We start from the raw sequence: 44,666 nt of genomic DNA, 5'->3' as shown, positions 1-44,666 counted from the left end.
GAGTTATCGTCAGGCCACGCAGGAAGTCGGCGAATGGGAAGAAGCGCGCCTCGCGGAAGTCGCGCAGATTCTCGCGCTTCTCGATCAGGCCAACCTCGCCACGCTTGCCAACGCGCACATCGACGTGCGAGAGGAAGAAAGAGGCGGTGCGACCAGTGCGAGCGAGAACGACGACGACGACTCGCTGCCGCGCGACGCGCTCTTTCAGGTGCGCACGCGCGACGGCGACGTGATTGCCGGCAGCCCTGCCCTGCGCGCGCTCGGGGCATGGGACCTGCCGGTGCCGGCCGTCTCGGGCACCCAAGACGTCGTGCTGGGCGGTCAGACGTATCACTCGTTCACGCTGCGCGGCACGGCGCTGGGCCACACGGTACGCGTATTCGAGCAGGCCAATACGCGCAGCGATCTGGTCAGTGGAGTGGCGAGCCGTATCGCGCGCCCTGCCCTGATTGCGCTGCCGGTCCTCGCGCTGCTCGTGTGGTTCAGCATCGGCTGGAGCCTCGCGCCGCTGCGCGTGCTGTCGGATGCAATCCGCTCGCGACATATCAACCGCCTGGAGCCTGTCGAAATCGGCGACGCGCCGACCGAGGTGCGGCCGCTCGTCGACGCGCTCAATCTGCTGCTCTCGCGTCTGCACCATTCGCTTGAACGTGAACGCGCGTTTACCGCCGACGCCGCTCACGAACTGAAGACGCCGCTGGCCGCCATCAAGGTGCAGGCACAGGTTGCGCTCGCCGAGCCCGACCCGGCGCGGCAGCGACTCGCGATGGAGCGGGTCGTGCAAGGCGTGGATCGCAGCGCGCGGCTCGCCGAGCAATTGCTGCTGCTCGCACGTCTGGACATGCATGAAAAACTGTCGACGGCACCGCTTGCGCCTGGGTCGCTCGCGAAGCATGCCGTGCTGGCCAACGCCGGCAACCTGCAGCAAAAAAACATGCGCGCGATGCTCGACTGCGACATGCAGGCCGAGATCAATGCGGAGCCTGTGCTGATCGGTATCCTGTTCGACAATTTGGTGGACAACGCAATCAAGTACGGAAGCGAGGGCGGCAACATCGAAATTGCGGTCAAGCGCGCGCACGAGCCGCTCGATAATCGCGTTGTCGTGACCGTGCGCGACGACGGTCCCGGTGTGGCCTCGGCAGATGTCGCGCGGCTGACCAACCGGTTCTTTCGCGCCACTGGTAACCAGGCGACCGGCAGCGGGCTTGGCCTCTCGATTGTCGCGCGCATTGCGGAACACTTTGGCGCGACCGTGCGCTTCGGACCCGGCCTCGAGAGCCGCGGACTCTCCGTCGAAGTATCGTTTCCCGCCTCTACCGCCGCGCCTGACGAGCGACTGAAGGCCGCGGCCTAGCGGCGGTTCGTATCGCAGGCGACGCGGGTGTCCGCGAGTTCCGCCCGTTGCGGGTTCCGCTGCGCCTGACGGCGCACGGGCGCGCGGTTCGCGCCTTCCGCGAACTGCCATGCAATCAGCCCTGGCACGAACATCAGCAGATCGCGAATGCGGCGCGCGCCGGCAAGCGCGAGACACGTCGATGGATCGAGCCCCAGAGCGCCGCCGATCAATATAAAACCGCCCTCCTGCACGCCGAGGCCGCCCGGCACGAAGAAGGCCGCGCTGCTGATGGCCTGGATCAACGACTCGATCACGACGGCTTCAACCAGCGTGACTTGCGTGCCGAGAAAATACAGCGCGAGCCAGATTTCCAGCGACGTCAGCGCGCACTGCAGCGGCTGCCAGAAGAACAGATAGCGCAGCACGACGGCGCGGCGCCGCCAGATCAGCTTGATCGCCAGATCGATTTGCGCGGACTGTCCAACGAGTGCGGCGAGCTTGCCGCTCGTGATGTGATTGAGCGCGCGCGTCATGCGTTCGAACGGACTCGCGTGCTGCACGAGCGCGAACAAAACGAGAAGCGGCGTCAGCACGACCACGCCCCACGCAAGTTGCCCAGCGAGCCGCAGCGTGCCCGAATGCGCGTGCGCAAACAGAAAACCAATGCCGACCATCGTGAACAGCAACTGGCTGATCACCGTCAACTGCATATCGGCGATGATGCTCGCCACCGCCGTGGAAGGCCGCACGCCCCAGCGCCTGAGCATGCGGAACGACACGACCTCTCCGCCGATGCGCGCGACCGGCAGCATGCTATTGACCGATTCGCGCACCCACACGAGATGCAGCATGTCGAGCACGCGCGGCCGGTTCGCGCCGCGAATCAGCGAGCGCCAGTCGCAGGCATTGGCGAGCATCGGCAGGACATGTGCGAGTGCCGCGAGCACAAGCCCCGCGCCGGCGGCGCGCAGCGCGCCGAGCACCGCGACCGGGTTGTCCCGCCGCACGAGCCACAGCGACGCAGCCAGTCCCGCGAGTGCGGCCACGCGCCCGAGATGCTTCATCATGCGGACACCTTTCGCGCGTTCGTTGCGCGACGGGCTTGCCGCTCATCGCGCCATTCGGAAGACGTGCGCATCATCGCCGCCTAAACTCCTCTCGTCGTCATTCGTCCTGCGCGGCCGACAGCAGGCCGTCGCCATCGACGTCGAAGCTGAACCCGCGCCAGACCACCCGCGAACTCCAGAAGCTCGCGACAAAGATCGCAAACGACACGATATCCCATATCGGCAGCATCCAGGCGCCGCCATGCGCCTGCCGCAATGCGCGATCCGCGCTCACCTTCAGTGCGAAACGCACGGACAACGCCAGCGCCGCGATTAGCCAGGCCCACGGCGCGTCGCTCGACAGGCCGATAGCGAGCAACGCCAACGGCAGCGGATGCATCAACGCTGAGCCAACATGACCTGTCGGATCGACGCTGCGAATGGTCCGGCTCCAGCGCAACTCATGCGCAAACAACTGCGCCGCGCTCGCCTCCGCGCAAGCGTGCGAAATGGCAAGCGGCGGAATCGCCACCGTCTCGCCGATGGCGCGCACTGCTTCGCCTATCGCGTGATCTTCGGCAAGATGATGCACGAAGGGCAGAAAGCCGCCGATCTTCTCCAGCGTGCCGCGCCGCATTGCAATGGTCTGTCCAAAGCACGGCCGCGCCAGACCGAGCGCAAGACCGGTGACGACGCCGGGCAGAAACTGATAGTGCGTCGCGGTCGCGGACAGGCGAGGCCAAAAACCGGGATCGGGCTGCGCCCGATACACGCAGGTCACGAGTCCCACGCCTGGCTTCTCCAGTTCGCCGACGATATGACGCAGATAGTCCGGCCCGACGCCAACGTCGCTATCGGCGAACACGAGCAGGTCGTGCCGCGCGTGCGGCATCATATTGATGATGTTGCTGATCTTCCGATTGGGGCCATAGAGACGCGCGTCCACGATCACGGTGATGTCCGCTTGCGGATGCAGGCGCTTGAGGCTTTCGACGGCTTGCAATGCGGGGTCCGCCGGGTCATGCACGCCGAACAGAAACTGCACCGGGCCCGGATAGTTCTGCTCGCAGAAACTCGACAGATTGCTGAGCAGCGCCCACTCGCTGCCGTGCAGCGGCTTCACCACTGTCACCGGCGGAAAGCTGGCGGGCTCCGTTACAGGCCGCGCAAAAAACCGCCCGATCAGCACGCTCGCAATCGTCGTGTAGCCGATGCCGAACAGTGCGCATGCAGCGCAGAGATAAGCGCACGCATGAACGAAAACCGTGGCGGCCCAATGCGCGCCGTTCACGCCTCGTGTGCGCGCAGAAAGCGAAAGAACTCGACGCCTTCGCGCAAGCGCCGTTTCATCATGTCCCAACTGGTCAGCATCTCGCGCACGATTTCCCAGATCTTCGACGGACGAAAATAGAAGCGCTTGTAGAAGTTTTCCAGCTGGTGATAAATCTCCTCGCGCGACAGATGCGGATAGCCGATGGCCGCAAGTTGCACGCCTTCCTTGCTCACGAGGTTGATCACCTTGTTCTCTTCGAGCCAGCCGTTTTCGACCGCCTGGTCGTAGAGCCGCGTGCCCGGATACGGCGCCGCGAGCGACACCTGAATCGTGTGCGGATTGATCTCTTTCGCGTAGTCGATGGTCTTCTGAATGGTCTGCTGCGTTTCTCCGGGCAAGCCGAGAATGAAGGTGCCGTGAATCTTGATGCCGAGCTTGCGGCAGTCGTCGCTGAAACGCCGCGCGATGTCGGTGCGCAATCCCTTCCTGATGTTCAGCAGGATCTGATCGTCGCCGGACTCGTAGCCGACCAGCAGCAAACGCAGGCCGTTTTCCTTCATGATTTTCAGCGTGGAATACGGCACGTTCGCTTTCGCGTTGCACGACCACGTCACGCCGAGCTTGCCGAGACCGCGGGCGATTTCCTCGACGCGCGGCTTGAAGTCGGTGAAGGTGTCGTCGTCAAACATGATCTCCTTCACTTCGGGCATGTTGTCGCGAATCCACTTCACTTCAGCCAGCACGTTCTCGACCGAACGCGTGCGATAACGGTGTCCGCCCACGGTCTGCGGCCACAGACAGAACGTGCATTTTGAGCGGCAGCCCCGTCCTGTATAAATCGACACGTAAGGATGCTTCAGATAGCCGATGAAGTAGTTGTCGATCTTCAGATCGCGCTTGTAGACGGGCGCGACGAACGGCAACTCGTCCATGTTCTCGAGGATCGGGCGCGCCGCGTTGTGCTCGATCGAGCCGTCGGCGGCACGATAGCTCAGGCCCAGAATCTGCGCGAACGGTTTGCCCGCGGCCACTTCCTGGCAGGTGAAGTCGAATTCCTCGCGGCAGACGAAGTCGATCGCCTCGCTCGCTGTCAGCGAATTGTGCGGGTCCACGGCCACCTTCGCGCCGACCATGCCGATCACAAGCGACGGCTTGCGCTTCTTGAGGTCTTCGGCGAAAAGCGCGTCAGTGGGAAACGACGGCGTGCTGGTATGAATGACGACGAGATCGTAGTGCTGCGCGATGTCGAGCGTTGCGTCGACGGACAGGCCATCGGCGGGTGCATCGAGCACGCGGCTGTCGGGCACGAGCGCGGCGGGTTGCGCAAGCCAGGTCGGATACCAGAACGAGCGCACTTCGCGCTTCGCCTGATAACGCGAGCCGGCGCCGCCATCGAAGCCGTCATACGACGGCGCCTGCAAGAACAGAGTTTTCATGGACGCTCCAGCAAGCCTGAAAGGACGCTTTCGGTTTTTTATCGGGAGCCTGTCGGAACTGGAACGCGGGGATGGCGAGCGCGACGGCAGACTCGCGCAGATATTACGGAGCAAACCTGAAGGAAACCTTAAGCAAAACGGCGCGCGCGAGCTGCCTGGATACGGTCAGCGTCCCGGAAGACACAGCGTGCAACAACCGGTCATCGACTGAAGGCGGTGTCGGCACAAAATCCACTGCTTGACTCAGTTTAATAACCACCTGCTCAATCGGCGTCATTCCGAAGATAGTTTCCCGGTCCGTGCAGGGTGCACGGCGACAGCGGCCTTTTGCCCGATATTTCATACGAAGCTCATGCTCTTCGGCCTCGGAAGCGTGCTTAAGCTCGTCCGCCTCCTTCGCAATCTGTGTCCTCGCGAGCTCGCGTGCATTGGTTACCGACAGCCCATTCGGCGAGTGCCATCGAGCAGCCCCCCGCGACGCTCCCGGCAAGCGCAGTCAATAGGATGGCTTGGTTTTAGGTCCCGCCCCCGGCAACGCCCATGATTAGGCAAAAATTCGGCACCAGACCGTCGTTAGTACCGAGTACGGCGGCGCGCAGATCGTCGCCGGATGATACGCCCGGTGCCACGACTCTGCCTCGGCAGTCTCCACGCCTACGGTTGCTTCTGGCCCGCCATCGTTTGCCACCCGGCCTTGAGCTTGTCTGCCCAGATTTTCGCGTGCTTTCATTGCGCGGCAGCTAATTCGCCAAAGGTCCCTTTTCTTTCGGAGTCCGCCTCAATTCGCGCGAGCGTCTTGCAAATGGCCACGCCATGCAGTTCGTCGGCGAGGCTGGTCCGACGGCGCTCCAGTTCTTGCCCTTGATGCCATAGCCGAGGGGTCCGGTAGACATTAAAACGTGCACCTCGGTCCGGCATTTCGCACCGGTAACCCTGCGTCCTCTGGAGCGGTTGTCGAAACACTCCAGTTCGATTGCGGGCTGGTGGGGCCAGTGTTGCCTCGGTCCTGACGGTTCGAGTGTCAGCTACATGCTGTTCGACCATATGAATCCGGTGCTCGTCGCGCAGAGGGAGATGTACGGTGACACCTGGCATACGGCGGGAGTCACCGCGTATTGCGCTCACTCCCCGCTCGCGTTTTGCAATTTCAGACGCGGGTAGACAGCGGTCCGCCATCTGCAGCACACAGTACTGATATGCGAGGCCGTACCCTGGTTCGTGCTTCGCCTCTCCTGAGGCGACGGTGACTGCCCCAGTGCAACGTACATACGAGAAAAAGTTCTTTCTCGTTCATCGCCACGCTCGAAGCTGCGAACATGGACTCAAGGTAGTTTGCGCCAGCATATCTTGTCACATGGACGAGCATACGCCACGCGAGATGACGGCATTAAAGCGGCTGACGTTAGCGCGCATTGCCACTTTCCCAAGGCCCCGGTAAAGTTGCGGACTGGATCTGCGATCGAGGCTTGTCGGTCTGCGTGCCTTCCCCGATGTAACTGCGACGGGTCCGCGCAGGCGCCTGTGAGTATCAGGTCGACCACCACCGTCAATTTCACGCTTCCTGGACATCGCCGACATGAAGTACGCTGCTGCACTGATCGCTCTTTTTGCCTGGGTAGGAGTGACGGTCGGTGCGCCGCTGAGCACATCGAGCAACGCGCGGGCGACCGCATTCGTCGTTGCCGTCGCCACCAGCGATTTGCGCAGTGCACGGCAGGGTGGCCAACACGTATTCGCTTATACGCCTGAAGAGACCGAAGCAACGCTGTCTTCCGCCATAAGAGAATGGCTGACGAAAGGCGACAGGCGCGGCATGCGGCTTGCACTCGCGGACCAGCAAACGATCTTCGCGTTTCATTGGGCGGCGTTACAGATGCCAGCGGACTCACAGTGCTTTGCTGTTATCGATAGTGATGGGTGTCAGGAAGACCTCGACTACTGGCTGACACGAGTGAGGAACGGTGATTCGCAATTCATCTCTGCGTATCGACAGTCGCAGATGAGGCTGGGTCTGCCCCCGGCTCGTCACCCGCAATGGCAAAGGGCTATGAAGCCGTAGGTTGCCCCCGGACAGCCGTCAGAACATCCCGGTTCGATTTCCGGTTACGCCAGAATGAGCAAAATTGTGATTGGCGCGTAAGGTGCTGCGCGGCTCGACGTGTTGCCGACTGATCGGGCCTCCAAGCGCAGGCATCGACAAAGCGTCCCCTCCCGGACGGCCGCTGTGTCGGCGAAATTGCCTGGCACTGGCATGGCGCTTCGCGGCGAAATGAATGCGCTCTATCGCCAGATGTCGATTGACTGAACGATGAGTGGCCCACGCTGATGGTGACACCAAGGTTCACCCTAAAGTCCCGTCTTGAAAGCACTATCATTTCGGCATCCGGAGATCCGCCCGTAACGGAATCACATACAAGCGGCCCGGCAAGTCTCCTGCGGCCTCGTCTTCCGAGTAGCTAAAGTACAGTAGCGCGTGTCGCTCACGGTCGACTATCCGAAAGACGTGAAGGGACTCAAAAATCGGACTTTGCTGGGTGCCGAACACTTTTTCCCGGGCCGGAAGCACGACCGCAAGTTCAAGCTCGCCTGTCTGGTGACACGACGCTGCGAGATCGTGGGCGCGCGATATCCGCCGGCCTCCCAAAGCGTCATCCGAATACGATTCCGTGACATAGCAGGTCACGCCTTTGACAAGAGGATCGCTGTAGGCGGAAATGGTGATGTGGTTTCCATAACGCTGGCTGTAGGTCTTCATCGACGCAAGTTCATCTGCCAGTGCAGCAGGCGGCAAAAAGATCAACAGCGCCCCTGTGATGCTCGATCGTCCCCGAACCCGTTGTTTCATTACGCGTCTCCTCGTTCTCCATCGCCGCGTCTTTGCCCGCGCTGCGTGGCGACGGTCAGCTCATTTCAGGCTATGCCAATGGAAAGAGAACTGCTTGACACAAGTCAACACCAATGTCTCGACCAAGCGAGCGCTATGCCGATTTTGGGCCGATGCTGGCCTGTGAAAAGCTGCGTGAATGCCACGGCGTGCCGCCGGCCGAGAAGACGGCAGGCAGCCCATGATCGATCCAAGCAACTACTGGAGCGTCTGCTCCCGCTCGTCGTTGCTTGACATCCGACCCGCGCCGCGCACCTTGACAAGCGCATCCAGCTCGTCGATGAACACGAAGCAAGGAGCTGGGCCCGAGCCTGCTCGAACAGGTCCCACACGCGGGCCGCGCCCACGCCGACGGACATCTCGACAAATCCCGCGCCGCTCACCGAAAACAATGGCACGCCGGCCTCGCCCGCCACGGGTTTCGCAAGCAGCGTCTTGCCGGTTCCCGGCGCGCCGACGATCTGTAGGCCCGTGAGCATCCTCCCGCCAGGCCTGCGATAACACCCGACGTCGCGCAGAAAGGCAACGATCTGCCGCAACTCGGCCGTGGCTTCGTCGATTCCGGCGATATCATGGAAGACAATGCCGGTTTCGCCCTGCACGAGAACGTGCGCATTGATTTTTGCTCATCCTGCTGCCCTGCTGCACTGCTGCACTGCTGCAGGGCGTCTGAGCGCCTCAACACCACAGGGTCCACACGAAAAAGAGCGCCACGAGCGGTATCACCCACGAAAGCAGCGTGCCCGGCCAGGCACTGTCGACGTCGCCCGTATAGCGCGTGCCGGCCCTGAAAAGTGATCCCGCTAGACGGTCGTCGGCAACGCGAGTCGTCGTGAAGCGCCACGACGACTCGCGCTTCCTTGCGACCGCCGCATCGGATGCTGGCACGAACGGCGCGGCGCCCGGCGTTCTCAGCGTGCGCGAATCCGCGTAGGTGTCACTTCGAGGTTGTCCACCTGTTTCTCGGCCACAAGCTGCCGGAAATCGCTGTAGGCAACTTCTGTGGTCGGGTCCTGACGGGGCATGAATTGCAGCGCGGCCAGCAGCACGGAAAACAACGCAAAAGCGATGCCGGGTTGTTCCGACCAGCGAGCGGATTTGCGCGGCTCGCGCGGAGAACGCTGAACGGGCATCATCATCTGCAGGGGACGAGCAGAAGAGGCATATCCGCCGCCAGCGCGACCGCAGCTCCCACGCTGCCGTAGCGCCAGACGGCTCGTTTGGCCGTAGAGTGCGTGCCCATTACTAACAGGTCGGCGCCCCACTCCCTCGCGGCCTGCACGATCGCGTGCGCCAGGTTATCGCTATCACGCGCGGCGGCGAGAACGATAGTCGCGGCATCGGTCGGGCGTGCGCTCTTCGCGTCCAACGATACACACGCTTCCCGCAACTGAGCGTGCTCGCCCGCTATTCGCCGGGCCTCAGTCACAGCGCAAAGTGCGCTCGCGCCGCCGTCGCTTGCAACGAAGATGCGGCGTGGCGGGACATGGAACCGACGCGATTCATCTGTCGGAACAAACAGCACATTGCAGGCGGCAGCCTGTGCGAGATGTGCAACGGAGCGGTCGTCGCAAAGCACCACATCCGCGCCCCAGCGGTGCGCCATTTCGCCGATCGACTGCACCGCGTTTGCACCGGCGGGGAGTTGCAGCGCGTACGATGCGCCAGCATCAACGCCGCGCGCAAGCAGCGCGCAGCGCTCCGCATCGGCCGTCGCGACGTCCGGCCTGCAGACGCCGCTCACCCTGTCGGTCCCGGAAGCCGCGTCCGGGACCACAGCGACTGCGGCAACGGCATCGGGCATCGCCCAGGCCTCAGCGTAATCGACGGTCATGGCCGGTAACGCACCACCGTCCCGGACCACGACGAGCAACCGGCGGTAGCAGCCACGCATCGCAGGCCTTTCCGGGCCCAGACCGGTTTCTCGCACGTCGCGCTGCACTTCTGCGGGTTTCATCCTGCTCTCCTGTTGACAACCTTGATAACCTCCAGCATTGACGATGGTCCAGCGCCCGGCTTGATGTCGACCAGTCGCGGGCTATCTGCACGAACGCTTGCACGCTAACCGCGCCGGGGCGCTCCGTTGATTGAAGTCAAGCTGGCGCTCTCATACAATCGGTCGAATACCCGCCAGCGCGACACACGCGATGCGGGAGGCGCCGGACTGCGTCTGGTTGAACCGAATGGTTGTCGACGATGCGATGGCGTGCTGCAAGTCAGCCAGCAAAGAGCCTCATACCCACCGCAACTCACGGCGACGCCGGCGGAAGCAAGTCGTGACGGTCGTACAGTAGTAATTCCCCGGCCTGCGTTTGCGGCTCGTGGCCGTGTTCCTCAGTCATCGTATGATGACTACGCAATAGGGCCGGTGTACGCCGCGACGGCCGAAGAGTCCAGGTGACTGCACCAGCGCAGGCCAGGATTCGTAAATGTCGGGACACCCGGGAAACAATCATGCGCACATCGATGTCATGCCTCGCCACATTCGTGGCCTTCCTGACCGGATGCGCGCATGGACCCACGCCCGGACAGGATGCGCAGTTGCCTCGCCCCGCATGCACCGCCGCCGCGCCAATCGATCTTCAACGATACATGGGGCGCTGGTACGTTCTCGCCGACACGCCGTTTCTGAGCGAACACGACTATGTCGGCAATTACGACGAATGGACGTTGCGCGCCGACGGGACAATCGACGACAAATACCTCGGCCGGCGCCATGACTTCGATCAGCCGGTCTCTGGAAGCCACTTCGTCGCGAAGGTAATGGCCGGGACCGGCAACACCAAGTGGCGAGTGGGGCTCATCTGGCCGTTCGAAGTCATCGTGGTCACTGCATACGTCGACCCGGAATATCGCTACACCATCCGCTGCATGGAGGACGGCAATATGGTGTGGGTGCTTGCACGCGAACCCGCGATTGACGAGGCCACCTACAAGGAAATGCTCGGCCGGCTTCGCGCCATGGGTTTCAATCCTGACCGGATGCAACGGGTTCCGCAGAAGGCCGAGGAAATCGGCCGGCCGGGCTTTCGATAAAAACGTCCGGCGTCTGCGGCATGTGTACTGGCGCCGTCGCGAGTTATCGCATCAAGCATCATTGCCAAGTCAGGCGCTTGCAAGCGGCCCCCAACAGCCTTGCCTCGCAAGCGTGATCCAGTCCGTCAAGCATCTGTACATCAAATGTCTTGTGCAGGGCTCGAACCACACGTCAGACTGCGCACGCGGCTCCTGGTTCCGTCTCCCATGCGCCGCATGGGTTGCAGCATGCGCGCACACGCCAAAGCCCCTTCTCCCGATTTCGGGAAAGTCCCCGATGTGGCTCGTCGAATGGCGCCGTCTTGCTGACGTCCGCGGATGCGTCTCGCCATTGACGTGCATCAACTGCGCACAAGCGTCATGACGTAACCTGACTCCATACGCGATGTCGAAACGAGGCTAGGTATGTTTAAGCGGATCTTGCTCCTTGCGTTTCTCGTGCTGCCGGGGTCGTTCGTGATTGTATCGCTCGTCTGCGTCCATCCTCGCAGCCGCGCCATGCTGGCCGAGCTCGCATATAGTCCGCAATTGCTTGTGTTTGTAAAAGTGCACATAGCGCGGCGGCTACCGTTCCGATCATCTCAGCCAGCACGCTCATGCGCTGAGCCTGGCGGTGATTTGAACGCGAGCATCGAATTTGAACAAAAAGATCAGCTGAGAACGGTTGGTCAGTAGCGGCTCAGCGCGGGCTCGGAAGGCCGGGCCCGTGAGGTGCAGGTACAGCAGAACGAGCCACAGTCGCGGAAAATCCGAAGCGATACCGGCGGGCCAGATTCAGGGAGACGCAGCGCCCGCATAGCGCTGTTCGACGGCAAGCCGGAAAAGCGGCCTGTGTGCACTGGCGCGCGACAAGCACGGCGCCGGCCATCACCATAATCGCCGCGAGCCGAGAACCAATCACATAAACAGATGCTCGGCGCCTGGCAGCATAAAGACGGTGACGCAGACGAGCGCGTCGGCGGCAACAGCACTGAGCGAAGCCACCATCAGGTGATGTTCGCAGTATGTCCGCGGTGACTGGCTTCATGAATCTTTCTCGCCGCGCAACGAAAACATGCACGGCGTCTTGCGAGGAACCAGCGCGCCCTGTTGTGAGGCGCTGCCAGCCGCCGATAGAACGTTCACCGCGGTCGCGCTGAATTCCTGAATGAACTAGCATCGCCTTCAGTCCCACCAACGAACTAACGTGACGCGGCACATTCCTGGCACTCCGAATCTAGTAAGCTGTTGATTCTCGATAGTAGCGAGTCAACCCGCAGGCAATCTTAGGCAGAACGCGGTCGAATACCGCCCGATTGAATGTACGACCCTTTCCTCACGTCTGCTAGGGATCGCGGAACGATTCGGGTCGCTGTCGAGGGCCGCGGAAGTTCGTCGCGTGCGCTGGCGCGCCAGCAGTGGAGCTGGCGCGCGGCTCGGGCGCAACACTGCGGCACCTTTCGTCGCAGACCTGCCGTTGCTGATCTACGACGTACCCGGTTGCGACCCGACATATCTTCGCGTTTGTCGAGGAAAGCAGGCGACGTGCTCGTCGACGCAACGGCACAGATGGCGACGGGCGTGGAAGGACTGCTGTGCGTCGCAGAAACGGAGCTGGCTGTCAACGACTCGCATCGCATCCAGTTTGCAGTGTAGCAGCGCGCCGCCGATATCTTAATGACGGACACTGACGGCGGGCGGGCGAGCAGCGGCTTATGCACGGGAGCGTCGCCGAACATTGTCCGCAAATTGCCATCTGGCCAATGTTGCTGACTGTAGCGCGTTGCGCGACGCCCGCGAGCGTTGCGCAGGCCATCAGCGGAACTGTCACCGAACCGCCGGGAGCCGCAACGGTTTGCGAACGCGTCTTGACGACGGCTTACTTCGTGCCCCCGCGCGCGCCCGACAGCAGGCGTGGACTTCTGCCAAGACGCGAGGACGACACTGGCATGAAGCCGGCGTTTCGCGCACAATAATACAAACACGCGCACGGCGCACATGTTGCGCGGCACGCCGCCGGCCAGCGGCGATGCAGACCGAATTAGCCCACATTTGAAACACTGGCCACCCGCGAACGTATGGCATCGTACCGCACACTGATCCTTGTCCGCAGTCATTTCAAAGAGACACACATGCCCCCCAGCGGTAAGACGCCCACGCCGCCAGACGCTGTATCGAAAGAGCGGTCAAACGGCATCACCTCGCGGCCTGAATTCGCGGCGGCAGCGGTTTTCGCAGGGGCGCTGGCCGCCATGCTCCTGGCGCGCCAGTGGCTCGATCCCGTATTGTTCGTCTGCGTTGCCGCTGCCCTGTTTTTGAGCACGAGCGCATTCATGCTCGCGCGCGCGGGTCGCGAGACGTCTGCCGCGCACACCGAGGCAAGCGCCACCATCACTCAGTCCGACGCGAAAGAAGCGCGCATGATGGCGATCATCCGCTCGTCGATGGAGGCGATCATTACCATCGACGAACAGCAGCGCGTCGTGCTCTTCAATCCGATGGCCGAGCAGATTTTCGGCTGGTCCGCGATGGACGCGATCGGCGCGCCGCTCGCGCGCTTCATCCCCGAGCGGTTTCGCGCGACGCACGCCCGGCATGTCGAACAGTTCGGCGTGACCGGCGTGTCCGACCGCCAGATGGGCCGGCAGCGCGTACTCTCAGGCTTGCGCGCAAACGGCGAGGAGTTCCCGATCGAGGCCTCCATCTCGCAGATCAGGGATGGCGAAACGCGGCTCTACACCGTCATGCTGCGTGACGTGACCGAACGGGTCAGAGCGGAGCAAGCCCAGCAGCAGGCGCGCGAGGAGCTACGCGAACTGTCGGCGAATCTGCAGAGGATCCGTGAAGACGAAAAGACGCGCATCGCACGCGAACTGCACGACGACCTCGGCCAGCAGCTGACCGCCCTGAAAATGGACATCTCGTCGGTTGAAGAAGCGCTTAACGGATCCGCAAGCGAGCTGGTGCGCGACCATTTGCAGGGCATGCGCCGTATTATCGACGCGACCGTGGCATCGGTTCGCCGCATTGCCGCCGATCTGCGGCCGGTCATGCTCGACGATCTCGGACTGATCCCAGCAGTCGAATGGCTCGCGAACGACTTCACAAACCGCTATGGCATCGACGTCGAGCGCGACATCGAAACCGGGGACGCACTTTTCAGCCCCGCAGGGGCAACCGCGCTGTTCCGTATCGTGCAGGAAGCGCTGACCAACGTTGCACGCCATGCCGACGCCACGCTCGTCACACTCAGCCTGCGAGCCAGCGACGAGCGTGTCGTGCTGCGCATCGCCGACAACGGTCAGGGCGTGCATCGTGTGGGCGAACCGGCCGGCAAGTCGTTCGGCCTGCTCGGCGTTCGCGAACGGGCGCACATGCTCGGCGGCGCCGTCGACATCCAAACCGGACAAGGCAACGGCTTTGCGTTGAGCGTCACCATTCCAGCGGAGGCGGTGCAGATGCAGGAGTCGCAACCATGACCCGTGTCTTGCTCGCCGACGATCATGCGCTCGTGCGCGACGGTCTGCGGCATATTCTCAAGGGCGCAAGCGGCTTCGACGTGGTGGGCGAAGCGAGCGACAGCCCGAGCACCGTCGCACTGATTCGCGCGTGCGCCGCAGACGTGCTGGTGCTCGATCTATCGATGCCGGGCCGCAACGGCGTCGAACTGATCAAGCAGATCAAGGACGAAAAGCCGTCGCTGCGTATCCTCGTGCTGACCATGCACGCCGAGCAGCAATACGCCGTGCGCGCGTTCAAGGCCGGCGCGTCCGGCTATCTGACCAAGGAAAGCGCGAGCGCCGAGCTTGTGGCGGCCGTGACGAAGGTGGCAGCGGGCGGCGTCTACGTGAGCCTCGCGATGGCCGAACGGTTCGCGCAGAGTCTGAACGAGCCTGCCGACCTGCTGCCGCATCAGCGCCTGTCCGATCGTGAATTCGACGTCCTCAAGCGCATTGCCGCCGGCCAGACCATCACGGAGATCGCAGCCGAGTTGTGCGTCAGCGCGAAGACCATCAGCACCTACAAGACGCGCATCCTCGAGAAAATGCAGATGCCGCACGAAGCCGCGCTGGTGCGCTATGCCGTGCGTCACAAACTGGTCAGCGACGAAGAGGACGATACCTGACCGCCTCCGCCTCACTGGCGGGCTACGGCGTCTGATGTAGGAAACGCCCTACACAGGTTCTTCCTCGCCTACTCCAAGTTCGTTCCGCGCCGATTTTATTTTGAGATGGCGCAGCCGATACTTCGAGGCATGAACTCAAGCCTCAATCACCCGACCTTGCGCGTTTTTCTCGTCGACGATGCATTCCCGGTACGGCGCCGCATGGCCGCGCTGTTGGGCGCACTCGACGGCGTGCAAATCGTCGGGGAAGCCGAGGAGCCCGGCGCGGCCTTCGTGGGCATCGAGGCCTGCGCAGCCGATCTGGTAGTGACCGAATTGCATCTGAGCGGCGGCACCGGCATGGAGTTGCTGACCTTGCTCGCGCAACGCATGCCGCACGTGATCGCGATGGTGCTGACCAACCGTTCCGGCGCCTGGTTCCGGCGCGCATGCCTGACAGGCGGCGCGCACTACTTTTTCGACAAGACTCGGGAATTCGACCTTGCGCGAAGCACAATCCAGCGGATTGCCAGCGAACATCACGCACGCGCCCTTCGTCCATCAGGAGCACATCATGTCTGACGTTGCCGCTTATCCGACCAGCTCGCGCACGTTCATCCCGCCGCAAATTGTAGCGAGGCCGACACAAGAAGTCGCCACTGATCGTGCGCCGCGCAAGGACCTCACACGCTGCTCGTCGTGCTCCATGCGCCCGATGTGCATGCCGCCAGGTCTGACGCCCGAGGAATTGCAGAGGATCGAAGCACTCATCCGCCCGTCGCGGACCATCAGGCAGGGTGAGACGATGTTCCGTGCGAACGATACGTTTCAGAGCATCTATGCGGTACGCGCGGGGTCGTTCAAGACCGTCGTCATGCACCGCGACGGCCGGGAGCAAGTGACGGGCTTTCATCTCGCCGGCGATTCGCTCGGACTCGACGGCGTGTGCTCAGGCCAACATAGCTGCGATGCCGTCGCGCTCGAAGACAGCAAGGTCTGCATCATCCCGTTCAATCTGCTCGAGACGATGTGTCGCGAAGTGAAGGCCGTTCAACAGCACGTGCACCGGATGATGGGTAGCGAGATCGTGCGCGAATCGTCGCAGATGATGCTGCTCGGCACGATGTCGGCGGAACAGCGCGTGGCGACGTTCCTGCTGAATCTGTCGGATCGCCTCAGAAATCGCGGCTATTCGCCGGCTCAATTCCACCTGCGCATGACGCGAGAGGAAATTGGCAGCTATCTGGGGATCAAGCTCGAAACGGTAAGCCGGATGCTGTCCCGCTTTCAGCGCGATGGACTACTCGACGCGCACGGCAAAGACATCCGCATCCTCGATCACGACGGCCTTATCCGGGTTTGACGGCGAGCACTGCTGCGCCCGTCAGGCGCCCGTCACGCAGATCGGCGAGCGCGCAATTGGCATCCTTCAACGCATAAGTCGTGGTTTGGAGCGCGAGGCGGGTCTCGCCCGCGATGCGCATGAAAGCCAGTCCGTCGTCGCGGGTCAGATTCGCGACCGACACGAGGTGCCGTTCGCCCCACAGAAACGAATAGGGAAACGACGGAATGTCGCTCATGTGAATTCCGCCGCAAACCACCACGCCGCCCTTTACGACTGCTTGCAAAGCCTGAGGAACCAGCGCGCCGACCGGCGCGAACAGCAACGCCGCATCGAGTTCGGCGGGGGGCGCGTCGTCGCTGCCGCCCGCCCACGCTGCGCCCAGCCGTAGTGCGAGTTGCTGCGCCGCGCGATCGCCGGGCCGTGTGAACGCGTATACCGTGCGTTGCTGATGACGTGCTACCTGCGCGACGATATGCGCCGCGGCTCCGAAGCCGTAAATGCCGATGTTCCGTGCATCGCCCGCCATGCTCAAGGCGCGATAGCCGATAAGACCCGCGCATAACAAAGGAGCCGCCTCGATATCCGTGTAAGGCGCCGGCAGATGAAAACAATAGCGGCTGTCGGCGACAGTGCGTTCAGCGTAACCGCCGTCTATCGTATAGCCGGTGAAACGGGCATCGTCGCAGAGATTTTCCCGTGCCGAAAGGCAGTAGCGGCAGCGGCGACACGTATAACCTACCCACGGCACCCCCACGCGATCTCCGACAGCGAAACCCGTCACGCCGGCGCCCACTTCCGCCACTGTGCCGACGATTTCATGACCGGGAATAACGGGCCGCCTGGGACGATCGAGCTCGCGATCGACCAGATGAAGATCGGTGCGGCACACGCCGCACGCGTGGACATCGATCAGCATTTGCCCGATCCCAGGCGTCGGGTCCGGCACGTCCTCTTCACGCAAAAGCGGTGATTTACCGTCGAAAACCATCGCACGCATAAGGGTTCTCCTTCTTCACGGCCCCGTTCCGTCCCGCAACACCCCCGGGGGCTTCAGTCGCAAAAGCGAAAGTAACCACTGTGCAAGAGCACAGGCTTTGCGCCGATCTCGTTCAGCAGATTCCTTGCCGCGTGCTCGATGCGACGCCGATTCGATTCGAACGCGGCGAGCAGATCTTCTTCGCGCAGTGAAGCGGCGCCGAAGTGATCCTCCAACGCTTCGGCGGAAATTGCGCACTGCACCCGGGTGTCATCCACCTGTGCAGGAAATGCGACGACGAGATCGCGCGCGCAGTACTCAGGGCATTCATCGGGAAAATGGATCTTCATGACAGCCACCTGATCGTATGGCGTATGCGGTCAGTGCGCCGCGGCGCCTGTTACCAGCATAGGACCTACCCGCAGCCAGCATAATTCGCGCACTGTTCTCCGGTTGATCGAGGTCAACCGCAACGCAACACCCGACCGTACACTGAACTCATTCCCTCGCACAGGAGCGCGCCAATGAACGCCTTAAGCCGCAACGGCCTTCTGGCATGTGCTGCGTTCATGCTGTTTGCCCCCGCCGCGCAGGCCGAGCCCGAGCCGGCCGCACTGGTGGATCAGCATCGCTGCATGTTCTGTCATACGCGCGACGCAGCGTTCCTCGCACCATCGTTCGAGCAGATCGCCGCTCGCTACCGCGATGTGCCCAACGCGCAGTTCATGCTTGAGCACAAGTTGCGGTTGGGCGGCAAAGCCCATTGGGGAGACATGGCGATGCCGTTGCCGGCCGATCGCGGCGGGCCAATATCGGCGGAGGACGCACACACGCTGGTGCACTGGGTACTCAGTCAATGATCGCTCTTGAAAGCCGCGACCTCCGGGTTCCCGGATCAGCTGACCATAGTTACGTTCGGAGATTGTCATGCGCCTCACAATTCATCTCGATACATTCAATTGTGAACATCCGATGGCTTTTGCCATCCTGTGGCTCGACAAGGACTCGCGGCAATGGTCGCGCGAGGGTCACCTCGGGCTGGACCTGCCGGAGTGGGGTCTCCTGCACATGGATTGCGGCAATACGCTCGTGTGTGGCTCCAATGACACCACGCCTCTATGCGTTCTCGAAGGGTTGGACCTGAACGGTTGCGACGGTCCTTTTGAAGGCGAGACAGGCAGCGCCCAATGGTGCGCGAAGGGCGCACGCACGCTGATGACTGGACACTGGCATGTGCAATGTATCGATCATGAGCATACAGCGCCAGAGCATGGTCTGTTCGCTGGCGGCGACGACGCTTGAATCGCTGGGCTCGGCGATGTTTCGAGGCTCGGCTGTCGGTAGGTCCCCGAGCAGTCATGTGTCGCCGCTGCGCGTAGGGTCGAGCAACAGCACGAAGCACGCAACGCCTCCCACCACAGCGGCAACGCCATAGCGGGAAAAGGACGGCTCGTCGAACAGCACGCCGCGAATCGACGCCGCGGTGCCTGCAAGCGCTGCAAAAACGGCGATTGCTGAAAATAGGATCCCGCCGTCCTAGCGGATCGTGATGTCCTCCAAGGCGATGATTAAAGCGGTAACGACATCATCGGTCAGAAGACCTCAGTGCTCTTGATCGGGGTCAAGCGGAACATCCACGACAGCACGACGCGTCGCGCTATACGCTTTAGCGGCGCGTTTATATATCCGGCAAAGAGGCAGCCCGCTCGACAACAGTTGGTCGGTGGGCCTCGCCGCGCCATCTTTGAGGCCGCCGACGATTTACGCGTCCAAGCGAGCATCGGCGCGGAGAAGGCGAAGCGTGCCGCGGCGCTTCATTGCACGAGCCAGGGCAACGCGCATCGCGTGAAAGCCAATGTGATCGTGCTTGTACAACGCGCAACTGTGTTTCAGCCCGAAGGTCGATGCATGGGGCGAGCTTGACGTGAGAGAGTTGTTCAAGCACCACATGCACGCGCCTTCGATGGCCTTCGCCCGCGGCGCTAATAAGCGCGAAGAATCGGCGTCCATAAGCGGCCGGTGAATCAGGTCAACCACTGAAACAACTTTAATCATGGAGCTTTCCAATCTACTCAATGGCTCCCGCTGGAAGTCGGACCGTCGCTGAAGCGCAACCGCATCGCATAAGTTCGGAAGCATCCCGAGAGCATCTGAGCCCGTGCGCCGTCACAAGGCAGGGCGCGCCCGGTATTCCGAAATGACCTGCATGACTCAACGCGCGACAGTGTCAGCCGTAGCTAAACTGGACAGCGCCCGGGCCAGCTCGGGAAGATTCCCAACGAAGCTGATGGGTCCATCGTAGTCAATCGCGTTGCGTTGCATGCCTCGCGGCTTGTCGTCGGGGTCTAGCACCATCGTGGTACCGCCAACGTCATGTATTGCCGCAAGACCGCGGCTGCCGTCTTCCAGAGCGCCGGACAGGATTACCCCGACCGCAGCGGCACCTGCTTCATGGGCCACAGACTTGAACAGAAGATCAATCGTCCGATTCCGGAAGCGGTTGCCCGCGCCGTCGAGCAGCACCGCACGTCTGCCAGCGCCAACTGTAATCGGCCGGTCAGGCTTACCTATGTAGCAGACGCCGCGATACAGAGGATCACCATCACCTGCTACAGCAATGGGAACCCGGCTCTTTTTCTGCAGCACCTCGCGCAGGAAGCTTTGCTGGTCGCACGGTCGGTGAAGCACCGCCAATATTACGGCGTTCATTGTCACCGGCCAGATTGCGAGCAGGTTCCTGAGGTCTTCGAGCCCCTGGCTGCCGCTCGCGCCAATGGCAACGATCCGGGCGGTAAGAGTGCAATCCATCAGTGCCTCCGTGCAGCGCGTTCGTTCCATGCATTGAGCGTATTGCGCTGGGGCGTTGCGAAGCTAAGGGATTTAGCGGTGCCATGCAGTACTCATGAAAGAGGAACGTGAGAGGCGCAACGAACAGGCGCGACCGCTGTAAGCACTATGTCATCGGGCCGTTCGGCAGGTTTGATCTGCGTCATGTTGATCATACGACGCGGCGGCACCGTTAGACTCTGCACTGCCACGCTACGACAAATTCCTGCCAGATGGAAACGGGCCATTACCGGATCGCGCCAGCGCCGTGCAATAGCCTTAATCCCGCATTCTCCAGCATAGCCGAACGCCGGATCGCAGCTTGGCTGGTTGATCCATCTCAATCCGATTGCAATTGTGAACCCCGGTAGTTCTTTCGAACTACGGCCAAGCGCAACGGCATAGTTCCAATGCCTCGCGCGTGTCCTCCACTCGGCGGATATTCATCCGCAGCCGGGCCGCCCACAATCGTGCTCAACCATTGGAGCGGCGACACACCATGAATCCCTTGCTTAACCCGATTTTCGACCAGAGCTGGCCACTGCAGGACGCCGCCGTGCTGATGTTCTGCATGTCCGTGGCGATCTGGCTCGCGTGCTTCGCGATGGAACTGCGCGAACACTCAACACGGCCGCGCCAGGATAGCTGCGGCCGGGCCGGCCGTTCAACAGGAAAATTGCAATGAACTCGCGGCCGATAGTATCGAGGCCAGGCCGCACGCTCGCGATCTGGTCCCCGGAAGACAAGGCGTTCTGGGAACGTGAAGGCGAAGCGATCGCGAGGCTCAATCTGTGGATCTCGGTCCCCGCGTTGTTCCTCGCGTTCGCCATCTGGCAGGTGTGGAGCGTCGTTGCGGTGAACCTGCCGACGCTCGGCTTTCGCTACTCGACCAATCAGTTGTTCTGGCTCGCGGCGGCACCCGCGCTGAGCGGCGCGACGCTGCGCATTTTCTATTCGTTCATGGTGCCGCTCGTCGGCGGCCGTCGCTGGACGGCGATTTCCACTGCCTCACTGTTGATCCCCGCCATCGGTATCGGTTTCGCGGTGCAGGACAACACGACCACGTATCCGACCATGCTCGGGCTCGCATTGCTGTGCGGCCTGGGAGGCGGCAACTTTAGCTCGAGCATGGCAAACATCAGCTTCTTCTTCCCGAAAGAGCGCAAGGGCTCCGCGCTCGGCGTCAATGCGGGTCTCGGCAACCTGGGGGTTTCGGTCGTGCAGTTCCTGAGCCCGCTCGTCGTCACCGCCGGCATCTTCGGCATCTTTGCCGGCCATCCGCAAAGCATCGTCAAGGCCGGACAGACCACGCTCGTGTGGACGCAAAACGCCGCCTTCGTCTGGGTGCCGTGGATCGCACTGGCTTCGCTCGCCGCGTGGTTTGGGATGAACGACCTCGTGGAAGCGAAGGCGTCGTTCGCCGAACAGGCAGTGATCTTCCGGCGCAAACACAACTGGCTGATGTGTGTGCTGTACCTTGGCACCTTCGGCTCGTTTATCGGCTATGCAGCGGGCTTTCCACTACTGATCAAAAGCCAGTTCCCCGGTGTGAATCCGGTCGCCTACGCATGGCTGGGACCGCTCGTCGGCGCCGCGGTGCGCCCCTTCGGCGGCTGGCTCGCCGACAAGCTGGGCGGTGCGCGCGTCACGCTGTGGAATTTCGTCGTGATGGCATGCGCGGTGGTCGGAGTGCTGACCTTCCTGCCGAGCGGCGCCTCGGCGGGCAGCTTCGCGGGTTTCTTCGCCAGCTTCCTTGTACTGTTTCTGACCACGGGCATCGGCAACGGCTCGACCTTCCGCATGATCCCGGTGATCTTTCTCACCTCGAAGCTGCGCGAGGTCGACCCGGTGAACCAGGAAGCGGTGCAGCGCGCGACCCGGGAAGGCAATACCGAAGCCGCGGCCACGCTGGGGTTTGCCGCGGCGATGGCGGCTTACGGCGGCTTCTTCATTCCCAAGAGCTATGGCAGCTCCATTGCCCTCACCGGCAGCCCTCAAACGGCGCTGTACGTGTTTATCGCCTTCTATCTCATGTGCATTGCCGTGACGTGGTGGCACTACGCCCGCCGCAACGCACCGATGCCCTGCTGACCCCGGAGCCTGTTCCATGAGCCATTTTCTCGACCGATTGACCCACTTCGCGCTCCCCAGGGAGCAGTTTGCGGACGGTCACGGCGTCACCACCGGCGAAGACCGCACGTGGGAAGACACTTACCGTAATCGCTGGGCCCACGACAAGATCGTGCGCAGCACGCACGGCGTGAACTGCACGGGCTCCTGTTCATGGAAGATCTATGTGAAGGGCGGCATCGTCACGTGGGAAACGCAGCAGACCGACTACCCGCGCACCCGCTGGGAGATGCCCAATCATGAACCGCGCGGCTGCGCGCGCGGCGCGTCGTACTCCTGGTATCTGTACAGCGCAAACCGCGTGAAATACCCGATGGTGCGGGGACGCCTGCTCGAACGCTGGCGCGCCGCCTTGAAGGCGCAGGGCGATCCGGTCGCGGCGTGGGCCTCGATCGTCGAGAACCCCGAGGCGCGACGCGATTACCAGAAGGTGCGCGGCATGGGCGGCTTCGTGCGCAGCAGTTGGGACGAAGTGAACCGGATCGTCGCCGCCGCCAATGTTTATACGATCAAGAAGCACGGCCCGGACCGCATCATCGGCTTTTCGCCGATCCCCGCGATGAGCATGGTCAGCTATGCGGCAGGCAGCCGCTACCTGAGCCTGATCGGCGGCGTCTGCATGAGCTTCTACGACTGGTATTGCGATCTGCCGCCGGCAAGCCCGCAAATCTGGGGCGAGCAGACCGACGTGCCGGAATCGGCGGACTGGTACAACTCGTCCTACATCATCGCGTGGGGCAGCAATGTCCCGCAAACGCGCACGCCCGACGCGCACTTTTTCACAGAAGTCCGCTACAAGGGCACAAAAACCGTCGCGGTCACACCCGACTACAGCGAAGTGGCGAAGCTGTCCGACCTCTGGCTGCACCCGCGGCAGGGAACCGATGCTGCACTCGCGATGGCGATGGGACACGTCGCGCTCAACGAGTTCTACTTCAAGAAGCGCAGCGAATACTTCGACGGCTACGCGCGGCGCTACACCGACTTGCCGATGCTCGTGATGCTCAAGGCGCACACGCTGCCGGACGGGCGCGAGACCCTGGTGCCGGACCGCTACCTGCGCGCGAACGACTTCAACGGCAAGCTCGGGCAATCGAACAATCCCGAATGGAAAACCGTCGCGTTCGACACGAACGGGCGTGCCGTGCTGCCCAACGGTTCGATCGGTTTCCGCTGGGGCGCCGAAGACGGCGAGGACGCCGGCAAGTGGAATCTGGAGGAAAAGGAAGCACGTCACGCAGAGACAGCGACACTGAAGCTCTCGGTGCTGGAAGACGGCTCGCAGCCTTATGAAATCGTCGATATCGCCCTGCCCTACTTCGGCGGCGTTGCTTCACCGCATTTCACCGCCAATGAACTGGACGGACAAATCAATCACGTCAAGGCGCCGGCGGTACGCCTGCGCCTCGGCAAGGAAGGCGACTCGCGCGAAGCGCTGGTCGCCACCGTGTTCGATCTGCAAGCAGCGCAGTACGGCATCGACCGCGCCCTCGGCAGCGGCGCGGCCAGTTACGACGACAATGCTGCGTACACCCCTGCCTGGGCGGAGTCGATCACCGGCGTGCCGCGCGATCAGATCGTCACCGTGGCGCGAGAATTCGCCGCAAACGCGGACAAGACGCACGGGCGCTCGATGGTAATCATCGGCGCGGCAATGAACCACTGGTATCACGCCGACATGAACTACCGCGGCGTGATCAACCTGTTGATGATGTGCGGCTGCATCGGCCAGAGCGGCGGCGGCTGGGCGCACTACGTCGGCCAGGAAAAGCTGCGTCCGCAAACCGGCTGGACCGCACTCGCTTTCGCGCTGGACTGGATCCGTCCGCCGAGGCAGATGAACGGCACGAGTTTTTTCTATGCGCACACCGACCAGTGGCGCTATGAAAAGCTGAACATGGAGGAAATCGCTTCGCCGCTGGCGGACAAGCGTCTCTATGGTGGCAGCATGATCGACTACAACGTGCGTGCCGAGCGTATGGGCTGGCTGCCTAGCGCACCGCAGTTCAAAACCAACCCCTTGCAGGTGGCGAGGGAGGCGGCCGGGCACGGCATGGAAGCGAAGGACTATGTCGTGCAGGGGCTGCGCGAGGGCAGCTTGCAGATGAGTTGCGAAGATCCCGACGCGCCGCAGAACTGGCCGCGCAACATGTTCGTGTGGCGCTCGAATCTGCTCGGCTCCTCGGGGAAGGGCCACGAGTATTTCTGCAAGCATCTGCTGGGAACGGAAAATGGCGTACAGGGCAAGGACCTGGGCCGCGACGACGCGCGCCCTGTCGAGGTCCAATGGCACGACGAAGCGCCGGAGGGTAAGCTGGATCTTCTGGTGACGCTGGACTTCCGCATGAGTACCACTTGCCTGTACTCGGACATCGTCCTGCCGACCGCCAGCTGGTACGAGAAAAACGATCTCAATACGAGCGACATGCACCCGTTTATTCACCCGCTCTCGGCTGCGGTCGATCCGGTTTGGCAGGCGCGTTCCGACTGGGAAATCTACAAGGGGTTCGCGAAGGCGTTCAGCGAAGTCTGCGTGGGCCATCTCGGCGTCGAGCGCGATGTCGTGCTGACGCCGTTGATGCACGATTCGCCGGCGGAACTCGCGCAACCGTTCGAGGTAAAGGAGTGGAAGAAAGGCGAATGCGATCTCATTCCGGGCAAGACGGCACCGCAGATCGCAGTGGTCGAGCGCGACTACCCGAACGTCTTCAAGCGCTTCACGGCGCTAGGTCCGCTGATGAACAAGATCGGAAACGGCGGCAAGGGCATTGCGTGGAAAACCGAAACCGAGGTGACGCAACTCGGCCAGTTGAATGGCCTCACCCAGGACGACGGTCCGACCAAAGGCATGCCGCGCATCGTCACCGATATCGACGCCTGTGAAGTAATCCTGCAGCTTGCGCCTGAAACGAACGGTCATGTGGCGGTGAAAGCCTGGGAAGCGCTGTCGAAAGCCACCGGCCGCGAGCACAAGCATCTCGCGCTCTATCGCGAGGACGAGAAGATCCGCTATCGCGACGTGCAGGCGCAGCCCCGCAAGATCATCAGTTCGCCGACCTGGAGCGGCATCGAAAGCGAAACAGTCAGCTATAACGCCGGCTACACCAACGTTCACGAACTGATTCCGTGGCGCACGCTGACCGGACGCCAGCAGTTCTACCAGGATCATCCGTGGATGATCGCGTTCGGTGAAGCCTTCTCGAGCTATCGTCCGCCGGTGGATCTGAAGGCAACGGGCGACATGCATAACATCAAGCCCAACGGTCACCCGGAAATCGTGCTGAACTTCATCACGCCGCACCAGAAGTGGGGCATTCACAGCACCTACAGCGACAACCTGCTGATGCTCACGCTCAATCGCGGCGGCCCGGTGATCTGGCTCAGCGAAGATGACGCGAAGCGCGCCGGCGTTGAGGACAACGACTGGGTCGAGCTGTTCAACATCAACGGCGCTATTGCGGCACGCGCGGTGGTCAGCCAGCGGGTCAATTCCGGCATGGTGCTGATGTACCACGCACAGGAAAAGATCATCAATACGCCGGGTTCGGAGATCACAGGGGTACGCGGCGGCATTCACAACTCGGTCACCCGGATCGTGCTCAAGCCCACCCACATGATCGGCGGCTATGCGCAACTGAGCTACGGGTTCAACTACTACGGGACGATCGGCACCAACCGCGACGAATTCGTCGTGGTCCGCAAGATGAAAGACGTCGACTGGCTGGATACCCCACGCGGCGACGCGCTCGCGCGCGCCTATCAGCCCCAGGGCGAGAACCCCTGATCGATCGCCGGTCCCAAGGAGCCAAATCATGAAAATTCGCGCACAGATCGGCATGGTGCTGAACCTGGACAAGTGCATCGGCTGTCACACCTGCAGCGTGACCTGCAAGAACGTGTGGACGAGCCGGCCGGGCGTGGAATACGCCTGGTTCAACAATGTCGAAACGAAGCCGGGCATCGGCTACCCGAAGGAATGGGAGAACCAGGACAAATGGAACGGTGGGTGGGTACGCCATGCCGATGGTTCGATCGCGCCTCGCCAGGGCGCGAAGTGGAAACTGCTGATGCGCATCTTCGCCAATCCGAATTTGCCGCAGATCGACGACTACTATGAGCCCTTCACGTTCGACTACGATCATTTACAGAGCGCGCCGGAAATGAAAGCGGCGCCGACCGCCAGGCCGCGCAGCCTGATCACCGGCCAGCGCATGGAGAAGATCATCTGGGGACCGAACTGGGAAGAAATCCTCGGCGGCGAGTTCAGCAAGCGCAGCAAGGACCGCAATTTCGACGACATCCAGAAGGACATCTACGGCCAGTTCGAAAACACCTTCATGATGTATCTGCCGCGCCTGTGCGAGCACTGCCTGAACCCCGCATGCGTCGCGTCGTGCCCGTCCGGTTCGATCTACAAGCGCGAGGAAGACGGCATCGTGCTGATCGACCAGGACAAGTGCCGCGGCTGGCGCATGTGCGTAAGTGGCTGTCCGTACAAGAAGATCTACTACAACTGGAAGAGCGGCAAGGCCGAGAAATGCATCTTTTGCTATCCGCGCATCGAGGCCGGACAGCCGACAGTGTGCTCGGAAACCTGCGTCGGACGCATCCGCTATCTGGGCGTGCTGCTGTACGACGCGGACCGCATCGAACAGGCCGCGAGCGTCGAGCATGACAAGGACCTGTATGAGGCGCAGCTCGGCATTTTTCTGGACCCGCACGATCCCGAAGTGATGGAACAGGCCCGCAGGGACGGCATACCGGAGAACTGGCTCGATGCCGCGCGCGCGAGTCCGGTGTACAAGATGGCGGTGGACTGGAAGGTGGCGCTACCATTGCACCCCGAATACCGCACGTTGCCGATGGTCTGGTATGTGCCGCCGCTCTCGCCGATTACCGCTGCCGCGAACGCGGGCCACATGAGCGCGAACGGCGAAATCCCCGACGTGAACCAGTTGCGCATCCCGGTCAAATATCTCGCAAACCTGCTTACCGCGGGCGACACGAAACCCGTCGTGCGCGCCCTCGAACGGATGCTCGCCATGCGCACGTATCAGCGCGGCAAGCATGTGGACGGCTGGGAAAACCACGCCGCGCTGCAACAGGTGGGTCTCAGCACCCACGAAGTCGAAGACATGTACCGCACGATGGCGATCGCCAATTACGAAGACCGTTTCGTGATTCCGACCACGCACCGCGAGTATGCGGAGAACGCCTTTAACGTGCGCGGCGGTTGCGGGTTCAGCTTCGGCAACGGCTGCTCAGATGGGGTGACGGACACGAGCCTGTTCGGCAGCGAAAAGAAGCGCACCATTCCCATCAAGGCCGAGGTCTGAACGATGTCCACTCAAGCCCTTCATCCTGCCGCGCATGCCACGACGCTACGCGTGCTGGCGCATCTGCTCGACTATCCCGACGCTGCGCTGCGTGAGCATTTACCCGACCTGCGCGCGGCCTTGCACGCACAGCGCACGCTGAGTGCCGCGCGGCTCGGCGAACTCGATGCGTTGGTCGATCAGCTTCTAAACGCCACCGGCTTCGACGCCGAGGCCGTCTACGTCGACCTCTTTGACCGCGGGCGCGGAACCGCACTGCACCTGTTCGAGCACGTCCACGGCGATTCGCGCGACCGCGGCCCGGCGATGATCGATCTGATCAAGACCTATGAGGAGGCGGGACTCTATCTCGCCTCCGGCGAACTGCCGGACCATCTAACCGTGGTGCTGGAATACGCGTCGACGCAACCGCCGCTAGCGGCCGCCGCTTTTCTGCGGGAGGTCGCGCACATCCTGCGCAGCATCTTCAGCGCGTTGACGAGGCGCGAGAGCGCCTACGCCTGCGTGCTGGCCGCGCTGCTGGACCTTGCCGGCGAACCGACGAAGCTCGTCGAGGTTGCCGCCGAGCCCTTGCTCGACGAGACGTGGAGTGAGCCTGCCGCCTTTGGCGACTGTTCGTCCGAGGGGCAACGCAGTCCTGGCGAAGCGCAACCTGTGCGTATCGTCAGAACGCCACGCCAGCCGCAAGCCGGTCAACCCGCGCATGGAGCGTCCACATGAACATCGCCGCCCACACTTTCTTGTTCAGCGTCTATCCGTACATTTGCCTCGCCGTGTTCCTGCTGGGCAGTCTCGCACGCTTCGATCGCGACCAGTACACGTGGAAAAGCGATTCGTCGCAGCTTCTGCGCACCGGGCAATTGCGCTGGGGCAGCAACCTGTTTCATATCGGCATCCTGTTCCTGCTGTTCGGGCACACGGTAGGCCTGCTGACACCGCATTTCCTCTACGAGCCATTCATCAGCGCGCAGCACAAGCAACTGCTGGCCATCATCACGGGCGGGACGGCCGGCCTGATCTGCTTCACCGGTCTTTGCTTGCTGCTGCACCGGCGCATCTTCGATCCGCGCATCCGTCTCACGAGCCGCCGGACCGATCTGGCGATCCTCGTCATCCTCTGGGCGCAGCTCTGCCTCGGCTTGCTGACGCTGCCCTACTCGTTTGCCGACCGGGCTGATGCGCATACCATGCTGGCGCTCGCCGACTGGGCGCAGCGCGTCGTGACGTTCCGCCCCGACGCAAGCGGTCTGCTTGCCGTCGAGTGGCCGTTCAAGGTGCATATCGCGCTCGGCATGACCATCTTCCTGCTGTTCCCATTCAGCCGGCTGGTCCATGTGTGGAGCGGCTTCGCATCGGTCTCGTACCTGGTCCGCCCTTATCAACTGGTGCGCTCCCGGCGCCTGAACGTTCCGGCCGGTCATCAACAGCCGCGTCGCAGAATCTGACTCGCAGGAGGGACGAAACATGCAACAGGACCTGTCCGTTGTCGCAACCGTCAATGGGATTGCGCTGCATGACACTGGCGACATGCTGTCTGCCGAGGATTTACGCCAGCGTGCGTGCATCGAACTGCTGCGCCAGTCCGCCATCGAGGCAGGTCTGCTCGCCGCGGACGACCCGCTGCCCACTGACGGCGCCATCAGCGTCGCCGCCTCAGAGGCGATCGACGCGTTGCTCGAGCACGCCTTGCAATTGCCCGAACCGACCGACGACGCCTGCCGTCGCTACCATGCGGCGCATCGGAACCGCTACGCCGTCGGCGAGCGGATGCGTGCGCGCCACGTTTTGTTCGCCGTCACGCCCGGCGTCGATATCGGCGCGCTGCGCAAACGCGCCGAAGCGTGCCTGCTGGATCTACGCTGCGAGGATGCCGCAGCAGACGACCGCTTCGCGCGCGTGGCGCGGGACCTGTCAAATTGTCCAAGCGGCGGCGTGGGCGGAAACCTCGGCTGGCTGCGCGCCGACGAATGCGCGCCCGAGTTCGCAAAAGAACTGTTTGGCCGGCCTGACATCGGCGTATTGCCGCAGCTCGTGCACAGCCGCTTCGGCCTGCACGTGGTCGAGGTCGTGGAGCGGGAGGCCGGTGCCGTGCGCGACTTCGAGGCGGTGCGGGAAGCGGTCGAGCAGGCACTGCGCCAGCAGACCTTCGCCACGGCGCTTCGTCAGTACGTCAGCCTGCTCGCGGGCCGGGCCGATATCGCCGGAGTGGATCTCGATGCCGCGGCCACGCCCCTCGTCCAGTAGCCTTTGAGCACGCGCCCGCCTGTCGCGATTGTGCCGGCTCTGCATTTCGGCGGAGGAGCGACATGCCGTTGATCGACTTTTATCCGCTGCTCAAATTCAGCCATGTCTCGCTGGTGAGTTGCAGCGGCGCCTTTTTCGCGGTGCGCGGCGGTGCGGTGCTGACGGGCCGGGTCTGGCCGATGCGCAGCCACTGGCGGATCCTCAGCTATGTCATCGACTCGCTGTTGCTGGGCGCAGGCGTCACGTTGTGGCTCATGCTGCGCCTGAACCCCGTGCGCGACGCGTGGCTCGGCATGAAGCTTCTGCTGCTTGTGCTGTACGTCTTCACCGGTTCGCTCGCCGTCAAGCGCGGACGCACGATGGTCCTCCGCGGCGTCGCGTATGGATGCGCACTCAGCTTGTACCTCCTGATCGCGTCCATTGCGCTCGCGCACAATCCGCTCGGTTTGCTGGCGCGCTGATAGCCGTGACCTTCGCTCCAGTTTTCCGGGCATCGCCCGGCGCTGGTTTCGCAATAGCATCGGGAAATGCGCCGCCACGCCAAGTCGAACCATGGAACCCGCTTCGAATTGATCTGGATCAGTGCTTTCGGGTGGCCCGCCAGTGACTATGTCGCTTAAGCTATCGGGCGCCGCGGAGCCCGTCTTAACCGTCTGGAGCGATCCAGAAACGCACATGAACAGATTCCGGACACTGGCCGCCAAGCTCGGCGTCATCGGCGGCATACTGCTGCTGGTGGCGTTCGCCTCCATCGGCTACACGCTTTGGGCAAGCTGGCAACTGGAGGGCGGCGCGGCCGCCGTCAATGAAGCAGGACGCATGCGCATGCAGACGTGGCGGCTCGCGCAGACGCTTGCGAGTGGGGACACGCTCCTCGCGAAGACCCAGGTCGCCCAGTTCGATCAAAGCATCATGCTCTTGCGCGACGGCGACCCGTCGCGGCCACTGCTCATGCCGCGCGATGGCGCCTCGACAGCGGCCTTCGCCGACGTGCAGCGCACCTGGCAGATAGTAAGGTCGGCGTGGATCACTTCGCCCGCGCCGGGCCCAATCGAAGCCTCCAAACAGGCTGAAGCCTTTGTCGGGCACATCGACGCCCTCGCGTCCGCGATCGAAGCGCGCCTAGCTTATCTGACCACAATCCTGAACCTGCTGCAGGTTCTCATGATCGGGCTGACCATCGCGAGTGCCGTGACGCTGCTCTACTCGGCGTATCTGTTCGTCTTCAATCCACTCGAGCGGCTCAGAACCGGCCTCACGCGCGTGCGCGAGGGCGATCTGTCGGCGCGGGTCGCGGTCGAATCGGGCGACGAGTTCGGCGCCGTCTCGGAGGGCTTCAACGAAATGACGGAAACCTTGCAGGAGCTCTACCAGAATCTCGAGGTCAAGGTCGAGGAGAAGACTGTACGGCTCGCCACGCAGCACGCGCGACTGACTGCGCTGTACGAAGCGAGCGCGTTTGCGGCGCACGCCTCGACACTGGACGAGCTCGCCGATGGTTTCGCGAGGCAGGCGAGACGCGCCGCGAAGGCGGACGCATCGGCGATTCGCTGGTCCGACGAAGCGAACCTGCGTTATCTGCTGGTCGCATCGGACGGACTTCCCCGCAATGTGGTCGACCGCGAACAGTGCATTCCGACCGGCGGTTGCCATTGCGGCCAGGCCGTGGCGCACGCGGACACGCGCGTGATCCCGATCCGGCTAAACGGTACGGGGCCGCTGCACGACTGCGGACAAGCGGGCTTCACGACTGTCATCAGCGTTCCCGTACAACTGCAGGAGCGCATGATCGGCGAGATGGATCTGTTCTACCGTGAGCCAACTACGCTCACTGACGAAGACCGCACGTTGCTGGAAACGATGGCGAGCCATCTGGCTGTCGCAATCGAAGGGCTCAGGGCTGGCGCGCTCGAACGCGAAGCCGCGGTCGCCGCGGAGCGAAGCCTGCTCGCGCGGGAAATGCACGACTCGATCGCGCAAAGCCTCGCGTTCATGAAAATCCAGACCGCTCTGCTGCGCGGCGCGCTCAAGCACGCCGACGCGCCGAGCATCGAACGCACGATCGGCGAGCTCGAAGCCGGCATTCACGAAAGCCTGTCCGATGTGCGCGAACTGCTGATGCACTTCCGCACCCGCACCAACGCCGAGGACATCGTTCCTGCGCTGCAGACCACCCTGAAAAAGTTCGAGCATCAGACAGGATTGATCACGCATCTGTCGATCGAAGGTACGGGTGTTCCGTTGCCCGCCGACGTGCAAGTGCAGGTGCTGCATGTCGTACAGGAAGCGCTGTCCAACGTGCGCAAGCATGCGCAGGCGCACGAAGTATGGCTCGACGTTCAGCAGACGCCGCAGTGGCGCGTGGAAGTCCGGGACGACGGCTGTGGCTTCGCGACGGAGGCGACCGCACTGGACGAAACACACGTGGGTTTGCGCATCGTGCAGGAACGGGCCGAGCGCATCGGCGCCGACGTCGAAATCGCGTCGGTGCCAGGCTCGGGCACCTGCATCGTGCTGACGCTGCCCGAACGCAGGAGAGTGGCAGCATGACCGGACATAAACAGATTCGCGTTCTCGTGGTCGACGACCACTCGCTTTTCCGGCGTGGCGTGGTTGCGCTCCTGACGGCGGATTCGCGATTCGTCGTGGTGGCCGAGGCCGGCGATGCCGGTGAAGCCTATCGACGCGCTGCCGAGACGCAGCCCGATGTCATCCTTCTCGACAACCATCTGCCGGGCGTGAACGGCGTAGACGCAATCGCGGGATTGAGGGAAGCAGCGCCGCTCGCGCTAGTGCTGATGCTGACTGTCAGCGAGGACGCGCGCGACTTGGCTGCCGCGCTGCGTAGCGGCGCGCGCGGCTATCTGCTCAAGACTGTGGACAGCGACGGCATGGCCGCCGCGATCGTCGGAACCATGGCGGGCGAATCCGCGATCAGCCCGGAGATGACGGGTAAGCTGGTGACCGCGTTTCAGTCACTGCAAAGCGCGGCAAAAGCGGATGACGCTTCGGCCGGGCAGGACCCGATTCATAGTCTGTCCGCGCGCGAGGACGAAATTCTTGGCTATATCACGCGGGGCAGGACCAACAAGGAAATCGCGCGAGCGCTGAACATTGCCGAAGCGACGGTGAAGATCCATGTGCAGCACATCCTCCGGAAATTAAAGCTCAGTTCGCGCGTGCAAGCGGCCGCCTATGCGGTCGCTCGGGCAGCATGATCGCGGCGGGTGGAAGAGACGCAGACGCGCGCGTCGGCAAAAAGGGCTTCACGACTGGTCTCATGCATCCCTGCGCGCATTCCGGGAATTCGCGGCGATCTCCTGACTTCGCGACGACTCCTGAGCCAGGCGGTAATGGGCGTCAGCCACGGTTCGACGTGTCCATCTGAGTCATGTCAACAATCGCAGCGTGGGAACCCGAAATCGGGCCCGGGTGCGGCTTAAGATGTACGCAATCTGTATCTCTGGAGAAGCATGATGGAGACCGGCGAACCTGCCTCATTGAATTCGTCGCGCGATGCCGGCGCGCTGCCGGTCCTGCGACTCGGCTTTCGGCCGTTCTATCTTGGCGGCGCCGCCTTTGGGATCATCGCCGTCGCACTGTGGCTGCTCGCGCTGCACGGCTATCCCGTTGCAGGCCGCTCGACAGCGATGAACGGGATGATATGGCATGTCCACGAGATGATCTTCGGCTTCGTCGCCGCGATCGTCGTCGGTTTCCTGCTCACGGCGGTACGCGCATGGACCTCGCTCGATACGCTGCGGGGGCCCTCGCTCGGATGGCTTTGGCTGCTGTGGGCCGGCGGCCGCGTGCTGCTGTGGCTCGCCCCGCAACCGCTCGCTGCGTTAGTCGACACCGCCTTTCTCCCGGTTGCCGCCATCGTGCTGCTGCGCGTGCTGCTCGCCGCGCGCAATCGCCGCAATCTGTTTCTGCCCGTGGCGCTGGCCGCGCTCGGCTTGCTGAATGCGCTTTTCCACTGGTGGCTGTGGCACGGCCGCGCGGACCTCGCGTTGCGCGCCGCTTATGCGGCAACCGGCCTCGCGATCATGTTCGTGACGGTCATCGCCGGACGCGTGATCCCGATGTTCACGATGAACGCGATGCCTGGAGTCTCGGCAAAACGCTGGAAGTCCGTGGAAATGCTCGCCGCGCCGACCGTCATCGTGGCGTTGATTGCCGATGCTCTCGCCGCGCCCTCCGCGTTAATTGTCGCCAGCGCAGGCATTGCAGCCGCGATCAACGCGGCGAGAATCGCAGGCTGGCATTCGTGGCTAGTCCTTTCACGGCCAATTCTCTGGATTCTTCATGCAGCCTACGCGTGGATTCCCGTCGGCCTTGTGATGCTCGCGTTGGCGGCAACCGGAATCGTGCCGCACTCTCTTGCGATTCACGCGCTAACGGTTGGGGCAATGGGCTGCGCGATCATCGCAATGATCACACGCACTGCGCTCGGTCATACAGGACGAATGTTGGTCGCGGGCCGCGCAGAAATCGCGAGCTATTGGCTGATGATCGCGGCCGCCCTTCTGCGCGTCTTTGGGCCCTTGTTAGCCGTTAGTGCAACGGGCGCATGGGTCGATGCGGCGGCCGTTTGTTGGATAGCAGCGCTGGTCCTTTACCTGTTGAAATACGCGCCTTATCTGACTGCGCCCCGCGTGGATAGGAAATCGGGTTGACATGCGCCGCACCACCATCTGCATGCGACCAGATTGAAAAGGCTGCGCTGCGGGCGGACTTTCAGGTGTCTAGGCCTGCTGCGTTCACAGAGCCTGACGCGACGTGAAAACGAACGCGCGGGTCTCTGACCGTCGGCGACCTACGGCGCTCCGATCGGTTCGCGCTGCGGGAGGAGCGTGCCCTATCGCCGGGCGATATGCGTTGGTTCTCTCGCGACGTCGCACCTCTTGCGTGCTTTGCCGACGTTGACAGGTTGATTGGGCTACTGCAACTTGAATAACCATCGGAAGAACTGCGAGCGCGGTGCGACAGGACTAGGGGTCCAAAAAACGACTAACCGCACATTTTTGGCTACTCGATTCGCGGCTTGGCGTTGTTCGTTTAGTACTTCTGACACCTTCCACTGCCGGAAGTCGACTTTTGTCGGGCGCCTCAGAGGTCCAAGCGGTTCAACTCATCGGAATCGCCCCCCATCGCTTTACATACGTCGCGCATAAATTCCGCGCTCAGCGCGTCGCACTCGGGCGAGCCGAAGGCAACGTCTTCGGGGTTTTTCCTGCCTCTGGCCCGACGCATAATGCGTACTGTTGAAGTCAGGGCCGCCATCTCCTGGAAAAGCGGATGCTCGGAGCCAATACGACGGTGTCTATCCATGATTTATATCCTGTTAGGCTCACGAATACTTTAGACGATTCGTGCCATAAGGCAAACGGAAAAGCGCCGCTGACCTTCCGCATGCGGCTTTCACGCTCTCCGCTCACCTCCCGTTCTTATAGTCGCTTATTGTCGATGTGGGTCACGTGTGTTTTTGCCGCGGCCGCGGCACCATGCGCTCGTCTCTGATATAACGCGTGCTTTCCAAGTGGCGAGAGACGGTCGCGGCTGGCACTCGATCCGGAGAGAGCGCTCAGCATATTGGTCACGCGATGAAATCCCAGCAAACATGCCTCCACATAGCCTGCACCGCACCTCGGGGACGCGAATTGCATTAGCGGATGGAAAAGCGCGGTCACCGTGCATCGGACCTGCTGCCAACGTCCGCTCTTCACGACAAACCCAGCAGCCGGGCCGCGATCTGCATATGGCGCGTCATGGGAGCTGGCGCGTCTTGACTTGACTTACCCGGCAAAAACGCTATCACTGACGTGTGGCACCACTGGACATGCGGCATGCCTTCCGGACCTCGCCATCGAGCAGGACCCGTCGTGCGCCTATGTGCCGCGCAGTACATCCGCATGTCGACCGACCATCAGGAATATTCGCCGGTACTCCAGCGGCAGGCTATCGCCGAGTACGCACGCGCACACAACATCCACGTCGTTACCGATTATGAGGACGCCGGTATCAGCGGGCTGACCTTCCGGCAGCGGCCTGCGCTTGTGCAGCTTCTGCTCGACGTTGAAAACCCCAAACGCAAGTTCAGCAAGGTGCTGGTCTTCGACGTAAGCCGATGGGGACGCTTCCAGGATGTCGACGAGGCGGCGTTCTATGAATACGCGTGCAGGCGCGCGGGTGTCGAAGTCATTTATGTGGCCGAGTCTTTCGCAAATGACGGAAGTCCGGCGACATCCGTCATCAAGGCACTCAAGCGGGCGATGGCCGCGGAATTCAGCCGGGAGATGTCCCGCAAGGTGTTCCTGGGGCAGTGCCTTAACGCTCAACGCGGATTTCATGCCGGTGGGCCGCCCGGCTACGGACTGCAGCGCATCCTTCTTGACGGCAAGCGCGAGCAGAGACGTCCGCTTGGTCAGTACGAGTACAAGAGCGTGCAAACCGACCGTGTCGTCATCGCACCTGCACCGGCGACCGAGGCGTCGCTCGTCAGGAAGATGTACGAATGGTATGCAACGCAACCGGTGACCGGGGCGGGTATCGCGAGGCGGCTCAATGAGTTTGGCCTGCGCAACCGTCACGGGCGCCCCTGGCAGGCGCAGAACATCCGCCGGATTCTTCGCAGTGAGGCGTATATCGGCACGAACGTCTACAGCCGGACCTCGTCAAAACTTGACGGCAAGTGGGAGCAGGTGCCCCAGCACGACTGGATACGCGTTGAGGATGCGTTCGAACCAGTGGTGGAAAGGCGTGTATTCGCTTCCGTCCAGAAACGAATGAATTCCGCCCGGCGCAAACCCACACGTGAGGAAATTCTCGATGGCCTGCACAAGGTCATCAGGCGGGCCGGCGAGCTCAATCAGGCCACGCTGAGACGTTATCGCAGCGCCCCGTCCGTTGAGCAGGTCATGCGGGAGTTCGGTAGTCTCTACGACGCGTATGAGGCAGTCGGGTATGTGCCGAAGCTGGCCCCGGAGCGCTCTGCGAACAGGCACGCAGAGAGAAAAATTGAACAACAGGTCTCGCAGGTCGCCATTCAGACGTTGCAGTCCCACGGCCACGAAGTCCGTTACGAAAAGCACACCAGCACATTTTGCGTCGACAACTGGCTGAGACTGAACCTTGCCGTTCGCAGCCCGTGGCTCATCGGCGGCCACCTGCCCTATTGGGTCGCACGTTGGCCGGACAGCTTCCCTGTCGACTTCCTTGTCTATGGCCGCATTGAACGGGCAGGCACAGACCTGCTCGACTTCCATATCTTCCCGCGAGGCAGTCTGGTGCCTGGAGCATTCACCGTTGTCTGCCGCCACGGACAGACGCATTTCGGCATGTACCAGCGGCCCGACCTGCGCTCACTGCTGGCTATCGCCGAGCGCGTACCCCTCGCAATAACGCCGGTTGATGGCACGACCGGGAGCGGACAATGAAGCCGGCACACGGCGGTGCACGAAGTGTCGCGGGGAAAGCTGCACCTGGTGGTCGGCATGACAAGACGGTGCCTCATACGCCAGGCGCGCGCGGTCGCCCAACTTCGGAGTCGAAGGCGCAATCGGTTCTGACACAGGAACTGCGCAGACAACGCAACATCGTGAGTCGCATGAGCGATACCGACCGCGAAGTTACGGTGGTACTCGACACTCTGAGCGAGCTGATGCGTGACCAGGGGTTCGTCGCGCTAATGAACACCCGGGGCTTCACGACGCTTCCCCGGCTTCTTCACGAGCGCCTGACCGGCTGTCCGTGATGAAGAAAGTGCAGCGTCCACGATTCATATGCCGCACCGTTAGCTCAGGCAATCCGGTGCCCGTGAATCTCTGCCCCGAAGCCGCAGCGATGGTGGCGGAACAAACGCTGCCAGCACGGACAGCGCAGGCGCTCGAGAAAATGTCCCCGGCGCGCCAGGTTGAGGCCGTCTCCATGATGGTCCGGCAGGACAATCTCACCGGCGATTTCGCTCGCGCACTGCTGGCAGCGACGCCCGCGAGCATGCGCGTAGATGCTGCGCATGGTCACGTTTCGCATCCTGATTGCGTGCGTCGACTGGGTGGCATCGTGCAACGACTCACCGCACTACAGCAGGATGCGCAATGCCTGCGGTCTCGCCATGACGAGAACCTGCTATTGCTGACTTTGGCTGCCGGTTGGGCCAGAGGATGGGTTCGCGACGCCGTCATCGCGCAATGGCTTAAGGCGCGCCGACCCGATTACGCTGCGGTGCTGGAGCGCCTTGTACAGGACGCGGACTACGCGATTGTGCCGGGCCGCCGCATGAAGCTTGCCTACGAAGTTGCCGGCGGCATGGTAGCTGCCGCGCATCGAAGCAAACGACGCAAAAGAAGGTGTCTCTAGGCAGTGAAAATTTGCTTCAGAAGGAGCCCGAATCAACCAGGTGCGTGAGGCAGTGCTGGTAGATTTCCCGCGCCAGGGGCGAGCGGAAGTCGAGCCGCAGGTTTTCGCAAAAGAGCGCCGGGACGGATTTGGGCGTCACGGCCGGTTGCAATGTCTTCTCGAGACGTCGGGCGATATCCACTGCCTGGGCGGACAGCATCACGCGCTGCATGACATCGGCGCCTCCCCCGTTCGTTTTGAGCCAGAGCTGCGTTGACTCGACGACATGCTCGACCGACAGCCATTCGCCCGTCATCTGCCGGGCAAGCAGATGCGCTGCGACGAGGTAGGCAAGCAGTTCCGCGCGGGCGCGCAGGTCAAGGTTAAGCGGGTTGTTCACTCTGTCGCATCAGCCATAGTTCGGTTAAACGGAGTCAGGCGGCCAGCCGATGCTTGTAGTATGGCCGGTCCCTGTCGTCCAGTATCGCGTACATTGCCTCGAGGTTCGACGGGTCAGGGTTGAGCCAGGCGTCGACGTTTTCCGGCTTGATGGGGATGATGCACCGGTCGTGACCGGCAGCTGCAATCTCCGGTGGCGGCTCGTCGGTGATAGCGGCGAACGAGAGTAAGTCGGGCTCACCGGGCGCAGTCCATCGCGACCAGAGGCAAGCCACGTGCATCAGTTCGCCGTTTGCCGGACGGAATTCGAGCACTACGTTCTCGTCGCGCTCGTGCGTCTCGAGAAGCGTGCCTTCAAATTTGGCTTTGCTCACGTTCTCGTAAAAGACCTCGACCAGCAGAATGCCGTGAGTATGTCCAAAGCACGGTTTCCAGAATCCTTGCAGGCTGTCCCTGCGGGCGTTATAGGTTCCGGGGAATTTGATATCGTAAGACGCCGGTTTGCCTGCAATGCGGCATTGATAACGCATCGGCTTGACGACGCGCTTTCCCTTTTCTGAAATCATCACGGGCGCGTAGTGACCTGGGAAAATGCGCGAGTCCCGCGGTTCAGGCTCCGTGCGCTGGAGGTCGTCAATTCTGGCTTTGGCCCAGGCAATCTTGTCGGTCGCTATGCGCCGACTTTCGGTGGCCGCCTTCGTAATTTTCGTCTGCAGCGTACGCTCGGCATCGGCCAGCCGCTTGCGCTGTTTGAACAGTTCCTGCTCGAGCTTTGTCGCCTGTGCAGCATTGAACCGGCCGATGAGGGTAGCGATTTCTCGTTCCGCTTCGTTCTCTGGTTGCGCGAATGCGGCCTCCACGGCCTTCGGTACCTTCGCCTTGCTGATGTCTTCGGCCCGCTCAAAAAACAGGCGCGCAAACTCATGAATGTCCATGATGGCGCCGAAGGTCCGCACAAATTTTCGGTAGTCCGCGACTATCTGGGCCGAGTAGCACATCGGTTCCTCCGGTATCCCTCACATGAGTGGGCCGCTGATGAAGGGCCTTTGGCTGGAATCTACACCGAATCTACACCTTTACTGCTCGCCGGCGGTCGGCGTCGGCAACCGCATGAAGCGGCCAAGCGTCAGCAGAAATTCCTGCTGACAGAATGCAGGCCGCCCAGCAGATGCGACATGTCGACGAGCCGCTGCGCTACCAGATGGCGCACTTCGCCCTGACACTGCCAGACCCCGTAGACGGCGAGCAGCGACGCACTGAGCGCCTCCTTGCGCTGCTTCTCGAGCAGACTCGGCCAGATGATGACGTTCACGTTGCCCGTTTCGTCTTCAAGCGTAACGAACACCACGCCCTTGGCCGTGCCAGGCCGCTGGCGCACGGTGACGAGACCACAGCCGCGCGCAAGCCGGCCGTCCCGGTAGGTGCGCAACGTGGCCGCGGGCATGAGGCGATTGGCGAGCAACTGCGGGCGCAACAGTTCCAGCGGATGACGACCGAGCGTCAGGCCCACCGAGCGATAGTCCGCCACGATGTCGTTCGCTTCCGAGGGCGCGCCGAGTTCCGGCGTTTCATCCTCGACGGCCGCGGCGGCCAGCATGTCTTTCTCAGGGACAGCGGCCACCGACTGCCAGAGCGCCTCGCGCCGGTTGCCGGCAAGCGCGGCGAACGCATTCGCGTCGGCGAGAATATGCAGGTCCCGACGGTCGAGCGCCGCGCGGCGCGCGAGGTCCTTCACGCTCGCGAAAGGCCGTACCGCGCGCGAGTTCTCAATCCGCTCGGCCGTGCCTTCCTTCATGCCACGCAGCAGCGAGAGACCCAGGCGCACTGCGGGCCGCTTCTCGTTGGCCATACGTTCCAGGGACGAATTCCACCCGCTAATGGTCACATCGACCGGCAGCACCTTGACGCCGTGGCGCTGCGCATCCTGCACGAGTTGCGACGGTGAATAAAAGCCCATCGGCTGGCTGTTGAGCATCGCGGCGAGAAATGCCTCAGGCTCGTGACATTTCAGCCAGCTGCTCGCGTACACGAGCAGCGCGAAACTCGCCGCATGGCTTTCCGGAAAACCATACTCGCCGAAGCCCTTTATCTGTTCGAAGATGGCTTCGGCAAACGCAAGGTCATAACCCCGCTCCTGCATCCCAAGGACGATGCGGTCATAGTATTTTCCGAGGCCACCCTTGCGCTTCCACGCGGCCATTGCGCGGCGCAGCTGGTCTGCCTCGCCCGCGGTGAAGCCCGCGGCGAGAATGGCCACCTGCATCACCTGCTCCTGGAAAATCGGCACGCCGAGCGTGCGACCCAGTGCGGTCTTCAGTGCATCGCTCGGATAGGTGACCGGCTCAAAGCCCTGGCGGCGGCGCAGATAAGGATGAACCGCTCCGCCCTGAATCGGACCCGGCCGCACGATGGCCACTTCAATCACGAGGTCGTAAAACGTGCGCGGTCGCATGCGTGGCAGCATCGACATCTGCGCGCGCGATTCAATCTGAAAGACGCCGACCGTGTCGGCGGCCGAAATCATGTCGTAGGTGGCCTTGTCTTCCGCGGGAATGTCCTGCATCTCGAAGCGCTCACCGCGCTGCTCCGACACGAGGTCGAGCGTGCGGCGGATGGCTGAGAGCATGCCAAGCGCGAGTACATCAATCTTGAGCAGTCCGAGCGATTCGAGGTCGTCCTTGTCCCACTGGATGACGCTACGTTCGGGCATCGCGGCATTCTCAACGGGAACGAGCCGCGTGAGCTTGCCGCGGCTGATGACGAAGCCGCCTGAGTGCTGCGACAGATGCCGCGGAAAGCCATACAGTTGCGCGGCGAGCGTGGCCCACGCGCGGATGAGCGGCGTGTCTGGATTCAACCCGCATTCCTCGAAGCGTTTCAGCAGGTCGGCACTGTTATCGAACCAGTGATGCGACTTGGCGACCGCATCGACTATCTGCATATCGACACCCAGCGCCTTGCCCGTTTCGCGCAAGACGCCACGCGCACGATACGTCGAAACCGCAGCGGCAATCGCCGCGCGGTCGCGACCGTACTTGCGATAGATGTACTGAATCACTTCTTCGCGCCGCTGATGCTCGAAGTCGACGTCGATGTCAGGCGGCTCCCCGCGCTCTTTCGAGATGAAGCGCTCGAAAAGCATGTTGCCGCGTGCGGGGTCCACCTCCGTGACACCGAGGCAGTAGCACACTGCGGAATTGGCCGCCGACCCTCGCCCCTGACACAGGATGTGCTGACTGCGCGCAAAGCGCACCAGGTCGTAGACCGTCAGAAAATACGGCTCGTACTGCAGGTCGCCAATCAGTTCAAGCTCGTGCTCAATCTGCTCCTGCACGTGATGCGGAATGCCCGACGGAAAGCGCCGCTGTGCGCCGATGTACGTCTCCTGTCGCAGATAGGCGGCGGGCGTGAATCCGGGCGGCACCAGTTCGTCCGGATACTCGTAGCGCAATTCGTCCAGGGAGAACGTGCAGCGCGCGGCAATGTCGACCGTTGCGGCAAGCGCATCCGGTGAATACAGATTGGCGAGCCGCAAGCGCGAGCGCAGATGCTGCTCGGCATTGGGCGCGAGGTCGTAGCCGCATTCATGAACCGGCTTGCCGACCCGGATGGCGGTTATCGTGTCCTGCAGGGGTTTCCTCGAGCGCACGTGCATCAGCACTTCGCCGAGTGCGACCACCGGCACGTCGCGGTTGCGCGCGACGAACTCCACCGCGCCACGGTGAATGTCGTCCATGGCGCGCTGATGCAGCACGAGACCGACCCATGCGCGCCCCGGAAATGTCTCGTCCAGCCATTCGACCTGCGCGTCGAGCACGTCTTCCTTTGCGGCGAAGCTCGGTACCAGAATAGCCAGGCAATCCGGCACGCCCAGCAGGTGCCGGTATTCCTTGTCGGGCCGCGACAGGTCTTGTGGCGTGAGCCGGTATTCGCCTTTCGGCGCGCGCGTGCGGGCGAGCGTGATGAGCTCGGAGAGGTTGCCATATCCTTCGCGATTTCTGACAAGCAGGATGAGTCCGAATGCCGGCGAACCGTCCGCGTTCACCAGACGGAAGTACGAGCCGACGATGAACGGCAGCTTCGCTTCTTTCGCCGCCACGTGCGCCCGCACGACGCCAGCGAGCGAACATTCGTCGGTAATCGCGAGCGCCGAATAGCCGAGCTGCGCGGCGCGCTCAGCGAGTTCCTCCGCGTGCGAGGCACCGCGCAGGAACGAGAAGTTCGACAGGCAGAAAAGCTCGGCATACGCCGGCAGCATGGTGAAGGTGGTGTCCACGGCGCGTCATCCAAAGAGGCCGTGCAGGAACCAGCGCTGGTCTTCTTCGGCGTCACGGCTGCTCACGCGCTCGCGGTAAATCCAGTAACAGCTCTGGTCGTCGGCCTGGGCGACGAAGTAGTCGCGTGTAACCAGCTCGCCATCGAACCAGCCCGCCTCGATGCGCTCGCCCGGCGACACCATCCGCAGCGGCGAACCATAGAACGGGCGGTGCTGGCGCATGAGCAGGCGCACCGGCGTATCGAGCATCCACGTCGGTCGCGGCAGGCCCTCCGGGATGACCACAGGCTTCGCGGTTTCGGTGACCGGCACCCATGAGTTGGCAACTTCGGGGCGATGGTCAGCGCTTGGCGCCGGCCGCAGCACATTGTCCTCACCGAGCCGCGCGACGAGTAATTCGAGTAGCCGTGCGTGGTCTTCCTTCGAGCCCCCCGGCTCGGGGAAAAGCGTGTCGGACGCCGGCGCAGCTGACTCGACCTTTGATGCGTCAAGACGCAATGCAATAACCGGCGCGGTGAGCTCGATGCGATGCAGCCGCTCCTTGAGCAGCCTCACGAGGTGCTCTTCCCGCCAGGTGGGCTCACCCAGTGCAATGTCGATGCTGGTCGGTTCGATGGCGTCACGCCCGCGCTCGTGCTCGAGCGACAGGCGCACCGCGCTCACCGCGAGCTGCTTTGCGCAGAGCCACCCGCACAGTTGCACGATAAGCCGGTGTGCGCCGAAGACTGCGCCGTCCGCGTGTTCGAGCCGGTCCGGCATCTCGATGCGCGCGGAAAACGTGGGCGGCAGTTCCAGCCAGTCGAAGAGTTCCGGCGCGGTGCCAAACGCGCGGTCGAGCGAATCGAGCAGGTGTTCGCCACAGCGCCGCTGCAGTCCGGCGCGCGGCAACCGGCGGATGTCGGCGATGGTTCCGCAGCCGAGCCCGCTGAACCAGTCGGCGAACTGCCGTACTTCGGGGACGGCGACCATGGGCAGACTGGCAAGCCGCTGTTCGAGCGTGGAGAGTTTGAGCACGCGCCGCGCACCATGCCCTTTCGCATGGCGGGCCAGCAGCCATGCGCCCTGGCCGGTTGGTGCGGCGCTGATGCGCGCGGTAAGACCAAGCGTGGCGAGCAGCGCCTTGGCTTCGCGGCACAGCGCGAGCAGTCCGCCAAAGAGGCGCAGGCTTGCGCCGACCTCGACGACAACGGTCGCTTCATCGAGCAGCGCGACTTCGGGCGAAAAGCGCATCAGCGCAATGCCGACATCGCGCTGCGCCGCCCGCTCGCGGGCGAAGTCGCGCTCGTGCATTTCCGTGTCCGGTGAGAGCGTCAGCACGCCACCGCGCTTCATCCCGAGCCGCACGCCTGCCGCGCGCGCGACGCTGTCCGCGATGACGACCTTGTCCTTCTCGAGCACGACGCTGCCGTGAAGCGGCTCAGGCGACCACCTCGGTCTGAAGACTTCGAGCGGCAACTTCGGCAGGTGAGCGGCGAGAAAGACGCGCATGTCGTGACAGCAGAACAGGAGTGGGTTGAAGGGGAATCGAGAGAGGCTCCGTGCGCGAGGGCCCTCGTCGTTTCACGATGTCGACGGTTAGCCCGTCGGCCGATGGTTTGAGCGCCAGGCGCAGGAGCGCTGGCGACGCGTCCTGTGCGCTCGCAAGCGGGCGCACCATGACGAATAGCGTTTCCGACGACTGCGCGGCCAGATGCAGGCG

General features: G+C 62.6%; 41 protein-coding genes and 2 pseudogenes (1 of these 43 running past the window's edge). 25 read left to right on the top strand and 18 right to left on the bottom strand.

Translation table 11 applies throughout. The features are described from left to right. Positions 1 to 1,357: ATP-binding protein (locus P0D87_RS19460; RefSeq protein WP_408637000.1), on the top strand; the 1,357-nt coding region annotated here is incomplete at its 5' end. Here the strand turns inward: P0D87_RS19460 and P0D87_RS19455 are convergent. The 3 genes from P0D87_RS19455 to hpnJ form a co-directional block, all read right to left on the bottom strand. After that, complete coding sequence (locus P0D87_RS19455; protein ID WP_053860359.1) at positions 1,354 to 2,406, bottom strand: lysylphosphatidylglycerol synthase domain-containing protein; 1,053 nt, start codon at positions 2,404 to 2,406, stop codon at positions 1,354 to 1,356. The two genes, P0D87_RS19460 and P0D87_RS19455, sit on opposite strands and share 4 nt — an antisense overlap. A 97-nt stretch (positions 2,407 to 2,503) precedes the next feature. Continuing rightward, positions 2,504 to 3,676, bottom strand: a complete 1,173-nt coding sequence (gene hpnI / locus P0D87_RS19450; protein ID WP_053860358.1) for a bacteriohopanetetrol glucosamine biosynthesis glycosyltransferase HpnI — start codon at positions 3,674 to 3,676, stop codon at positions 2,504 to 2,506. Then, entirely contained in the window at positions 3,673 to 5,094 is a 1,422-nt protein-coding gene (gene hpnJ, locus P0D87_RS19445; protein WP_006050771.1) for a hopanoid biosynthesis associated radical SAM protein HpnJ, read from the bottom strand. Before hpnJ ends, hpnI begins: the two co-directional genes overlap by 4 nt. Before the next feature lie 1,576 nt (positions 5,095 to 6,670). Between hpnJ and P0D87_RS19440 the strand changes: the two genes are divergently transcribed. Next, positions 6,671 to 7,153 (top strand): hypothetical protein, encoded by a 483-nt coding sequence (locus P0D87_RS19440; RefSeq protein ID WP_053860357.1) that lies wholly within the window; start codon positions 6,671 to 6,673, stop codon positions 7,151 to 7,153. A gap of 312 nt (positions 7,154 to 7,465) precedes the next feature. Here the strand turns inward: P0D87_RS19440 and P0D87_RS19435 are convergent, their stop codons facing one another. From P0D87_RS19435 to P0D87_RS19415, 5 genes and pseudogenes are all read right to left on the bottom strand, one after another. Then, a complete protein-coding gene (locus P0D87_RS19435; protein ID WP_053860356.1) occupies positions 7,466 to 7,939 on the bottom strand; it encodes a CreA family protein in 474 nt (157 codons plus the stop codon). 398 nt (positions 7,940 to 8,337) lie between these two features. Then, positions 8,338 to 8,457 (bottom strand): annotated as a pseudogene (locus P0D87_RS19430) (AAA family ATPase); the annotation flags it as partial. Between the two features lie 199 nt (positions 8,458 to 8,656). Then, positions 8,657 to 8,866, bottom strand: coding sequence for a hypothetical protein (locus P0D87_RS19425; protein ID WP_408636999.1), 210 nt, complete (start codon positions 8,864 to 8,866; stop codon positions 8,657 to 8,659). Between the two features lie 23 nt (positions 8,867 to 8,889). Next, complete coding sequence (locus tag P0D87_RS19420) at positions 8,890 to 9,111, bottom strand: ATP-dependent metallopeptidase FtsH/Yme1/Tma family protein (RefSeq protein WP_408191262.1); 222 nt, start codon at positions 9,109 to 9,111, stop codon at positions 8,890 to 8,892. Between the two features lie 2 nt (positions 9,112 to 9,113). Further along, positions 9,114 to 9,935, bottom strand: coding sequence for a universal stress protein (locus P0D87_RS19415; protein ID WP_053860353.1), 822 nt, complete (start codon positions 9,933 to 9,935; stop codon positions 9,114 to 9,116). A 497-nt stretch (positions 9,936 to 10,432) separates the two neighbouring features. Here P0D87_RS19415 and P0D87_RS19410 point away from each other — a divergent pair, with 497 nt between their 5' ends. From P0D87_RS19410 to fnr, 6 genes are all read left to right on the top strand, one after another. Next, positions 10,433 to 11,014, top strand: coding sequence for a lipocalin family protein (locus P0D87_RS19410; protein WP_053860352.1), 582 nt, complete (start codon positions 10,433 to 10,435; stop codon positions 11,012 to 11,014). 1,503 nt (positions 11,015 to 12,517) lie between these two features. Beyond that, positions 12,518 to 12,649 (top strand): hypothetical protein, encoded by a 132-nt coding sequence (locus tag P0D87_RS19405; protein ID WP_321175829.1) that lies wholly within the window; start codon positions 12,518 to 12,520, stop codon positions 12,647 to 12,649. Positions 12,650 to 13,125: 476 nt separating this feature from the next. After that, on the top strand, positions 13,126 to 14,472 hold the full coding sequence (locus tag P0D87_RS19400) for a PAS domain-containing sensor histidine kinase (RefSeq protein WP_053860865.1): 1,347 nt from the start codon (positions 13,126 to 13,128) through the stop codon (positions 14,470 to 14,472). Next, entirely contained in the window at positions 14,469 to 15,119 is a 651-nt protein-coding gene (locus P0D87_RS19395) for a response regulator (protein WP_053860351.1), read from the top strand. Before P0D87_RS19400 ends, P0D87_RS19395 begins: the two co-directional genes overlap by 4 nt. A gap of 129 nt (positions 15,120 to 15,248) precedes the next feature. After that, positions 15,249 to 15,680, top strand: a complete 432-nt coding sequence (locus P0D87_RS19390) for a response regulator (RefSeq protein WP_053860350.1) — start codon at positions 15,249 to 15,251, stop codon at positions 15,678 to 15,680. Then, positions 15,673 to 16,461, top strand: a complete 789-nt coding sequence (gene fnr, locus P0D87_RS19385; RefSeq protein ID WP_053860349.1) for a fumarate/nitrate reduction transcriptional regulator Fnr — start codon at positions 15,673 to 15,675, stop codon at positions 16,459 to 16,461. The genes P0D87_RS19390 and fnr overlap by 8 nt, the downstream gene beginning before the upstream one ends. On the opposite strand, the gene P0D87_RS19380 is transcribed toward fnr, so the two are convergent. Both P0D87_RS19380 and P0D87_RS19375 read right to left on the bottom strand, forming a co-directional pair. After that, complete coding sequence (locus P0D87_RS19380) at positions 16,448 to 17,440, bottom strand: zinc-dependent alcohol dehydrogenase family protein (protein WP_053860348.1); 993 nt, start codon at positions 17,438 to 17,440, stop codon at positions 16,448 to 16,450. The two genes, fnr and P0D87_RS19380, sit on opposite strands and share 14 nt — an antisense overlap. 53 nt (positions 17,441 to 17,493) lie before the next feature. After that, on the bottom strand, positions 17,494 to 17,769 hold the full coding sequence (locus tag P0D87_RS19375) for a DUF1488 family protein (protein ID WP_053860347.1): 276 nt from the start codon (positions 17,767 to 17,769) through the stop codon (positions 17,494 to 17,496). A gap of 174 nt (positions 17,770 to 17,943) precedes the next feature. Here P0D87_RS19375 and P0D87_RS19370 point away from each other — a divergent pair, with 174 nt between their 5' ends. Both P0D87_RS19370 and P0D87_RS19365 read left to right on the top strand, forming a co-directional pair. Next, positions 17,944 to 18,279: a c-type cytochrome gene (locus P0D87_RS19370; protein WP_053860346.1), complete on the top strand. Its 336-nt coding sequence runs from the start codon at positions 17,944 to 17,946 to the stop codon at positions 18,277 to 18,279. Between the two features lie 67 nt (positions 18,280 to 18,346). Beyond that, a complete protein-coding gene (locus P0D87_RS19365; RefSeq protein ID WP_053860345.1) occupies positions 18,347 to 18,721 on the top strand; it encodes a DUF3564 domain-containing protein in 375 nt (124 codons plus the stop codon). Between the two features lie 54 nt (positions 18,722 to 18,775). On the opposite strand, the gene P0D87_RS19360 is transcribed toward P0D87_RS19365, so the two are convergent. Then, positions 18,776 to 18,946 (bottom strand): DUF2964 family protein, encoded by a 171-nt coding sequence (locus P0D87_RS19360; RefSeq protein ID WP_082367185.1) that lies wholly within the window; start codon positions 18,944 to 18,946, stop codon positions 18,776 to 18,778. Between the two features lie 213 nt (positions 18,947 to 19,159). Between P0D87_RS19360 and P0D87_RS19355 the strand changes: the two are divergent. Then, positions 19,160 to 19,358: pseudogene (locus P0D87_RS19355) on the top strand (FAD/NAD(P)-binding oxidoreductase); the annotation flags it as partial. 272 nt (positions 19,359 to 19,630) lie between these two features. On the opposite strand, the gene P0D87_RS19350 reads toward P0D87_RS19355, so the two are convergent. Beyond that, positions 19,631 to 20,227, bottom strand: coding sequence for a chemotaxis protein CheB (locus P0D87_RS19350; RefSeq protein WP_053860343.1), 597 nt, complete (start codon positions 20,225 to 20,227; stop codon positions 19,631 to 19,633). A gap of 517 nt (positions 20,228 to 20,744) precedes the next feature. Here P0D87_RS19350 and P0D87_RS19345 point away from each other — a divergent pair. The 11 genes from P0D87_RS19345 (at position 20,745) to P0D87_RS19295 (ending at position 34,631) form a co-directional block, all read left to right on the top strand. Then, positions 20,745 to 20,930, top strand: a complete 186-nt coding sequence (locus P0D87_RS19345; protein WP_053860342.1) for a hypothetical protein — start codon at positions 20,745 to 20,747, stop codon at positions 20,928 to 20,930. Then, positions 20,927 to 22,336: an MFS transporter gene (locus tag P0D87_RS19340; protein ID WP_408636997.1), complete on the top strand. Its 1,410-nt coding sequence runs from the start codon at positions 20,927 to 20,929 to the stop codon at positions 22,334 to 22,336. Before P0D87_RS19345 ends, P0D87_RS19340 begins: the two co-directional genes overlap by 4 nt. A gap of 16 nt (positions 22,337 to 22,352) precedes the next feature. Further along, complete coding sequence (locus P0D87_RS19335) at positions 22,353 to 26,159, top strand: nitrate reductase subunit alpha (RefSeq protein ID WP_053860340.1); 3,807 nt, start codon at positions 22,353 to 22,355, stop codon at positions 26,157 to 26,159. A gap of 28 nt (positions 26,160 to 26,187) precedes the next feature. Next, positions 26,188 to 27,711: a nitrate reductase subunit beta gene (narH, locus tag P0D87_RS19330; RefSeq protein ID WP_053860339.1), complete on the top strand. Its 1,524-nt coding sequence runs from the start codon at positions 26,188 to 26,190 to the stop codon at positions 27,709 to 27,711. A gap of 3 nt (positions 27,712 to 27,714) precedes the next feature. Further along, positions 27,715 to 28,431 carry a nitrate reductase molybdenum cofactor assembly chaperone gene (narJ, locus tag P0D87_RS19325; protein WP_053860338.1) on the top strand — a complete coding sequence of 239 codons (717 nt, stop codon included), beginning with the start codon at positions 27,715 to 27,717 and terminating at the stop codon, positions 28,429 to 28,431. Further along, positions 28,428 to 29,156 (top strand): respiratory nitrate reductase subunit gamma, encoded by a 729-nt coding sequence (gene narI / locus P0D87_RS19320; RefSeq protein WP_053860337.1) that lies wholly within the window; start codon positions 28,428 to 28,430, stop codon positions 29,154 to 29,156. The genes narJ and narI overlap by 4 nt, the downstream gene beginning before the upstream one ends. A 19-nt stretch (positions 29,157 to 29,175) precedes the next feature. Then, complete coding sequence (locus tag P0D87_RS19315; protein ID WP_053860336.1) at positions 29,176 to 29,955, top strand: peptidylprolyl isomerase; 780 nt, start codon at positions 29,176 to 29,178, stop codon at positions 29,953 to 29,955. A gap of 62 nt (positions 29,956 to 30,017) precedes the next feature. Continuing rightward, complete coding sequence (locus P0D87_RS19310; protein ID WP_053860335.1) at positions 30,018 to 30,416, top strand: SirB2 family protein; 399 nt, start codon at positions 30,018 to 30,020, stop codon at positions 30,414 to 30,416. Between the two features lie 214 nt (positions 30,417 to 30,630). Further along, the gene (locus tag P0D87_RS19305; protein ID WP_053860334.1) at positions 30,631 to 32,505 is read left to right on the top strand and encodes a type IV pili methyl-accepting chemotaxis transducer N-terminal domain-containing protein; all 1,875 of its coding nucleotides are present in this window, start codon (positions 30,631 to 30,633) and stop codon (positions 32,503 to 32,505) included. Further along, positions 32,502 to 33,173, top strand: a complete 672-nt coding sequence (locus tag P0D87_RS19300; RefSeq protein WP_053860333.1) for a response regulator — start codon at positions 32,502 to 32,504, stop codon at positions 33,171 to 33,173. The genes P0D87_RS19305 and P0D87_RS19300 overlap by 4 nt, the downstream gene beginning before the upstream one ends. 255 nt (positions 33,174 to 33,428) lie before the next feature. Beyond that, positions 33,429 to 34,631 carry an NnrS family protein gene (locus P0D87_RS19295; RefSeq protein WP_053860332.1) on the top strand — a complete coding sequence of 401 codons (1,203 nt, stop codon included), beginning with the start codon at positions 33,429 to 33,431 and terminating at the stop codon, positions 34,629 to 34,631. Between the two features lie 433 nt (positions 34,632 to 35,064). Here the strand turns inward: P0D87_RS19295 and P0D87_RS19290 are convergent, their stop codons facing one another. Beyond that, complete coding sequence (locus tag P0D87_RS19290) at positions 35,065 to 35,286, bottom strand: hypothetical protein (RefSeq protein ID WP_053860331.1); 222 nt, start codon at positions 35,284 to 35,286, stop codon at positions 35,065 to 35,067. Positions 35,287 to 35,801: 515 nt separating this feature from the next. On the opposite strand from P0D87_RS19290, the gene P0D87_RS19285 reads away from it, so the two are divergent. The 3 genes from P0D87_RS19285 to P0D87_RS19275 all read left to right on the top strand — a co-directional run bounded on the left by P0D87_RS19285 (position 35,802) and on the right by P0D87_RS19275 (position 38,313). Beyond that, on the top strand, positions 35,802 to 37,391 hold the full coding sequence (locus P0D87_RS19285) for a recombinase family protein (RefSeq protein WP_321175828.1): 1,590 nt from the start codon (positions 35,802 to 35,804) through the stop codon (positions 37,389 to 37,391). Positions 37,392 to 37,561: 170 nt separating this feature from the next. After that, positions 37,562 to 37,708 (top strand): hypothetical protein, encoded by a 147-nt coding sequence (locus P0D87_RS19280; RefSeq protein WP_321175827.1) that lies wholly within the window; start codon positions 37,562 to 37,564, stop codon positions 37,706 to 37,708. After that, the gene (locus P0D87_RS19275) at positions 37,708 to 38,313 is read left to right on the top strand and encodes a plasmid partitioning protein RepB C-terminal domain-containing protein (protein WP_082367181.1); all 606 of its coding nucleotides are present in this window, start codon (positions 37,708 to 37,710) and stop codon (positions 38,311 to 38,313) included. Before P0D87_RS19280 ends, P0D87_RS19275 begins: the two co-directional genes overlap by 1 nt. Positions 38,314 to 38,329: 16 nt before the next feature. Here the strand turns inward: P0D87_RS19275 and P0D87_RS19270 are convergent, their stop codons facing one another. From P0D87_RS19270 to imuA, 5 genes are all read right to left on the bottom strand, one after another. Next, positions 38,330 to 38,692, bottom strand: a complete 363-nt coding sequence (locus P0D87_RS19270; protein WP_053860329.1) for a hypothetical protein — start codon at positions 38,690 to 38,692, stop codon at positions 38,330 to 38,332. A 34-nt stretch (positions 38,693 to 38,726) separates the two neighbouring features. Beyond that, on the bottom strand, positions 38,727 to 39,689 hold the full coding sequence (locus tag P0D87_RS19265; RefSeq protein WP_053860328.1) for an SOS response-associated peptidase family protein: 963 nt from the start codon (positions 39,687 to 39,689) through the stop codon (positions 38,727 to 38,729). Positions 39,690 to 39,817: 128 nt separating this feature from the next. Continuing rightward, on the bottom strand, positions 39,818 to 42,967 hold the full coding sequence (locus P0D87_RS19260; protein ID WP_053860327.1) for an error-prone DNA polymerase: 3,150 nt from the start codon (positions 42,965 to 42,967) through the stop codon (positions 39,818 to 39,820). 6 nt (positions 42,968 to 42,973) lie between these two features. Beyond that, positions 42,974 to 44,455 (bottom strand): Y-family DNA polymerase, encoded by a 1,482-nt coding sequence (locus tag P0D87_RS19255; RefSeq protein WP_321175826.1) that lies wholly within the window; start codon positions 44,453 to 44,455, stop codon positions 42,974 to 42,976. Next, a protein-coding gene (imuA, locus tag P0D87_RS19250) for a translesion DNA synthesis-associated protein ImuA (protein ID WP_053860326.1) crosses the window boundary here: on the bottom strand, positions 44,385 to 44,666 show its 3' portion. The gene runs 426 nt beyond the window's last position; the window shows 282 of its 708 coding nt (coding positions 427-708); the start codon falls outside the window, past its right edge; its stop codon occupies positions 44,385 to 44,387. The genes P0D87_RS19255 and imuA overlap by 71 nt, the downstream gene beginning before the upstream one ends.

The organism is Paraburkholderia sp. RL17-368-BIF-A (assembly GCF_046054045.1).
GTDB classification, from domain to species: Bacteria; Pseudomonadota; Gammaproteobacteria; order Burkholderiales; family Burkholderiaceae; genus Paraburkholderia; species Paraburkholderia graminis.
Note: the sequence above shows the minus strand (reverse complement) of the source record. Positions and strands in the feature narration are given on the sequence as shown.

What these genes read in the sequence shown, in the direction of transcription:
- P0D87_RS19380 (WP_053860348.1), bottom strand. Translation starts at nt 17,440, where the DNA reads ATGCGTGCGATGGTTTTCGACGGTAAATCACCGCTTTTGCGTGAAGAG.
- hpnJ (WP_006050771.1), bottom strand. Translation starts at nt 5,094, where the DNA reads ATGAAAACTCTGTTCTTGCAGGCGCCGTCGTATGACGGCTTCGATGGC.
- P0D87_RS19305 (WP_053860334.1), top strand. Translation starts at nt 30,631, where the DNA reads ATGAACAGATTCCGGACACTGGCCGCCAAGCTCGGCGTCATCGGCGGC.
- P0D87_RS19290 (WP_053860331.1), bottom strand. Translation starts at nt 35,286, where the DNA reads ATGGATAGACACCGTCGTATTGGCTCCGAGCATCCGCTTTTCCAGGAG.
- P0D87_RS19410 (WP_053860352.1), top strand. Translation starts at nt 10,433, where the DNA reads ATGCGCACATCGATGTCATGCCTCGCCACATTCGTGGCCTTCCTGACC.
- P0D87_RS19390 (WP_053860350.1), top strand. Translation starts at nt 15,249, where the DNA reads ATGAACTCAAGCCTCAATCACCCGACCTTGCGCGTTTTTCTCGTCGAC.
- P0D87_RS19295 (WP_053860332.1), top strand. Translation starts at nt 33,429, where the DNA reads ATGATGGAGACCGGCGAACCTGCCTCATTGAATTCGTCGCGCGATGCC.
- P0D87_RS19420 (WP_408191262.1), bottom strand. Translation starts at nt 9,111, where the DNA reads ATGCCCGTTCAGCGTTCTCCGCGCGAGCCGCGCAAATCCGCTCGCTGG.
- P0D87_RS19365 (WP_053860345.1), top strand. Translation starts at nt 18,347, where the DNA reads ATGCGCCTCACAATTCATCTCGATACATTCAATTGTGAACATCCGATG.
- narJ (WP_053860338.1), top strand. Translation starts at nt 27,715, where the DNA reads ATGTCCACTCAAGCCCTTCATCCTGCCGCGCATGCCACGACGCTACGC.
- P0D87_RS19255 (WP_321175826.1), bottom strand. Translation starts at nt 44,455, where the DNA reads ATGCGCGTCTTTCTCGCCGCTCACCTGCCGAAGTTGCCGCTCGAAGTC.
- P0D87_RS19440 (WP_053860357.1), top strand. Translation starts at nt 6,671, where the DNA reads ATGAAGTACGCTGCTGCACTGATCGCTCTTTTTGCCTGGGTAGGAGTG.
- narH (WP_053860339.1), top strand. Translation starts at nt 26,188, where the DNA reads ATGAAAATTCGCGCACAGATCGGCATGGTGCTGAACCTGGACAAGTGC.
- P0D87_RS19435 (WP_053860356.1), bottom strand. Translation starts at nt 7,939, where the DNA reads ATGAAACAACGGGTTCGGGGACGATCGAGCATCACAGGGGCGCTGTTG.
- P0D87_RS19315 (WP_053860336.1), top strand. Translation starts at nt 29,176, where the DNA reads ATGCAACAGGACCTGTCCGTTGTCGCAACCGTCAATGGGATTGCGCTG.
- P0D87_RS19275 (WP_082367181.1), top strand. Translation starts at nt 37,708, where the DNA reads ATGAAGAAAGTGCAGCGTCCACGATTCATATGCCGCACCGTTAGCTCA.
- P0D87_RS19345 (WP_053860342.1), top strand. Translation starts at nt 20,745, where the DNA reads ATGAATCCCTTGCTTAACCCGATTTTCGACCAGAGCTGGCCACTGCAG.
- narI (WP_053860337.1), top strand. Translation starts at nt 28,428, where the DNA reads ATGAACATCGCCGCCCACACTTTCTTGTTCAGCGTCTATCCGTACATT.
- P0D87_RS19400 (WP_053860865.1), top strand. Translation starts at nt 13,126, where the DNA reads ATGCCCCCCAGCGGTAAGACGCCCACGCCGCCAGACGCTGTATCGAAA.
- P0D87_RS19285 (WP_321175828.1), top strand. Translation starts at nt 35,802, where the DNA reads ATGCCTTCCGGACCTCGCCATCGAGCAGGACCCGTCGTGCGCCTATGT.
- P0D87_RS19415 (WP_053860353.1), bottom strand. Translation starts at nt 9,935, where the DNA reads ATGAAACCCGCAGAAGTGCAGCGCGACGTGCGAGAAACCGGTCTGGGC.
- P0D87_RS19265 (WP_053860328.1), bottom strand. Translation starts at nt 39,689, where the DNA reads ATGTGCTACTCGGCCCAGATAGTCGCGGACTACCGAAAATTTGTGCGG.
- P0D87_RS19395 (WP_053860351.1), top strand. Translation starts at nt 14,469, where the DNA reads ATGACCCGTGTCTTGCTCGCCGACGATCATGCGCTCGTGCGCGACGGT.
- P0D87_RS19310 (WP_053860335.1), top strand. Translation starts at nt 30,018, where the DNA reads ATGCCGTTGATCGACTTTTATCCGCTGCTCAAATTCAGCCATGTCTCG.
- P0D87_RS19375 (WP_053860347.1), bottom strand. Translation starts at nt 17,769, where the DNA reads ATGAAGATCCATTTTCCCGATGAATGCCCTGAGTACTGCGCGCGCGAT.
- P0D87_RS19370 (WP_053860346.1), top strand. Translation starts at nt 17,944, where the DNA reads ATGAACGCCTTAAGCCGCAACGGCCTTCTGGCATGTGCTGCGTTCATG.
- P0D87_RS19340 (WP_408636997.1), top strand. Translation starts at nt 20,927, where the DNA reads ATGAACTCGCGGCCGATAGTATCGAGGCCAGGCCGCACGCTCGCGATC.
- fnr (WP_053860349.1), top strand. Translation starts at nt 15,673, where the DNA reads ATGTCTGACGTTGCCGCTTATCCGACCAGCTCGCGCACGTTCATCCCG.
- P0D87_RS19455 (WP_053860359.1), bottom strand. Translation starts at nt 2,406, where the DNA reads ATGATGAAGCATCTCGGGCGCGTGGCCGCACTCGCGGGACTGGCTGCG.
- P0D87_RS19350 (WP_053860343.1), bottom strand. Translation starts at nt 20,227, where the DNA reads ATGGATTGCACTCTTACCGCCCGGATCGTTGCCATTGGCGCGAGCGGC.
- P0D87_RS19280 (WP_321175827.1), top strand. Translation starts at nt 37,562, where the DNA reads ATGAGCGATACCGACCGCGAAGTTACGGTGGTACTCGACACTCTGAGC.
- P0D87_RS19335 (WP_053860340.1), top strand. Translation starts at nt 22,353, where the DNA reads ATGAGCCATTTTCTCGACCGATTGACCCACTTCGCGCTCCCCAGGGAG.
- P0D87_RS19300 (WP_053860333.1), top strand. Translation starts at nt 32,502, where the DNA reads ATGACCGGACATAAACAGATTCGCGTTCTCGTGGTCGACGACCACTCG.